Genomic DNA, 54,210 nt, shown 5'->3' with positions numbered 1-54,210 from the left:
CAACCAACCCTCTTTGTGGGTTTTTGCCACACTCTTTTGACCCGGTTGGGGTGGCCCCCGGGGGTCTGTGGGGGGTGGGGGGGGGCCCGGTCTGCGCCCCCCGCCCCACGGGCGCTCAGAGTCTAACCCCGAGTCGCCCCGGAACGAGAATTACTCGCTCTTGGTGATCTGGTAGTAGAGCGGAACGGTGTCCCAGCCGAACACCACGTTGTCGACCTGCTCGCCCCACGCGCCCATGGTGTTGGTGTACCAGAGCGGGATGGCCGGAAGGTCCTCGAAGAGGATCTCCTGCGCCTGCTGGAACTTCGCGATGCCCGCCTCGACGTCGGTAGCACCGAGGCCCTCGTCGATGAGCTTGTCGAACTCGGGGTTCGAGTAGTCGCCGTCGTTCGAGCCGGCACCGGTGTAGAAGATCGGCCCGAGACCGTTCACCATCGACGGGTAGTCGAACTGCCAGCCGGTACGGAAGGGCGTCTGGATCGCGCGGGAGGTGATCGACGTGCGGAACTCCGCGAAGGTGGGCACCGGTGTGCCGACCGCGTCGATGCCGAGGTTGTTCTTCACCTGGTTCGCCACCGCGTCGACCCAGCCCTGGTTGGGGCCGTCGGCGTTGTAGGCGAGCTGGAAGGAACCGGTCCACGGAGCGATCGCGTCGGCCTGCGCCCAGAGGTCCTTCGCAAGGTCGGGGTCGAAGTCGAGCACGTCGGAGCCGGGGATGTCCTCGGAGTAGCCGGCCAGGACCGGCGACGTGAAGTCGTGCATCGGGCTGCGCGTGCCGGCGAAGATCACATCGGTGATCTCCTCACGGTCGATCGCGTGCGAGATCGCGGCGCGGCGGAGCTTGCCCTCCTCACCGCTGAAGTGCGGCAGGCGTGCCGGGATCGTGATCGTGGCGTTCGCCGCACCGGGCTGGTTGACCGAGCGGTCGCCGAATTCCTCCTGGAACGTCTCGAGCGCGCTGTCGGGGATCTCCTGGATCACGTCGAGGTTGCCGCCCTGCAGGTCGGCGTACGCGGCATCCGTCGTGGCGTAGAGGATGACGTCGAGGCCGCCGTTCTGCGGTTCACGGGGACCCTCGTAGTCGGGGTTCACCACGAGGTCGATGCGCTCGTTGTGCTTCCAGGCGCCTTCGCCCTCGAGCATGTACGGGCCGTTGCCGATCGGGTTCTCACCGAACGCCTCGATGTCCTCGAATGCCGCCTCGGGCAGCGGCGAGAACGCCGTGTAGCCGAGTCGCAGCGGGAAGTCCGACTCGGGCTGGCTCAACTTGACCTCGAACGTGAGGTCGTCGACGACCGTGAGGCCCGACATCTCCTCGACGTTCTCGTCGGCGCTGTATCCCTCGATCGGCTCGAAGAAGTAGCTCGACAGCTGGGCGTTGTCGAGGGCGGCGCCGTAGTTCCACGCGTTCACGAAGGACTCGGCGGTCACCGGCTCGTCGTTCGTGAACTTCTGGTCGGCCTTGAGGGTGATGGTGTAGGTCTGGCTGTCTTCCGTCTCGATGGACTCGGCCATCTCGTTCTGCACGTTGCCCTCGGCGTCGTACGACACCAGGCCCGCGAAGATGTTCGTGACGATGAGACCGCCGCCGACCTCGTTGGTGTTGGTGGGAACCAGCGGGTTCTGCGGCTCGATGCTGTTGGCCGTGATGATCGCAGCGGAGCTTCCGGCCTCGCCGGACGTTCCGGCGTCGCCGCCGGTGCAGCCCGAGAGCGCGAGCGCCCCCGCAGCCGCAAGAGCAATGGCGGCAACGCCCGTTCTCTTGATCTTCAATGTTCCTCCTGTGAGAGATGTGCGCAGGACCGCACGGCTCCTGGCCGCGAGGTGCGCTGATCTTTCGAGACTATGAAGGGGCTCCGCCAAGAGCAAACCCCTGAGGAAACCGTTACCGACGTGCAATCTGACGAGGCGCGCGGTGACGGAAACCACAGATTGCACGCAGCATTCTTGCGTGCCGTTGCCGACATGCGAGGATGACCGCATGCCGACCGCACGACGACTTCGACTCGAGGTCGTGATCGTGCTCGGGCTCTCGCTCGGGGCGTCCGCCGTCTACTCGGTCGTCTCCCTCATCGCGAAGCTCACCGAGGAGCGGGCCATCGGCGACCAGACCGTCGCGCTGAACCCCTCGCGTTCGAGCCGCGAGTGGCTCGACTTCACGTACCAGTTCCTCGACGTGTTCTTCGGGCTCTTCGCCGTCGCGCTCGCGCTGTACCTGCTGTGGCAGCCGGGCCGGAGCCCGTTCCGGCGCATCGGCTTCGACCTCACGCGCCCGGGTCGCGACGCGGCATCCGGCCTGCTGCTCGTCGCCGCCATCGGCGTGCCGGGGCTCGCCCTGTACGCGATCGGGCGTGCCCTCGGCGTCACCGTGGCCGTGCAGACCTCACCCGCCGACTGGTTCTGGTGGACGGTGCCGATCCTCCTGTTCCGCGCCCTCGAGGCAGCGCTCAGCGAAGAGCTCATCGTCGTCGGCTACCTGTTCACGAGGTTCAGGGAGCTCGGGGTGGGGCCGTGGGCGACGATCGTGTCGAGCGCGCTGCTGCGCGGGAGCTATCACCTGTACCAGGGGTTCGGGCCATTCGTCGGCAACGCGGCGATGGGCATCGTCTTCGGCTGGTGCTACCAGCGCTGGGGGCGCACGATGCCGCTGGTCATCGCGCACTGGATCCTCGACGTCGTGTCGTTCGTGGGCTACCCGCTCGCCGTCGGCTGGTGGCCCGGGCTCTTCGCGCCGCCTGCCGCCTGAGTCGGGCGGGACGGATGCCGCGGCCGCGGCGCCTGCGGCACGTGCTCGCCGCGCGTCAGCGCGACGACGGTCGCCGGCATCGGCGGCAGGGCCTCCTCAGGCGCCTCGACGCGGAGGTCGGAGTCGCTCGACCGCACCCGGGCCATGTCGTGCCAGGTGCGACGACTCGGCGTGCAGACGGCCGTGAACCCCTCATCGCCGAAGACGCCCCCACCCGGGAAGTCGCTCATGAACTGCGCCCGGCGCAGCGCCGCGGCGGTGCCCGGGTCTCGGCGTTCGAGGAGTCCGGCGCGCTTCTCGAGTCCGAGGCCGGCGCCCGCGAGCGTCGAGACACCGACGAAGAGCCCCACGAACCCGATGGTTCCGAGTACTGCGATGAGATCGGCGGAGATCATGCGCACCCCCAGATGCGAGTGAACCTCAGTGTACTCCCGGAGCGCCCGATCGGGGCGCCCCGGATCCGCCGGGCGGCGAGGATGGCGAGCATGGTGTCGACCGCGGCCGATCCCGGCCGACCGAACTCAGGAACGGAACCATGGATCTCGCACACGCCATCGCCGCCGGAGGACTCGCCGCCCGCAGGACCGAACACCGCTTCACCACGACCGAGGCCGAGATCCGCGATGCCGAACGCCGCGTCGTCGAACGCCGCACGGCCGCCGTCGAGGCATCCGGCCGCCGGGAGTACACCGAGCGCGGCCGCCACGCCGCACCGCGCCCCGCGCGCGCCTGAACGTCAGCCGCCGATCTTCTCGCCGGCCGGCGTCAGCACCCACCACACGCCGCCGACGCCCTGTCCATTGGTGTCGCCGGCGGCGGAGTCGCCAGCGAAGTAGTACAGCGGCCAGCCGTTCAGGGTGACCTGGGTCTCGCCGTCGACGCCGGTGATCGTGCCGATCTCCCCCGTCACGCCCTCGACGGCCGGGTCGTCGGAATCAGCCGTCACGGCGGGCCAGTTCGTCGCGCACTGCCCCTCGCACGTGCTCGCATCGCCACCCTGGGTGTCGCTGTCGAACATGTAGACGGTCATCCCCTCGCCGTCGACGACGATCTCGCCGAGATCGGAGTCGGCGGTCGTGAGCAGCGCGTCCGTCTCCATCGAGCCGGTGTCGGGCGCCTCGGTCTCCACCGACGTGCCGCCGTCGGCGGGCTCCTCGGGCTCCTCCGCCGCGGGGCCGGTGCAGCCGGTCAGTGCGACCGCGAGGGCTGCGACGGCGAGTCCGCTGATGATGCGAAGCTTCATGGTTGAACCTCTCTCCTGCTCGTCTCGTGCTCGGACCGCGTACGGCGGTCGAACGGAACACGAGACGCACGCCCGAAAGGTTCACCGCCGGTCAGCCGGCGCTGCCCGCCAGCAGCACGTCGCCGCTGCCGACCGAGCGGATCTCGAGCGACGCGATGTCGCCGAGCTCCAGGGCGGTGCCCGCCTCGAGCCTCGCCGACGCCCCGGGACTCGCCCGCCAGCTCGAGACCTCGCTGCGGTTGCCGTCACGGTCGACGACGTACAGGGCGTACGGCCAGCGGCGCGGTGCTCGAGGTCGAGCCCCGCGAGCGCCTCCTCGATGAGCAGGCTCTCGAAGAGGGCGTCGGCGCCGTCGGCCTGTGCGCGCTCGGGCGTCTCGGCGACGCCGATCTCGTGGCGGCGACGCGCGCTGCGCGCCTCGTCGATCACGAGGTTGCGCGCGACGGTGAACATCCACGACCGCGTCGACGCCGGCTCCTGGGCGAGGATGCGCGGGCTCCGCCACGCACGCAGCAGCGTCTCCTGCACGATGTCGTCGGCGCCCGCCGGGTCGCCCGTGAGGTGCACGACGTAGCGCCACACCGACGGGGCGTGGGCGTCGTACAGCGCGACGAGCCGGGCGTCGTCATGGGGCGGCATCCGTCACCTCCTGCCCATCACAACGAGACGACCGCACGAATGGTTCAGATCGGGCGCCTAGTGAACCGAGCGGACGGCTGCGTCGTGTCCTCATCATGGACGTCGCCGGACTTCCCCTCCACCCGCTCATCGTGCACGCCACAGTCGTGCTCACACCGCTCACGGTACTCGCCCTGCTCCTCGGCGCGTTCTGGCCGGCGGCGCGACGACGGCTCGGCATCGTCACGCCGCTCGCCGCACTCGCCGTGCTCGTGCTCGTGCCGGTGACCGTCGCGGCCGGGCTGTCGCTCGCCGAGGTGATCGGGCCGATCCCTGCCGTCGAGCGGCACCGGATGCTCGGTGAGATGCTCCTGCCGTGGGCGATCGCGCTCTTCGTCGTAGCAGCGGCGCAGTGGGCGTGGTTCCGCTACGGCGACGCGCGCGTGCGCCGCGACCGGCCCGCGGCGGCACGGGCCGTCGTGATCGCGCTGACCGTGGCATCCGTCGTCGTCGGGGTCGGCACCGTCGTGATGATCGTGCTCATCGGGGATTCGGGTGCCCGCGCCGTGTGGGGTGGGCTCTTGGGGTGAGGGCTCCGCGCCTGCGCACCGATCGCGGCGCACCCGCTCGCGACGGGCCCCGCTTCCGAGACGCTGCCCAACCCCACTCCCGAGACGCCAGCGGGCGACCTTTCCACAACCGATATGCCAGTTCCCCCTCATCGATGAGGCGGAACTGGCATGTCTCCCGAGAAGTCGAACTCCCCCAAGCGAGAAGTCGGACTCCCCCAAGCGAGAAGTCGGACTCCCCCAAGCGAGAAGTCGGACTTCCCCAAAGCGAGAAGTCGGACTCTCCCGAGTGCGCTACTCAGCATCTCGTCGCGGAAGGCGAAGGAAGGAGCATCGCTACGCGAACGCCTCCACCGGAGGGCACGCACATACGAGGTTGCGGTCGCCGTACGCCTGGTCGATGCGACGCACCGGCGCCCAGTACTTGTTGCGCACGAGGGAGTGCACCGGGTACACGGCCTGCTCGCGGGTGTAAGGGTGAGTCCACTCTCCCGCGATGACCGACTCGGCCGTATGCGGGGCGTTCCGCAGCGGGTTGTCGTCGGCCGGCCACTCGCCGCGGCCGGCCGCGTCGGCCTCGGCCTTGATCGCGATCATCGCCTCGATGAACCGGTCGAGCTCGGCCAGGTCCTCCGACTCGGTCGGCTCGACCATGAGCGTGCCGGCGACCGGGAACGACATGGTCGGCGCGTGGAAGCCGTAGTCGATGAGCCGCTTCGCGACGTCGTCGACGGTCACCCCGGTCGCCGCGGTGAGCGGACGCAGGTCGAGGATGCACTCGTGCGCCACGAGCGCGTTGTCGCCTGTGTACAGCACCGGGTAGTGCTCGCGCAGGCGCGCGGCGACGTAGTTCGCGGCCAGCACGGCCGTCGCGGTCGCCTGCTTCAGTCCCTCGGAGCCCATCATGCGCACGTACGCCCAGGAGATCGGCAGGATCGACGGGCTGCCGTAGGGCGCTGCCGACACGGGTGGGCCGTCGTGCGTGACGCCGCCCGAGTGGCCGGCGCGCTGGGCGAGCGGATGCCCCGGCAGGAACGGTGCGAGGTGCGCCTTCGCCGCGACGGGGCCGACACCCGGCCCGCCGCCGCCGTGCGGGATGCAGAACGTCTTGTGCAGGTTCAGATGCGAGACGTCGCCGCCGAAGTCGCCGAACCGCGCGTAGCCGAGCAGCGCGTTGAGGTTCGCCCCGTCGATGTAGACCTGGCCGCCGGCGTCGTGCACCGCCCGCGTGACCTCCTTCACGTCGTGCTCGTAGACGCCGTGGGTCGACGGGTAGGTCATCATCAGGGCGGCGATGCGGTCGCGATGCTCGGCGATCTTCGCGCGCAGGTCGTCGAGGTCGACGTTGCCGAGCTCGTCGGTGGCGACGACGACGACGCGCATGCCTGCGAGTACCGCGGATGCTGCATTGGTGCCATGTGCGCTCGAGGGGATGAGGCAGAGGTCGCGGTCGTCGTCGCCGTTCGCGCGGTGGTAGCCGCGGATCGCGAGGAGGCCGGCGAGCTCGCCCTGGCTCCCCGCGTTCGGCTGCAACGACACGGTGTCGTACCCCGTGACCTCGGCGAGCCAGCTCTCGAGCTGCTCGATGAGTCCGAGCGTGCCGACGACGTCGGCCTCGGGCGCGAACGGGTGCAGGTTCGCGAACTCGGGCCACGTCACCGACTGCATCTCGGTGGCGGCGTTGAGCTTCATCGTGCAGGAGCCGAGCGGGATCATGCCCCGGTCGAGCGCGTAGTCGCGGTCGGCGAGCGTCTTCAGGTATCGCATCATCTGCGTCTCGGACTGGTGCGTGTTGAACACGGGGTGCTCGAGGTACGAACTGGTGCGGCGCAACTCGGCCGGGATCGCCGTCGGGTTCGGTCCCTGAGCCTGTCGAAGGGAGCCTGCCGAAGGGCCCGCTTCGGCAGGCTCAGCGAGCGGATGCGGCACCCCGAACGCCTCAGCCACCAGCGAGAGCTCCGCCTCGGTCGTCGTCTCATCGACCGCGACCTGCACGGTCCCGTCGTCCACCTTCCAGAGGTCGATGCCGAGCTCGCGGGCGCGTCCGACGATCTCGCCTGCACGGCCCGGCACGTTCACCCGGATCGTGTCGAAGAACGCGTCGTGCACGATCCGCTGCTCGCTCTCGGCCAGCCGGCCGGCGAGCAGCTTCGCCTTGCCGGCGACCTGCGTCGCGATGTGACGGATGCCGCGGGGCCCGTGATACACCGCGTACATCGCCGCCATGACGGCGAGGAGCACCTGTGCGGTGCAGATGTTCGACGTCGCCTTCTCGCGGCGGATGTGCTGCTCGCGCGCCTGCAGGCTGAGCCGGTAGGCGGGGTGGCCGGCGGCATCCTGCGAGACGCCGACGAGCCGGCCCGGCATCTGCCGCTCGAGGCCCTTGCGCACGGCCATGTAGCCGGCGTGCGGTCCGCCGAATCCCATCGGCACGCCGAAGCGCTGCGTGGTTCCGACCGCGACGTCCGCGCCGAGCTCGCCCGGGCTCGTCAGCACGGCCGTCGCGAGCAGGTCGGCGGCCACCACGGCGAGGGCGCCCTGCGCCTTCGACGCCGCGATGACGGATGCCGGGTTCCACACGCGGCCCGAGGCGCCCGGGTACTGCACGAAGAGCCCGAAGTGGTCGCCGACGGCGGCGATGGCATCGCTCCCTGAGCTCGCGGTGGCCTGAGCCTGTCGAAGGGTCGAAGGGAGCTCCGATCCGCTCGCGTCGACGAGCTCGGCGAGCGGGAGTTCGACGAGCTCGATGCCCACCGCCTCCGCGCGCGACTCGAGGAGCGCCCGCGTCTGCGGCAGGGCGTCGGCGTCGACGATGAAGCGGTTCGACGCTGACTTCGAGACGCGGCGGGCGAGGAGCATCCCCTCGACGACCGCGGTTCCCTCGTCGAGCATCGACGCGTTCGCGATCTCGAGCCCGGTGAGGTCTTCGACCATGGTCTGGAAGTTGATGAGCGCCTCGAGCCGGCCCTGCGAGATCTCGGGCTGGTAGGGCGTGTAGGCGGTGTACCAGCTCGGATTCTCGAGCACGTTGCGTTGGATCACTGCGGGCGTGATGGTGCCCGAGTAGCCGAGTCCGATCATCGAGGTGCGCACCGTGTTCTGCCCGGCCAGTGCCGCGAGCTCGGCGATCGCCTCGCGCTCGGTCGCGGCGGGAGGGATGACGGAGTCCAGCACCTCCCCCATGCGGATCGACCTTGGCACGGCGGCGGCCATGAGGTCGTCGAGGGACTCGTAGCCGAGCTCGGCGAGCATGCGCGAGTGATCGCCCTCGGTCGTGCCGATGTGGCGGCGTGCGAATGCGTCGGCGCCGAACGCCGAGGAGGTGGTGCTCAATTCGGTTCCTTACTCGCCGACCAGGGCGCGGTACTCGTCGTGGCTGAGGAGCTTCGGCAGCTCGGCCGCCGTGATCCTGATGAGCCAGCCCTCGCCGAACGGGTCGCTGTTCACCAGCTCGGGCGAGTCGATCACGGCCTGGTTCGACTCGACGACCTCGCCGTCCACCGGGGCGAAGAGTTCGCCGACCGACTTCGTGGACTCGATCTCGCCGACGACGCTGCCCGACGTGATCGTCGTGCCGGCAGCGGGCAGGTCGACGTAGACGACGTCGCCGAGCTTCTCGGCGGCGTACGCGGTGATGCCGACGGTGACGGTGTCGCCCTCGACGCGCAGCCACTCGTGCTCTTCGGTGTACTGGAGGTCGGTCTGTTCGGTCATCGGATTCTCCTGGGTCAGGTGGTGCGCTTGTAGAACGGAAGCGGAACGACGGATGCCGCGACGCGCGTGCCGCGAACGTCGACGTAGAGCACCCGGCCGGTCTCCGCGGCATCCGGTGCGACGAACGCCATCGCCACGGGATGACCCAGCGTGGGCGAGAGCGCCCCGCTCGTCACCACGCCGACGCGCGCCGCATCCGCGCCCTCGCCGTCGTAGACCTCGTAGTCGGCGCGGGCGGCGCGACGACCCTGCGCGGCGAGGCCGACGAGCACGGGGGCATCCGCCGCGGGGCCCTGCTCGATCGCGGAACGACCGACGAAGTCGCCCTCCTTCGAGAGCGCGACCACACGGCCGAGGCCCGCCTGCACGGGCAGGATGTCGCGGCTCAGCTCGTGGCCGTAGAGCGGCATGCCCGCCTCGAGGCGCAGTGTGTCGCGGCTCGCGAGGCCGGCGGGGACCACGCGCGGACCGCCCGTCTCGACGATCGCCTCCCACAGGCGGCGGGCGCGATCGGGGGCGATGTAGAGCTCGAAGCCGTCTTCGCCGGTGTAGCCGGTGCGCGCGACGAGCACGGGCTCGCCCTCGAAGGCGGCCGCGAAGGCGCGGTAGTACTTGAGTGCCTCGAGCTTCGCGTCGAAGTCCTCGGCGTCGTTGCCGGGGCCGGCGACGCCGAAGCCCGGAATCTCGAGGAGCACGGCGCGCGCGTCGGGGCCCTGCAGCGCGATGAGGGCGATGTCGTCGCTCTCGTCGGAGACGATCGTGTCGAACCCGGTCGCGCGCGTGCGCAGCTCGTCGGCGACGACGCGCGCGTTCGACGCGTTCGCGACGACCATGTAGCGGTCGTCGCCGGTGCGGTACACGACGAGGTCGTCGATGATGCCGCCGTCGGCCGCCAGGAGCAGGGAGTACTTCGCCTGGCCGATCTCGATCGCCGAGAGCTTGCCGGCGAGCGCGTAGTCGAGCGCTGCGGCGGCGCCCGGCCCGATCAACGCTATTTCGCCCATGTGCGAGAGATCGAAGAGGCCTGACGTCGTGCGCACGGCGTGGTGCTCGGCGAGGTCGCTCGAGTAACGCACGGGCATCTGCCAGCCGGCGAAGTCGGTGAAGGCGGCGCCCGCCGCGCGGTGCACCGCGTCGAGCGGGCTCAGCCGCTCGGTGGCGTCGTCGGCGGATGCCTCGGGGCTGGTGGTACCGGGGTCGTTGGTCACGAGTTCTCCAGACTGGCCTGCTGGTGAAGCCGGCACTGTCGCGAATCGCACGGCGGAGCCGCTTGGGAACTCCCCCTCTGTCATGGGCCTGAGAGTTTCACGCGGCTGACGCGCTTTCACCGTGGGCGGGAGCCCGCGGCGTGCGGAATCCACTTTTCAGAGCGGCCTCGTCATCGCGGTGTGTGACCTGAGAGATTGGCAGGGAGGCTTGCTCCTTCGGTGCCGGCCCGCACTGGTCGGCAGATCACTGCCCCCAGAACTGCCCGGCTCTCCCGCGACGCGTCGATGGCCCGGTATGAGGTTGTACGGCGATCCTAGCCGACGCGGGCGCCGGCCGGGTGCGCGGCTCCTTCCGGGCGCGGCCCCGACGGCGCTATGCTTCGTTCAGCCGCTGCGGCGGCTCATCATCCTTGGGGGGCGAGGATGTCTGTGCACTGCGGTTCGCTCGGCCTGATGCGTCGGCGCGCACCCGCAGCCGGCGGGCCGATCATCATCTCCGACCGCTCGTGGAGCAGAATCGGCTCCGGGCTGACGCTGGTGGCGGTGGCGGCGCTCGTCGCGGTCGCGCTCGGTGAGGTCGACCGGCTGATCGCAAGCGTGCCCGGCTCGGACAACCGGAGTCATTCGCTCAACGTCGTGCTCTCGCCCCTCGCCCTGTCGAAGACCGACAGCTGGTCCGCTTGGGCTGGAGCGTCCCTCCATCGCGAGCTCGGCTCGTGGATCATCACGTCAGCCCTGCTCGACGCCGTGATGGTCGTTGCGCTGTTCGCGCTCCTCTGGCGACTCGTGCACATGGTGGACCGCGCACACCGGGGCGTCCCGACCGTCGTCCTGCTCGTCTACGCGGCGGCCGAGTTCGGTGAGGACGTCTGGCAGATCCTCGGTGGATGGGCGGTCTCGGCGGGCGAGGCGCCCGTCGCGGGCTGGATCGGCTGGGTGATGGCCGTATTCACGACGGTGAAATGCCTCGCGCTCGTCGTCTTCTTCATCGCGGTCCTGCGGATCGGGGCGTACCGGCACACGGTGGCGCATCGTATCGCCCGCATCGGACAGGCTCTGTGGGTCCATCGCCTGGCGACGCTCGCCATCCTCGTCATCGTCGTACTCTCGTGCATTCCCGCAGCGGATCTGCTCGACCAACTCCCGGACGTGCAGCGGCAGTGGGCCGACGGGAACGGTTGGCACCTGTTCTGGGCCGTCGTCGTGCTGCTCGCGACCGCGATCGCCACGTTCGTGCTCGGGCGCCGCCGCACGCGGTTCATGGTCGAGACTCGGGCGTTCGGCATGCGCCGCCGAGTCGACAACTCGAGATGGCAGGCGGCGGCTCCATGGATCCTCGCCCCGGCGGTGCTGGTCGGAGCGTTGGTGATCGCAACGGCGCTCACCCTCCGGTTCGGCGGCCGATCGGGCATCCACTGGCCGACGCTCATCACGATGTTGATCATCACGGCAGCCGTGCCGATCCTCGCGGCTGCCGGATACGGCTGGGTCCGTGCCCATCCGAAGCCGCCGGCACCCCTCGATCCCGGCCGCGCACGGGCGAGCTGGATCGTCGGCGACAGTCTGGCCGTGCTCGTGCTGGTGGCCGGCGCGATCGGCATCGTGCGCTCGTACGTCGTTCCCTTCGCACTCAAGACCGAATCAGGCGACATGAATGCGGCCACCTGGTTCCTCGTGCTCATCGTCGGCGTCGCTGTCGCCGTGTTCGCGCCTTGGCGGCTCCTTCCCAAGATCGGGCCCCGGAACTGGGGTCCGCTGAACCCCAACGCGAAGATCTCGGCTGTGGCGGGCGACATCCCCGAGGCGAAGACCCCTCTCACGGCGAAGAACCGCGAGTACGAGAACTCGCGCGTCTCCAGGGCGGATGTCGTCGAATGGTGGACCCTCGGGATCGCCCTGGCCTTCCTCACCTGCGCGATGCTGTTCCCGTCGCAGTTCGCCGGGGTGTTCGGAGGGGTCGCCGTCACGCTCCTGGCGATCGGCGCCTGGGTCACGGTGTTCGGCTCGTTCACACTCATCGTGCAGTCGCGCCAGCTCATCGCGCCGTTCCGGTGGCTGCGGTTGCGAGCCGCACCTGTGCTCACACTCGGGATCCTGTTGCCGTTCGCGATCAATGTGATCGTCTCCTCGGCAGCACCCGACCAGACGCTGCACGCGGTCCAGGTGTCGAACACGGGTCCTGCGCAGGCCATCGAGGGTGACCCGCTCGACGAGCGCCTTCGCGCCATGCAGAGGGATTGGTGCACCATCACGACGAAGGGAGGCGTGAAGGTGCGGCCGGTGTACCTCATCGCCGCCGAGGGCGGAGGCATCCGTGCTGCCTACTGGACGGCGTCGGCGCTCGCGACCTTCGGCAGGTGCGCGGTTCGTTCGGGTTTCGTCTCGAGCGGGATCAGCGGGGGCTCAGTCGGCCTCGCGGTGGCGAGCACCGTCGACGACGCTCCGCATGACGCGTGGATCGCACGGGACTACAAGAACCCCGTCGACATCGTCGAACGGACCAAGGCGACTGCCGGTCCCGACGTGGTCTCCACGGCCGTGCTCGCGCTCGCGGTCGGCGACGCCTTCGCGGCCGGCACCGGGATCCGTATGCCGTCCTACCTCGACGCGGCGAATCACGCCGACGACTCGGGGTGGCGCTGGCGCGACCGGGCGGCGCTCGTCGAAGCCCTGTGGGAACGCGCCGCCCCGGGCCTCTCCACGGCGTTCTCCGACGAGATCGATCCGCTCACGGGGATGCTCATGCTCAGTTCGACGGATGTCGTGTCGAGGTGTCGTCTGCTCGTGGACCAGGCGCCGATCCTCGCCTCGCCCGACGAGAGCTCCGCCGCGATCTCGGCCGCCGACTCGGGGGCCCGATCCACGACGGTCGGTGGACCGTGCGACTCGGTGGGCGGCCTGCCCTCGATGCTCGGCTTCCGGGAACTCCCCGCATCGGGCGGCTCGGATCCGACGACCGACTGTCTCGCATCGCTGGACTGGTCCACGGCCGCGATGCTCTCGGCGCGCTTCGCGATCATCACCCCCACGGGCGGCCTCCCGGCCGGCCCGCCGTGCAACGGCGAAGACGTCGCCCAGTTCGTCGACGGCGGCTACGTCGAACCCACCTCGCTCGCCGCGCTGGCGGACACCGCACCGCGGTTGATGGCGATGATCGCGGACAGGAACGCCGACCGTCAAGACCACCAGGCGTGGCTCATGCCGATGCTCATCTATCTGCGCAACACCCAGGGCTACGACCTCGCCGACGACGTGGCCCGCGCCGAATCCGAGCCGTTGGTGCCGATCACCGGCGGGGCCGCACGAGGAAACCTCACCGCCGAGGACGCATGGATCCAGCGCATCACCCTCTCGATGCCCGCAGCCTGCCCCGACTCAGCAGCGGCGGCCGAGTGTCGAGATGCACTCGATGAGCTCATCCGGGCGGGCGGCATGCTGCCCGGTGGAACGGTCGTGATCGCGCCGTCCTCGACGCCGGCGGTGGTCCCGCCCCTCGGCTGGGCGCTCTCGAACATGAGCGAGGCGCGGTTCACGTCCGCCATCAAGGTCGCCGCCGGCTGCGGGCGCGAGTCGGAGGCCCGACAGGACCAATCAGCCACCACACGGAGCGGGCGTTACAGTGGGCTCGCCGAATTCGCCGAGCTCATCGGGTTCCACCCCTGCCCCGCCGTGGCTGCGCAGGAGAGGGCGCGACCCGACTCGGGATAGCCCTCACTCCGGCCGGTTGCCGTGCGCGTCGTGCTCGAAGGGCGTCGTGACGCCGTCGTAGGCGAGGGTCATCATCATGCCGGCGGCCGCGTGCGAGAGGTCGTGGCAGTGGTCCATCCAGATGCCGGGGTTGTCGGCGACCAGCGCGAGCTCCCAGACTTCGCCCGGGCGCACGTCGACGGTGTCGAGCCAGAGCGGGGCACCCGTCGCCGGCACGCCGTCGCGCGAGAGCACGAGCACGTGGTGGCCGTGCACGTGCATGGGGTGCACGTCGAAGCCACGGTTGGCGACGGTGATCTTCACGAGGTCGCCCTCGCGCACCTCGATGGGCGCGATGTGCGGGAACACCCGGCCGTTCACGGCATACGCGTAGTCCGGCGCGCCGCCGACGAAACGGGGCAGGCGGTCGAGCACGAGGGCGGCCTCGGCGGTGAAGGGGCCGAGGTCGGGGCGGCGCCCGTCTCCGTAGGCGAGCAGGTCGAGCTCCGCGACATCCGACACCTCGCGGGCGATATCGACGGCACTTCCGTCTGTTCCGGGAGGAGCGATGACGACGACGGATGCCGCAGACAGGTCGGTCTCGAACCGCACCGCGCGAGCGGGCACGGTGAACACGAGGTCGGCGCGGGCACCCGCCCCGAGCCGCACCGACCGGTGCTCCACCGCATCGCCGCCCTCGATGTCACGGCCGTCGACGGCGGCGACGCGGAACGGCGCACCGGCGAGGGTCACCCGGATCGGCGTCTGCTCGGTGTTGGCGACTCGCAGCCGCACCGTTTCGCCTGCGTCGGCGGTGAACACCTGCGGCCCGTCGGTCTCGCCGATGACGACCTCGCCGCCCACGCGGTGCACGGCGAGCGCGAGGTCGACCGACTCGGCGACGCCGCCCGCCGGTTCGACGACCAGCATGCCGTAGAGGCCGCGCCGCACGCCCTCGGAAGCGGCCTGATGAGTGTGGTACCAGTACGTCCCCGGCTCGTCGGCGATGAACCGGTAGGTGAATCGCTCGCCCGGCGGCACGGCGTCCTGCGTGACGCCGGCGACGCCGTCTTCCCCGTTCGGCACGTCGTAGCCGTGCCAGTGCAGGGTCACGCCATCCCGGATGTCGCGATTCACGAGCGTCACCTCGGCGACCTCACCCTCGGTGAGCCGCAGCTCGGGCCCGGCGACGCCGTCGCCGCCGAAGCCCCACGCCTCCACGGTCTCACCGGACGCCAGTGCGACCAGGTGCGTCGCGGCGGTGAGTTCGACGGCGTGCACCTCGCCGGGTGCATCCTCTGCGGTTCGAAGGGCGGTGACCGGCACGGCGGATGCCGTGGATCCATCGCTCGGCACCGCGGCACCGTGGGCGTGCGTGCTCGACGCCTCGATGCGGGGAGCAGACGTGTCCGACAGCCACGACCATCCCACGCCGCCGATGAGCAGCACCACGAGGAGCCCCGCGAACCCGAGCTTCGCCCGGCGGCCGCGATGCGCGAGGAGTGCCCAGGTGAGGCCGGTGCCGAGCACGACGGCCGCGAGGAGAACGACCGTGGCCACGGGCTGCGGCGGGTGGCCGACGAGCACGGTGGCGAACACGGCGGCGGCCATCGCGTAGCCGCCGCCCAGCATCAGGGTGCGGTCGAGCACCGGCCTCCGACCGGAGAGCCACCACGCGAATCCGAGCACTCCGGCCGCGAGTCCGATGAGCTGGAACGGCAGCCCGACGACGATCTTCTCGCCCGCGAACCACCAGCCGCGCCCGGCCAGCAGCAGAGCGAGCACGACGGCGCTCGCGAGCGCGAGCGCGCCACCCGCGGCGAACGCGAGCACCGGCACCCGCTCACGCCGCGTGCGCGTCGCCTGCGCACCGACGGCCTGAGCGCCGGCGGCGTGAGCCCCGGCCGTCGCGGCCGAACCCGTCGGTGGCCCGGCGGCACCGAACCCGGCGGCGAGCCAGAGTCCAGCACCGGCCAGGCCGGCGACGGCGTGCAGCAGCAGGAGTGCCACGGTGCTCACTGGGAGCTCCTCGCTGTTCGGGACCTGCCCGCGAGACGGATCAGGCGCTCCGCGCGGTAACGGAGTCGTCGACCGGGTCGGTGCCGCCGGCGACCGAGTCGACCGGCTTCGCCGGTGCGCCCTCGCGCACGAGCCGGTGGGCGCGCACGATCATGAGCACACCGAGGAGCAGCACGGCCGTGCCGATCACGGCATGGAGCGAGAGGAACAGCGTCGCGGCGAGCGGCACCGTCTCGCTCGGTCCCTCGAGGCCGAAGATCACCCCGGTCAGGATGAACAGCACGGTCTGGAAGAGGATGAGCACGAGCGGCAGCACGCTCAGCCAGATCGTGCGCTTGCCGGCGCGGGCCAGTGCGGCGGTCACGATCAGCAGGAGCGCGAGGATCGGCAGCACGAAGCGGCCGTTCATGCCGTGCCAGGCGAAGAGCTCGTCCTCCGGGTTCGAGAACACGCCGACGGCGGCGAAATACAGCTGGAGCACCACGGCGGCGGTGAACAACCATGCCACGATCAGGAACAGTTTGCGCATCAGGCGATTCCTCTCAGGAGTGCCGGCGGACGATCGAGCGCCGGGAACTGCACCATGCTGGCGCCGTCGACAGCGCCGTCGCATCAGTGCCAGTACCGACCGCTCGCCGGGGGCGATCCCCAGTTCGAGGTACAAGGCCCCCGGCGGTCCGGGAGCCCTTTCGTCGCGGCTGGCGTTCTGGTCAAAGTGACTGTAAGCTGCATCTCGATTGGTTCGAGTCAGATTGACTCGAAGAGCGGAGGTGACGGATGCCGCAGCTGCACGACCTCGCGGCCACGCGTCTGGCCGTCTCCACCGTGATCTTCGCGCTGCGTCCCGACCACACGGGACAGCCCGTGCTCTGGACCCCGCTCGTGCGCCGCACCCGGGAGCCCTATCGTGGCCTCTGGGCGCTGCCGGGCGGCTGGTTGCCGCCGAACGAGGAGCTCGAAGCGGCATCCGCTCGCACCCTGCGTGCGACCACCGGACTCGCCCCCAAGTACCTCGAACAGCTGTACACCTTCGGCGAGGTCGACCGCTCGCCCGACGCCCGCGTCGTGTCGGTCGTGTACTGGGCGCTCGTGCAGAGCGACGAAGCGGCCCGAGCCACCGCGGGCCCGAACGTGCGCTGGGTGCCCGCCGACACACCGCCCGAACTCGCGTTCGACCACGACCGCATCGTCGAGTACGCGCTCTGGCGCCTGCGCACCAAGGTCGAGTACACCGAGATCGCCCACGCCTTCCTCGGCGAGACCTTCACGCTCGCGGAGCTTCGCGAGGTCTACGAGGCCGTGCTGCAGCGCCGCCTCGACCCCGCGAACTTCCGGCGCGCCATGGTCGCGTCCGGCCGGCTCCGCGAGACGGGCGAGCGTGTCGCCGGCGCGCCGCACCGGCCCCCGAAGCTCTATCGCTACGACACCGCAGCCCTCGCATCGGAGGGTCGCGAACCATTCCTGAGAGAGAGGCCCGCGTCATGAGCGACACCGCCATGAAGACCCGCTCCGCGGCATCCGTCGACCGCACCATCCGGCTCATCGCGAACGGAGCGGCGGCGGGCAGCACGTGCTCCCCCGAGCTCGCGAAGGGTCCGTGGGAGTTCGACCGCGGCCCCGCGGGGTACGGCCCGGGCTCGTCGATGGGCGACGCGATCCCCACCGGTTCGCCGCGCCAGGGTGCGCTGCCCGAGGAGTACCGCGCGGCATCCGACGAGGAGTTGCACGACCGCATCCGCGCGGCCAAGGCGACCCTCGGCGACCGCGTCGTCGTGCTCGGCCACTTCTACCAGCGCGACGAGGTGATCGAGCACGCCGACTTCACGGGCGACTCGTTCCAGCTGGCGAACGCCGCGAAGGGGCGACCCGACGCCGAGGCGATCGTGTTCTGCGGCGTGCATTTCATGGCCGAGACCGCCGACCTGCTCTCGGGGACCGACCAGGCCGTGATCCTGCCGAACCTCGCCGCCGGATGCTCGATGGCCGACATGGCCGACGAGTCGAGCGTCGAGGAGTGCTGGGAACAGCTCGAGTCGGTGTACGGCGACCTCGACACGCCCGGCGCCGACGGCCGGGTGCCCGTCATCCCGGTCACCTACATGAACTCGTCGGCGGCGCTCAAGGGCTTCGTCGGCCGGCACGGCGGCATCGTCTGCACGTCGTCGAACGCGCGCACGGTGCTCGAGTGGGCGTTCGAGCGCGGACAGCGCGTGCTGTTCTTCCCCGACCAGCACCTCGGCCGCAACACCGCGAAGGCGATGGGCGTGCCGCTCGACGAGATGCCGATGTGGAACCCGCGCAGGCCGCTCGGCGGCAACACGGACGCCTCGCTCGCGAACGCCCGGGTCATCCTCTGGCACGGCTTCTGCTCGGTGCACAAGCGGTTCACGGTCGACCAGATCGCCGCCGCGCGCGAGTCGCACCCCGGCGTGCAGGTCATCGTGCACCCCGAGTGCCCGATGCCGGTGGTCGACGCAGCGGATGCCGCGGGCTCGACCGATTTCATCGTGAAGGCGATCCAGGCGGCACCCGCGGGTTCCACGTTCGCCATCGGCACCGAGATCAACCTCGTGCAGCGCCTCGCGGCCGAGCACCCCGAGCACGCGATCTTCTGCCTGGACCCCGTGGTGTGCCCGTGCTCGACGATGTACCGCATCCACCCCGGCTACCTCGCGTGGGTGCTCGAGGAGCTCGTCGCGGGCCGCGTCGTGAACCGCATCACGGTGCCCGACGCGGTGGCCGACCCGGCGCGCGTGGCGCTCGAGCGGATGCTCGCGGCGAAGCCGCCGGTCGCCGACCCCGCCGGTCGAGCAGCGCCGAAGGAGCGTCTCGAGACCCCGCCTGCGACCGGCGAGACGGCGGCCTGACATGGCCCGCGTGCTCGTCGTCGGCGGCGGCATCGCCGGGCTCTGGACGGCCGTGAAGGCAGCGGATGCCGCCCATGCCGTCGAGCTCGTCACGAAGACGGTGCTCGCCGACGGGAGCACGGCCCACGCGCAGGGCGGCATCGCCGCCGCCCTGTTCCCCGACGACTCCGCCCTTCGCCACTACGACGACACGATCGCCGCAGGCGCCGGCCTCGCCGAGCCCGAGGCGGTCCGCGTGCTGTGCGACGAGGGACCGGCGCGGGTGCGCGACCTGATCCGCTTCGGCGTCGAGTTCGACCGGGGCGACTCCGGGCTCGAGCGGGGGCTCGAGGCGGCGCACTCCCGCGCGCGCATCCTGCACGCCGGCGGCGACGCGACCGGCGCCGCCATCGAGGCGGCCCTCGTCGCGACGGTGCGGCGGCGGGCGGTGCGGATCGACGAGGAGACGATGCTCGCCGACCTCATCGTCGAGCACGGTCAGGTGGTCGGTGCACGCCTGCTCGCGGCATCCGGAGCTCTCCTCGAACGCCGTGCCGACGCGGTCGTGCTCGCGACAGGCGGAAGCGGATGCCTCTACCGGCATACGACGAATCCGTCGGTCGCGACGGGCGACGGCACAGCGGCTGCGTGGCGTGCCGGGGCGGCGGTCGCCGACCTCGAGTTCGTGCAGTTCCACCCGACCGCGCTGGCCGCCCCCGGCACGCCGCTCATCTCGGAGGCGGTGCGCGGCGAGGGCGCCGTGCTGCTCGACGCCGCCGGTCGGCGGTTCATGCCGGAGGTGGATCCGCGCGCCGAACTCGCGCCTCGCGATGTCGTGGCGCGCGCCGTGTGGCGGCGAATGTCGGAGCAGGGCGGAGCGCCCGTGCTGCTCGACGCGACCGGGCTCGGTGAGGCGTTCCTCTCCCGCCGCTTCCCCGGACTCCACGCGGCGTGCCGCGACGCAGGCTACGACTGGGCGACCGAGCCCGTGCCGATCACGCCGGCGGCGCACTACGCGATGGGCGGCGTGGTCACCGACCTCCACGGCCGCACGACCCTGCCGGGGCTCTTCGCCGTCGGCGAGACCGCCCGCACGGGCGTGCACGGGGCGAATCGGCTCGCGTCGAACTCGCTGCTCGAGGCCGCCGTCTTCGCCGACCGGGCAGCACGGGCGCTCGGCTCTCGGTCGCGTCACGTGCCGACCTCCGGAGTCGGCACGTGGCCGGATGTCGCGCCGGTGCCCGCTCCCACTGCAGGAACTTCCGTGCGGCGCGCCGGTGGCGAGGCCGCCACCCACCGCGTGTCGGCGGATTCCTCCTGCACCAGCGCGGTCGGCCGCGATGACCTGCAGGCCCTCATGTGGGAGCACGTCGGGCTCGAGCGCTCCGCCGGAGGGCTCGCTGCGGCATCCGCTCGGCTCGACGGCTGGCGCGCCCCCGAGGTGCACGATCGCCGTTCGGCGGAGGACCGCAACCTGCTCGACCTCGCTCGTCTCACGGTCGCGGCCGCACGGGCGCGTCGCGAGAGCGTCGGCGCGCACTTCCGGAGCGACCAGCCGGATGCCGCCGTCGCCGCCACGGCCGTCGCCGCCGCCGAATCGCCCGCCCTCGAGGAGGCCGCCTGATGACACTTGCCCGCGAGATCGACCGCATCGTCGGTGCCGCCCTCGACGAGGACGCACCGTGGGGCGACCTCACCTCCGAGACGCTGATCCCGGCGGCGGCGACCGCGGCGGCCGACCTGGTGGCGCGCGAGCCGGGGGTCCTGAGCGGCATCGAGGTGTTCGCCGCGGCGTTCCGCCTCGTCGACGCGAGCATCGAGGTGGACCGTGCGGCCGCAGACGGCGACCGCTTCGCCGCCGGCGACGTGCTCGCGCGCGTGAAGGGGCCGGCCCGCGCCATCCTCACCGCCGAGCGCGTCGCGCTCAACCTCGTGCAGCGCATGTCAGGCGTCGCGACGCTCACCGCCCGCTACGTCGACGCCGTCGCGGGCACGACCGCGCGCATCGTGGACACTCGCAAGACCACGCCGGGGCTGCGCAGCCTGGAGCGCCAGGCCGTGCGCGACGGCGGCGGCCGCAACCACCGGCGCTCGCTCTCCGACGCGATCATGGCGAAGGACAATCACCTCGCCGTGCTCACGGCGGACGGACAGGACCTCGGGTCCGCGCTGCGGGCGGCACGCGAGCGGATGCCGCACACCGCCCACCTCGAGGTCGAGGTCGACCGGCTCGACCAGATCGACGCGGTGCTGACCGGCGGGGCGGACACGATCATGCTCGACAACTTCGACCACGCCGACCTGCGGGCGGGGGTGGCGCGCATCGCGGGTCGGGCCGTGGTCGAGGCATCCGGCGGCGTCTCACTCGACACCGTGGCGGCGATCGCCGCGACCGGCGTCGATGTGATCTCCGTCGGCGCGCTCACCCACTCGGCGCGAGCGCTCGACCTCGGCCTCGATGTCGCGATCGAGGCGGACGGCTCCGCACGTGCGGGCGCGGCATCCGGGGGCGAGCGGTGATCTTCCTCGACCACGCGGCGACCACGCCCGTGCGCCGGGAGGCGCTCGAGGCGATGTGGCCGTTCCTCACGGGCTCGTTCGGCAATCCGTCGAGCCGTCACGGGCTCGGCGACGAGGCCGCGCGGGCGCTCGCAGCGGCGCGAGACGAGGTCGCCGCGATCGTCGGATGCCGCCCCGGCGACGTGGTGTTCACGAGTGGCGGCACCGAGGCCGACAACCTCGCGATCAAGGGCATCTCGCTCGCGAATCCGCGCGGGCGCCACGTCGTCGTCTCGCCGATCGAGCACGAGGCGGTGCTCGACTCGGCCGCATATCTCGCGCGCATGCACGGGTTCGAGGTCGACGAGGTCGACGTCGACGGGGGCGGGCGCGTGCATCCCGAGGCGCTCGCGCGAGTCATCCGGCCCGACACGGCGCTCGTGTCGGTGCAGCTCGCGAACAACGAGATCGGCACCGTGCAGCCGATCGCCGAGCTCGCCGAGATCGCACATGCGTCAGGTGCCGCGATGCACACGGATGCCGTGCAGGCGGCGGGCTGGCTTCCCATCGGCATCGGCGCGCTCGGCGTCGACGCCCTGTCGCTCGCCGGGCACAAGGTCGGCGCGCCGAAGGGCACCGGTGCGCTCGTCGTGCGCGGGCGCATCCCCCTCGAGCCGGTGCTGCACGGCGGCGGCCAGGAGCGAGGACGGCGCTCGGGAACCGAGAACGTCGCCGGGGCCGTCGCGTTCGCGACCGCCCTGCGGCTCGCCGACGAGGAGCGAGCGGATGCTGCGGCGCGCGTCGGCGCGCTCGGCGCCGAGCTCGCGGCCCGCGTCACCGCCGAGGTGCCGGGCGCGGTGCTCACCGGCGACCCGACCCGGCGGCTGCCCGGCACCGTGTCGTTCGTCTTCCCCGGCACGAGCGGGGAAGCGGTGCTGCTCGAGCTCGAGCGCGACGGCGTGCTCTGCTCGAGCGGCTCGGCGTGCGCCGCGGGCAGCGACGCGCCGTCGCACGTGCTCACGGCGATCGGCATCCCCGGCGAGATCGCGCAGACGGCGGTGCGGTTCACGCTCGGCGCCGCGACGACGGCCGACGAGATCGCGGATGCCGCGGCATCCGTCACCCGTGCCGTGTCGGTGGTGCGGCATATCGTGAGGCCATGACTCGTCGCGGCCCGTGGTTCCATGCATTCCGATCCTTCTTCCGATCGGGGAATAGCGTGGCCCGCGACCGAGGTTGACACACTCATTCGACGCCCTTCCGTGGCGCCGACGCTCTGAGCACCGACAGCTGTGCGCCGACATCGATTGGAACCATTCCGTGACCGAACGTGCCGTTCCAGACCTGACACACGGTGAGCCCGCCGCTCCTGGCGCGCCGCTCCCGCACGACCACGCCCACCACTCCGACGCCGAGGCACTGCATGGCGCGCGCAACTCGCGTGTGATCTGGCTGCTGCTCGCATCGGCCTTCGTCGTCATCCTCAACGAGACCATCATGGGGGTCGCGATCCCCCACCTCGTCACCGACCTCGACATCACGATCTCAGCGGCCCAGTGGCTGACGACCGCGTTCATGCTCACGATGGCGGTCGTCATCCCGATCACGGGCTTCCTGCTGCAGCGATTCGCGACGCGTCCGATCTTCATCGCGGCGATGGGCCTGTTCTCCACCGGCACGCTGATCGCCGCGCTCGCGCCCGGCTTCGAGATCCTGCTCCTCGCGCGCATCGTGCAGGCCACCGGCACCGCCATCATGATGCCCCTGCTCATGACGACGCTCATGACGCTCGTCGCGGCGGCCGACCGCGGCCGGTTCATGGGCCGGGTCTCGACCGTGATCTCGGTGGCACCGGCGATCGGCCCGACCATCTCGGGCCTCATCCTGAGCTTCCTGTCGTGGCGGTTCATGTTCGTGCTCGTGCTGCCGATCGCCGTCGCGATGCTCGTGATCGGCATCCGTCGCGTCGAGAACGTGAGCGAGCCACGCGTGATCCCGATCGACGTCACCTCCGTGCTGCTCTCGGCGTTCGGCTTCGGCGGGCTGGTCTACGGGCTCAGCCTGGTCGGCGGCGTCGTGGGCGGCCTCGAGAACCCTGCGGCGATGTGGATCTCGCTCGGCGTCGGCGTCGCCGGCATCGGCGCGTTCATCTGGCGACAGCTACGGCTGCAACGACGAGACCGCGCCCTGCTCGACCTGCGCACGTTCCGCTCCGCGAACTTCGCCGTCTCGGTCGGGCTCATGATGGTCATGATGGCCGCGCTCTTCGGCACGATCATCCTCCTGCCCATCTACCTGCAGAACGTGCTGCACCTCGAGCCGGTCTTCACCGGGCTGCTGCTGCTGCCCGGAGGACTCATCATGGGCCTGTTCGGGCCGACGGTGGGGCGACTGTTCGACCGATTCGGTCCACGTCCGCTCCTCGTGCCCGGCAGCATTCTCGTGAGCGCCGTGCTGTGGTCCCTCACGCTGGTGACCGAGCAGACGTCGGTGTGGCTCCTGCTCGCGGCGCACGTGGCACTGTCGATCGCGCTCGCGTTCATGTTCACCCCGTTGTTCACGTCGGCGCTCGGATCGGTCGAGCCGCGGTTCTACTCGCACGGCTCGGCGATCGTCGGCACGGTGCAGCAGGTGTCGGGTGCGGCGGGCACCGCACTCTTCGTGACCGTGCTGGCCGCCGGCACCGCAGCCCTCGCGGCGAACGGTGCGACCTCCGAGGTGGCGCAGGCGGCGGGCATCCGTTCGGCGTTCCTCGTCGGCGCGATCCTCTCGGTCGTCGCGATCGTCGGCGCGTTCTTCGTGCGCAAGCCGGCCGACATGATGGCGGGCGCGGAGGCCCCGGCTCACGAGGTCGACGCGCACTGACGCGACGCGGCGGCGGCCTCGGCGCTGAGCCGGCGCCGCCGTATCGAGGGGCTCGGCGATCGCCGGGCCCCTCGTCAGGCGATGAACGCGTCGATCATCCGCAGTTCGGCCGGCAGGAGCGCTGCGAGAGCGCATCCACGAGCACCGTGCCGAGGTCTTCGGGCTTCGAGGCCGTGTACGCAGCACCCCTGGTCGCCTGCGCGATCTGCTGCATGGCTGCCAGGTCGGTGTCGGGACCGAAGCCGATCATGATGACCGGCACCGGCTTCGCCGGATCGTCCATCTTCGCGAGCTCGGCGAGCAGGGTCTCGAGGTCGATGCCGTTCTCGTCCTCGTTCTTGCCGTCGGTGATGAGCAGTACCGAGTTGACCTTCTCGGGGTCGTACGACTCGCGCACCCGCTGCACCGCGGCGAGTGTGGTGTCGTAGAGGCCGGTCGCTCCGCCGAGGCGTGCCGGCAGCGACTGGATGATGCCGCCGATCTGCTGCAGGTGCGTCGCATCGGCGAGCGGCGCGATCGGCGCCAGGTCCTCGTAGTCGAGGTCGCCGTTGCGTGCAGTGGAGAACACCCAGACGCCCATCTCCACCTCGCCCGAGAACTTCTGCATCGCGCCGCCCGCGGCCTGCTGGAAGATGTCGATGCGACGCAGGCCGTTCTCGGCAGGCTCCTCCATCGAGCCCGACACGTCGATGACCGCGAGCATCCGGGAGCGCAGCGTCAACACGCCCCAGGCCCGGAGGATCTCGATCTGGGCGGCGTTGTCCAGTTCGGCGGTGGCCGCAGGTCCCTCGGCGGCGAGGCCGGCCAGGTCGAGCTCACCGGCGCCGTCCGCGCCGCGGAATCCTGCGGCGGCCAGTCGGTCGGTCGCTCCGCGGGCGGCCCGTTCGAATGCCGCGAGCAGTTCGGCGCGAGACGATCCGGCGCCGGCGTCTGCGTCGGCGTCGGCGTAGGCGGCGCCGTCGGTGTCTCCGGCCTCGGAACGAGTGGGCAGCCGGACGAACGGGAAGTCGAGAAGCACCGTGCCGTCGGCCGGATATGCTGCGACGAGCGTCTCGGCTGGCTCATCGAGGTTGTACGCCGCGATCTGCGCCTCACTCGTGAGGACGACGCTCGGCTGATCCGTCGCGGAGAGCGCCCCGAACGCCGCACTCGTGGATGCGGGGATCGACTTGCCCAGTTCGATCATCGCCCCGGCGAACTGCCGCGGATCGTCGGGCGCCGTGTGCCCGCGCAGGGCCAGCAGCCCGGCGAGACTCGCCGACGATGCCTCGGGGTCGGGAAGGATGGTGGGCAGGGTTCCCCCGAGCACGCGGGCCCAGGTCACCGGCTCGCTCGCGATCTCGGCCGCCCGCGTCGCCGCCGCCGCGAACACGACAGGGGACGTCGCGATCGGGTCGCCGGCGTCGACCTCGGGCGGCGCTTGACCGAGGGATGCCGCGGTGGCCGCGGCGCGGTCGAGCCAGACGCTCGACTCGGGCACCCACGCGTCGGCGTCGAGTCCGCCGGAGGCGAGCACGGCAGCGGTGTCCGCCGAGTCCTGCGCGGTGATCTCGGTTTTCACGCATGCCTCGGATGCGGCGTCGAAATCCTTCGCGATGTCGGCGAGCGCCGGCGCGATGGAGGTGTCGGCGACGATGACGAGTCGCCGGCTGTCGGTGCATCCGGATTCAGCCGCGGCGAACAACGGGTTCAGGTGGCCGCCGACCCACAGGAAGACGCCCGATGCGACGATGCCGACGACCGCGACTGCGGCGATGATGGAAGGAATGAGTGCGCTCCCCGGCTTCTTCACCGGGGCCTTCGTACTGTGGCGCCCCACGGACACTCCAAACCGGACGACACCGTGGCCTCGCCGAATCCTTGTCTGAACGGGTTTCCCCCATTCAGGGGGAAGGATTCCCTCAGTGTAGGCGACGCGACTGAGAACTCGAACTTCGCTCGGGTCTGCGGGTCGGAGGACCCCGCGAGACGATAGGGGTTGACGGCACTGAGCTCCCCCGGGTACACCGAGGCTGGACAGGAGGTGTTCGGGCAGGTGGAGCACTTCACGGATCGACGAGACGCGGGCAGGCGGCTCGCCCGTGCCTTCGCGGGACGCAGGATCGAGCGGCCGGTGGTGCTCGGGCTCCCGCGCGGCGGCGTACCGGTCGCGGCCGAGGTCGCTCGCGCGCTCGGCGCGCCGCTCGACGTGCTCGTCGTGCGGAAGCTCGGTCTCCCGCGTCAGCCCGAAGTGGCGATGGGGGCGATCGGCGAACGCGGCTCGCGCGTGCTGAACGACGACGTCCTGCGACTCGGGGGCATCTCGGCGGCGACGCTCGCGGAGGTCGAGCGACGCGAGCGCGCCGAGCTCGAGGCGCGAGTCTCGAGGTTCAGGGGCGGCGCATCACCGGTGGAGCTCACCGGCCGCACGGCCGTGATCGTCGACGACGGCGTCGCGACGGGCGCCACGGCCAGGGTCGCGTGCCTCGTCGCGCATGAGCTCGGCGCGGCATCCGTCATCGTCGCCATGCCCGTCGGCGCACCCGACAGCCTCGCCGAGCTCGCGGCGATGCCCGAGGTCGACGAGGTCGTCTGCCTCTCGGCGCCGGGCGGCTTCATGGCGGTCGGCATGCACTACCTCGACTTCGCACAGACGACGGATGCCGAGGTGCAGCGGATCCTCGAGGCCGCGCGTTCGGGCGACGACGCACCCGGCTGACGGCGCTGCGTCGCGCCGCGTCGCTCAGCTCCGCGCGATGACGACGGTGCCGTCGATCTCGCCGTCGTGCACGATGCGAACGCCGTCCAGGCCCGCCGCCCCGACGAGGTCGGCGGTCGTCGGCGCCTGGCGCCGGCTCGTCTCGATGAGGAGGTGCCCGCCGGGCGCGAGCCATTCGCGAGCGGATGCCGCGACGCGGCGATGCACGTCGAGCCCGTCTGCGCCCCCGTCGAGCGCGACGAGCGCCTCGTGGTCTCGCGCCTCGGGCGGCATCATGGCGATCTCGTCGGTCGGCACGTAGGGCGCGTTCACGGCGAGCACGTCGACGCGCCCGCGGAGGCGGGCCGGGAGCGGGTCGAACAGGTCGCCCTCGACGACGAGCGCGCCGAGGGGTTCGAGGTTGCGGCGTGCCGCGCGCACGGCGGCGGGGTCGAGGTCGGCGGCGACGAGTTCGATGGGCCCCGCGGCATCCGCCACCGCCGCCCCGATCGCACCGGCACCGCAGCAGAGGTCGACGACGACCGGGCGGCGGCCCGGGCGCGACGCGACGGCGCGCGTGAGGGAAGCGGCCTCGGCCGCGAGCACCTCAGTGCGACGACGCGGCACGAAGACGCCCGGCTCGAGCACGATCCGAAGCCCGGCGAACTCGGCCCAGCCGAGCACCTGCTCGAGGGGCTCGCCGGCCACGCGGCGCGCGACGAGCCGCGCGAGCGCCGCCGCGGCATCCGCATGCTCATGCGCGGCCTCGCTGAGAAGCGCCGCCTCGTCTTCGGCGAAGACGCACCCGGCGGCGCGGAGGCGGGCGACGAGCACGGGATCTGAGGCGATGAGCACCACGCATGATCCCGCACCCCGGCGGGTTTGGCAAGGCATTGCGGCAGTTCGTCCATGCGCGCTTGGCTGTTGGACGAACCCGACCCGAGGAGGCGGATTTCCGTGGAAACCAGCACAATCGTCTGGATCATCGTCGGCATCATCGTCGTCATCGCAATCGTCGTCGTCGCGGTGCTCATGACGAGCCGGAGGCGCCGCGAGGCGCACCTCGAGTCCGAGCGCAACAAGGCCGCCGAACTGCGGAACGACGCGTACGACACGGATCTCGCCCGTCGCGAGCGTGAGGCGGAGGCGGCTCGGGCCGCCGCAGCCGCGAAGGAGTCGGAGGCCGACGCGATGCAGGCAAAGCTCGAGTCGGATCGCCTCGCCCGCGAGAGCGCGAGCCACCAGTCCGACGCGCAGCAGTTGCGCACCGACGTCGACGAGCGGCTCCGCAAGGCCGACGAGATCGACCCCGATATCGACGCGAACCGCAACGACGCAGACACGACAACGACCGCGCGCGACCGCGACACAGTGACCGATGACCGCGAAGCGACGCGCCGCCAACAGGACGCGGCGTACGCAGCGCAGGCCGATCGCCGCACCGCGCGTGACGGCGCGGTCTACGACACGGCCCGCGACGACACCACGCGTGACGACCGAGACGTCGCAGCGGGCGAGCGCCCGGTCGACCCGACCACGCAGAAGCGCGACACCGAGACCGGCCGTCGCATCTGACGCGCCACCCGAACGGGCGGCGAGGCCGAGACCCGCCGCCCGTTCGGCATCAGCGTGACGGGCGCTGGCGCTCGATGAGCACCCGCACCTCGTCGACGAGTCCCTCGACGGGTCCCTCCACGGCGAGGTACGGCGCCACGGCCGAGATCGGCAAGGCCGCCACCGGTGACGGCGTACCTCCGAGCCCGGCACGCCACACGGTGATCTGCTTCGCCGAGGCCACGTAGACGATCCGGCCGAGCCCGACCCAGGCGTGCGCTGCGGCGCACATCGGGCAATGCTCGCCCGACGTGTACACCGTCGCTGCTGCGCGCTCGTCGGGCGTCAGGTGGGTCACGGACCATCGGGCGATCTCGAACTCGGGATGCCGCGTCGCATCGCCCGTGGTCGCCTCGCGGTTGCGGTCGGCGAACCGTTCGACGCCGTCGACGAGCACCGACCCGAACGGACCGTCGCCCGCGTCGGCCGCCTCCCGTGCGAGTTCGACCGCCGGCGGAGGTGGACGAGGTCGTGCTCCGAGATGCCCATGGCTCGAGTCTGCCCTGACAATCGCTACTTGAGGAGCCGCGAGAGCACGCGATCGGCGAGCGGCTTGCCGCCGGTCTGGCAGGTGGGGCAGTACTGGAACGTCGAGTCGGCGAAGATCACCTCGCGCACGGTGTCGCCGCACACGGGGCACGCCTGCCCGGTGCGGCCGTGCACCTGCATGTGCGTGCGCTTGGTGTCTTTCAGCTCGTCGGGCCGCTGGCCGGATGCCGCGGCGATCGCCTCGTCGAGGGTGTGGCGCAGCGCGTGGTAGAGCCGTTCGACCTCGTCGGGCTCGAGCTTCGCCGCGAGCGCGTAGGGCGACATCCGCGCGTGGTGCAGGATCTCGTCGGAGTAGGCGTTCCCGATGCCGGCGAAGACCGACTGGTCGCGAAGGAGGCCCTTGATCTGCGTTCGCCGCCCGGCGAGGATCGCCGCGAAGTCGTCGAGCGTGAAGTCGGGTGCCGTGGGATCGGGCCCGAGGCGGGCGATGCCCGGCACGTCGGCGGGATCGCGCACGACGTACACCGCGAGCGACTTCTTGGTGCCGGCCTCGGTGAGGTCGAACCCGGCGCCGTCGTCGAGGCGCACGCGCAGCGCGATGGGCGACTTTCCCGGCTTGATGAGCGTTCTCGGCAACTCGTCGTACCAGCGCAGCCATCCCGCGCGCGCGAGGTGGAAGACGAGGTGCAGGCCGCCGACCTCGAGGTCGACGAACTTGCCGTGCCGGGATGCCGCGTCGATCGTGCGCCCGGCGAGTTCCTGCAGCGGCGGGTCGAACGTCTTCAGCGCCGAGATGGCCGCCACGCTCGCCGACGCGACGGCATGGCCGACCACCCGCTCGCGGAGAAACCCCACGAGCGCGTCGACCTCGGGCAACTCCGGCACCATGCCATCGTCTCACCGACCGACGACATCCCGGGGTTCGAGTTGCTCAAGCGCTGTCGGCTCGCTCGCTGGGCCGGGTGCGGCCCACCGGGCGCCATCGCACCTGAACCGCGCCTGAACCAGGCTGAACCCCGCCTGAACCGCGGTGGCGCGCGTACGCAAGCCAGCGCATCGTTGAGATGTGCGCGGCGATGACGCCACGCGAATCGAGGCCCGACATGTCCACGATCCTGGAACGGATGCCCGCATTCGCGCTCAGCGCGGCTGCGGCCCTGGCGTTGGGCAGCTGCGTGGCGAGCACTCCCCTGCCCACCTCGCTGCCGCCCACGTCGCTGCCGCCAACGTCGCTGCCGCCCACGTCGCTGCCGCGGGGCGACGACCCCGTCTCGCTCGACCCGGCGGAGTTCACGACCGACATCGACAACCCCTACTGGCCGATGGAGCCCGGCACGCGCTGGACCTACCTCGAGCTCGACCCCGACGGCGGCGAGCTCACGGTCGAGGTCACGGTCACGACCGAGACGAAGACGATCGCGAACGGCATCGAGGCACGCGTCGTGCGCGACACGGTGCGCCGCGACGGCGAGCTCGTCGAGGACACGTTCGACTGGTACGCACAGGATGCCGCGGGCGCGATCTGGTACCTCGGCGAGGACACCGCCGAGTTCGAGGGCGGCGAAGTCGTCTCGCGTGGCGGTTCATTCGAAGCCGGCGTCGACGGCGCCCTTCCCGGCATCGCGGTGCCCGCCCGTCCGCGACCGGGCATGTCGTACCGCCAGGAGTACTACGCGGGCGAGGCCGAGGACAACGGCAAGATTCTCAGCGTCGACGAGCTCGTCGAAGTGCCGTATGGCCGCTTCGACGGCGCCCTGCTCACGCGCGACACGAACGCGCTCGAACCGGATGTCGCGGAGCTGAAGCTCTACGCGCCGGGCGTCGGCCCGGTGCTGACGCTCGACATCTCGGGCGGCAGTGGCCGTGAGGAGCTCGTCGGCGTCACGACCGTGCCCGACGGCACCGCGACGGGCCCGCTGGGTTCGCCCGAATGACCTCCAAGCCGTGGCTCGTCATGGTTTCATCCGAATGTGCCGGTCTGCCACGGATTCACGAGCTCGATTCCGAGCCCCTCGAAGTCGAGGGTGTTCCGTGTCGCGAGCCGCGCACCGGTCGACACGCAGATCGCCGCGATCATGCCGTCCTCGACGCTCAGCGGACGACCCGCCGCACGCCGCACCGCCTGCAACCGTGCGCACGCACGCGCCGCACGCTCGTCGTAGGGCAGCACGATCCCACGATGCGCGTCGAAAGCATGCTCGATCGCCGCAATGAGCTCCGCTCGACGGCGCCCGTCGGACAGTCGCATCGCGCCATCGAGCAGCTCGCCGACACTGATCGCCGTCACCGCCGTCGGTTCGTCGACCGATCGAAACCAGTCGAGCACTGCGACCGAGGGAGCCTCGCGCATCGGCTCGGAGAGCACGTTCGTGTCGAGCACGATCACAGCTCGATCCCCCGCGGTGCGCTTCGGCGCGGCTCGGCGAGGTCGCTGACGTGAACGCCATCGTGCTCCAGATCGCGCCCGGGTTCGATTACGAAGATGTGATCTTCACCAACGCGCAATAGGTCCCACAGACGAACGTCCTGGCCAATCGGTTCAGGGCTCTGCCCAGACGTCGGGGATGCCGCCGCGCTACTGCGCTACGCGTCGATGCAGCGCACCGGTCGAGAGATCCAGGCCGAATCCGTGGAAGTCCGCGGTGCTGCGCGTCGCGGACTTCTCGCCCAGACAACCCGAAAGGCCCTGGCGTCTGTCGACTCGTCGGGCCTTTCTATGCCAGAGCGTCCTCCGGTGGTGAACAGGATCATACGCCGGTCCCCACGGGATGTGAAGGAATTGTTGACACTTTCTCGAGAACGCGACGGTGAGCGAGGAACTGCCCGGTGAAACCGGAACTCGTCGACGCCGCCGCTCGGCGGCATCGAGGCGACTACTCGGCCGCGAAGTCGAGCTTCGCGTCGGCGACGGCGATGACCGACCAGGTGCCGGCCGCGGCATCCGTGAACTCGTAGGCCGGCACGAGGAGCACGCTGCCGTCGGGCTGCCAGTGGCTCGCGAGGCCGAGGCGTGCGTCGACGATCTCGACCTGGTTCACCGGCCACGACAGCGTGGTGCCCTCGCCGGGGGTCGCGGGCGGCTCGGTCGGCGGCACCCATTCGACCGGCTGGTCCGCCTGAGCTTCGCGAGCGGCGAACGGCATCGCGGTCACCTGCGCGCCGAAGCGGGGGTCGGAGAGCCGCTCGAACGCCACCTGCTCGCTCACGATCGGGTACTCCCCCAGCTCGACGACGCCGGCAAGGGAGCCCGAGGCGTTGACGATGCCGCCCTCCGCGAGCTCGAGGTACCAGCCCTGATCGGTGCGCTGGCCGTCGATGAGCGGCCACGCCTGCGCCGTGCGGGTGGGTGAGCCCTCGTAGGTCTCGGAGGCGAACTCGAAGGCGCCGGGGTCGCGTCCGATCGAGGAGATGAGCGTGCGCAGCGCCGCGATCGCGGCATCCTCGCTCGGCGGCGTACCGGTCGGCTCGCACACCTGGGCGTCGGGCGCGCACTGCCACGGGTTGTGCTGCGGGTCCCAGTAGGAGAACCCGAGGGTCCCGTCGAGCCCCACCCACAGGGAGGCGGCGGTGCCGTCCCGCGGGCCGACCGACCAGCCGCCGTCCTTCAGCTCGGGCGTGCCGGCGAGGCCGAGCGCGGCGGCGAGCGCAGCCACGGTGTCGGCATCGGATGCCGCGCGCGCATCGAACCCGTAGGCGACGGCGCTGCCCTCCTCCGTCGAGAGCCCCGACGCGCTGAACTCGTTGCGCCCGTACCCCCACGGGAGGATCCCATCGGACATGCCGCCCGACCCGGTCATCCTGCCCATCTCGGGGGCGCCCGCGGCCGCGTCGCCCTGCGGCATGCCCTGCTCCATCGGCGCGCCGCCGGCACCCGACTCCAGCGAGATCGGCGGCGCGGCACCGCCGGCGAGGTTCGTGGTTCCGGCCGTCGTTGCGCCGACGGCGTATCCGGCGCCGCCCACGATCAGCACGGATGCCGCGACGGCGGCGACCGTCAGCAAGCGACCGCGGCGGCGGGTGCGCTCGGCAGCGAGTTCGACCACGGGCGCAGGCTCCCCGGCCTGCCTTCCCGACACCTCCGCGGCGGCGCGCGCCACGACCTCGTCGGCGAATCCCGCGCGCGGCGCGATGTCGGCGGCGGGATCGGCGGCCCGCAGTCGCTCGACAGGGTCGAGTTCGTCGTCGTGCCGGTCGTTCATGTCGATCACCCTCCGTGACATCCGTTCACTGATGGATGTGTGCCGTGAGCCGCGGACCTTGCACGGTGCCGGCGAGACGATCGCTCAGAACGACAGCCGCTCGCCCCACGCCTCGCGGAGCCGCTTGCGGGCGCGTGACAGCGCGGCATCCGCCCCCGACCGCGTGATGCCGAGCACTGCGGCGAGCTCTTCGCCGTCGAGGCCCTCCCACGCATGGAGCAGGAGGATGCGCCGGTCGCGCTCGCCGACGCTCTCGAGCGCGCCTCGGAGCTCCGCATCGAACAGGGTGCTCAGCTCGGGGTCGTCGCCGACCCGCGCCATGCCGGTTTCGGGCACCTGGTCGACGGGCAGGTCGACGATCTTGCGCCGATGGTTGGCGAGTGTGAATCCCGCCGTGCGGTACAACCACGGCAGCACGGCCTCGCGGGGCACGTCGTGGCGGCGACGCCACGCGGTCGCGAAGACGTCGGCGGCGAGGTCCTCCGCGTCCTGGCGCGGTCCGCGGCGGGCGAAGTAGCGCACGATGGTCGTCGAATGCTCGCGCACGACCCCGGTGAACCACTCGAGGTCGTCGGCCGCGGATGGCGCGTCGGCACCGTCGGCCATTGCCACCTCCTCGGTCGGGTCGGCGTCCACTGCGGCGTTCGGAGTCCTCACGTTCAGGATGTGTCGCCACTGCCGTGAGTCTTGCACGGGTCGGCCGAGCCGATCGCATGCCGCGTCGGACATGCGAGACACGCGACGCAGCACGCGGTTGCCGGTGCTCCGAGGCACGGCACATCCGCGCGCCACTACCGCCAGTGCAACCCACATGTGTATCGTTTCTCGATAGGTGTCTACCGATTATCGATAGGAATTGCATGCAACGGCCCACCATCCTCGTGTTGAAGGCGCTCATCGCCGCGATGATCCTCCTGATCCTCGCCTGCCAGCTCTTCCTGGTTCCCCCGACCGCGCAGGGCATGGCCCGCAACTACCCGGAGTTCGCCGACCTCGTCGTGCCGGGCATAGTGATCGCCGAGCTGTTCCTGTTGTGCATTCAGGTCGTGAACGTGTGCGTGTGGCGGCTGCTGTCGATGGTCGGCGAGCAGAACATCTTCGGCACCGACGCCTTCCGCTGGGTCGACGTGATCCTCGGCTCGATCGTCGCCGCGACCCTGCTCATCGTCGTCGCGTTCGCGATCCTGGCGTCGGCGGGCGTCGGCAATCCTTCGATCCTGCTGCTCGGCTCGCTCGGCGTCGTCGTCGGTTCCGGGCTCTCGATGCTCGTCATCGTGATGCGCGGGCTCCTGAGGAATGCCGCGCAGCTGCAGCAGGATCTCTCCGAGGTGGTCTGATGCCGATCGTCATCGATCTCGACGTCGAGCTCGCACGGCGCAAGATGTCGGTCGCCGACCTCGCCGCGGCGATCGACATCACCCCCGTGAACGTGTCGGTGCTGAAGAACGGCCGCGCCAAGGCGGTGCGCTTCTCGACGCTCGACGCGATCTGCCGCGTGCTCGAATGCCAGCCCGGCGACATCCTGCGCTGGGTACCCGATGAGACGGATGCCGCGACCCACGCCGAACCGGAGGTGTCAGCATGACCCTGCCAACGATCTCCGCTGCGCGCGAATGGAGCGACGCCGCAGTCGCGTACCTGCTCGACGCGACGGCGTGCCCGGTCTGCGCCCGCGACCGCCTCCGCGACGGGCGTTGCCCGACGTGCGGCGCGGCCGTCGGCGGCGAGCTCGGCCCGGCGCTCGCCGCCGCGTCCGAGCAGGCGGCCGCGGCGATCCGCGGCAGGCAGGCGGTCATCGACCGGATACCGGTGCTGGTCGCGGTGGGTGCCGAGGTCGAGGCGGTGGATGCCGCGGGAGCCGCGCCTGCATCAGCAGGCTTCGAGGCCGGCCCCGCGACATCCGCCCCCATCGCGCCGCCGCCGGTCGCGGACGCACCACGGTTGGCCCCGGCCACCGCCCGCCCCGAATCGAGCGCGACCGTGCAGTCGGTGCTCGCCGTCGCCGGCGCGGGGCTCCTCGCTGTCGCCGCCGTCGTCTTCACCTACTTCAACCCCGACCTCACCGACCACGGCCTGCGCAGCGTGATCATCGCGGCGATCGCGCTCGTGTTCCTGGGTGGCGCGTGGTGGCTCGCCCGACGAGGGCTGCGCTTCTCCGCCGAATCGGTCGGCGGCCTCGCGCTCGTGTTCGGCGCGCTCGACGTCGCGGCGGTCGTCGAGCTCGCGACCGACCCGGCGAGCGCGTGGCTCGCCGCCGCGGTCGCCACGTTCGTCGGCGGCCTCGCGATGGTCGTGCTCGCCCTCGTGGCGCGCATCCGCATCTGGCTCTGGGCGGCGCTCGTGGCGCTCGCGACCGTGCCAGCCATGTTCGGGTACGCGGGCGAGGCCGTCGGGGCTGCGCTCGCCGGCCACCTCGCCGCGGCCTTCGCCGCGTTCGGCCTCATCGCGCTGGCGCGCCCGGTCGCGCCACGCTTCGGCGGCCGTCTCGTCGCGGAGGAGCGCACCCTCACGTTCGTGCAGATCACCGCCGTGACGCTCGCGATCGTGCTGCTGCCGTTTGTGGAGGCGGGTTCGACGGCGGCTCACTGGCTCACTGTCGCGGGTGTGCTCGCGGCGGTCTCGGTGCTCGGTGTGCTCTCCTCGCGGCATCCCGCGCGCGGATTCTGGAGCGCGCTCGCCGGTTTCGCGGGCGTCGCCGCCGTAGCGGTGGTGCCCTTTTCGACGGGGCTTGGCGGCGAAACGGCCGGGTTCTGGGCGATCGCCGTACTCGTCGCGGGCGCAAGCATCGGCTTGATCGCAGCGTGGGCGCTCACTCCCAGGCTCAGCGGGGTGGCGTCGCCGGCATTCGGCGGCGGCGCGGTCGGCGCGGTCGCGGCATCCGCCATCGTGCCGGTGTACACCGGAATGGCGACCGTGTTCGCGACGCTCGTCGCCACCATCGTTCCCATGCCGTACAGCGCACCGCTCACCGCGGCAGGCGACATCGTCGCGGTCGCGTCAGCCTGCGCCGCATCAGCGATCGGCTTCGCCTCGATCGCGATGATCGCCGCGCGTCGCCGGCGCACGGCTGTCGTGGAATCCGACGCGGCTCTCCGTGACGCGGCCGACGGCGCTCTCGCCACGACCGCGACCCTGCTGGCCATGCTCGCCTGGCTGCTGCTCGCGTGTCTGCCCGAGTTCCCCCTCGGTGCGCGAATCGCGATCACCCTGGCGCTCGGCCTCGTCGCCGCCGCGGTGGTCCGGTTCGTCGCCGGGGTGCGACCGTCCACTCTCGTCGGGGGTTCGCTCGTCGGCGGGGCGCACGGTGCGATCCTGCTCGGTGCGCTGCTCGCGAGCACGGATGCCGCGACGCAGCCGTGGGCGGGACTCGCCGTGCTCATCGCGCTCACGGCGCTCGCCCTCGTGTTGCCCGCGAAGCTTCGTTTCCTCTTCGTCGGAGTCGGCTTCGCCTACGCGCTGACGGTCGTGGCGAGGATGCTCGGCACGACCGTGCTCGGGGGCTTTGCGCAATGGTGTCTCACCACCGCCGCAGGCCTCCTCGTCGCGATCGTCGCGACGTTCCTGCCGCGCGTCGGCCCGCGCTCGTGGTGGGCGATCCTCGCGGTCGCCGCCGTGCCCTTCGGCATCGGCATCGTGCAGGTCGTCTTCGAGCGCAGCGGCTGGACGGCACTCTCGACCGGGCTCATGCTGCTGCTCGCGGGGAGCCTCGTGCTCACTCGTCGACCCGGGCTCGGCGTGGCGCTTCGCACCGCAGCGGCGGCCCTCATCGTGCCGAGCGCCGCGGTGTTCGTCGTCTGCCTCGGGGCGCAGGTGCTCGCCGGCAGCGCTTCGCCCGTGGTGCTGCCCGTGATCGCGGCGGTCGTCGCCGGCGTGCTGCCCGCGAGTGCGGCGATCGGGCGGGCGCTCCAGCGTCAAGAGCTCGGCGCCGCCGCATTCCGCGCTGCGCGCATCGCCATCGAGTGGTCGGCGCTCGGGACCGGCGCGATCGCGGTGCTGCTGTCGCTCGTGCGCAGCGCGGCGGGCCTCGAGACGACACTCGTCGTGCTCGTCGTCCTCGGGCTCGGTACCACAGCGATGGCCGTCGTGCAGCGGCGCCGGCTCGGCTGGTGGCTCGCTGCGGCGTGCTTCACGGGCGCGCTCTGGAGCACGTGGGGCCTCGTCGGTGTCACCGAGGTCGAGGCGTACCTCGTGCCGCCGGGGCTCGTCGCAGCGCTCGTCGGCGCGGTGCTCACGGCACGTGGTGCGCGCGGAGTGGTGCTCGTGGCATCCGGACTGCTCGTCGCGGTGCTGCCGACCTTGCTGATGCTCGGGGTCGCGTTGCTCTCGCTCGCCGAGGGCGACGGTGCCGACCTCGCCGCAGATCTGCGTGGGTGGGCGCTGGTCGGCGCGGCCTGGCTGCTCGTCGCGGTCGGTCTCGTCATCGGGCGCGGCAGGTCGACGTGGGTTGCGAAGCTGCGGACGCTGCGGATGGTCGTGTTCGCAACGGCGATCGTCGCCGCGGCGGGTGGGGCGCTGCAGGGCGCGCGCCTCGGCGTGGACGGCATGCCCGCGTCGCTGCTCGCAGGCATTCCGCTCGTGCTGGTGTGTGCGGGAGTCGGCCTCATCGGCGGGGCCGCGGCCGCGATGGCAGGTCGTGGCATCGTCACGGGTGCCGAGGCGGGCTCGGCTCTCGCGCGATCTCGGTGGCTGACCGCTCCTGCGCTCGTCTACGTTGCGTTCGCCGCCTGGCCGGCGATCCGCCCTGAGTGGCTCGAGATCTGGTCGATGTGGGCGCTCGTGCTCGCACTGCTCGTCATCATGCTGATCGCGGCTGTGCGCTCGGTCACCGCTCGCACGAACCTGCCGCCCGTGTGGTTCGCCTTCGCGATCGCATTCGTGACCGCGGTGGTCGCGTGGAGCCCGCGCGAGCTCCGCGTGGAGTGGTTCTCGGTGCCGCTCGGCGTGTGCCTGCTCGCGGCGGGTGTGGTCGCGCTGCGGCGCGGCGGGGAGTCGAGCCCGGACTCGGCCGCTGGGCCGGTCGGCTCGTCCGCCGGCCGCCTCTCGGCGTGGCCGGGCGGCGGATGGCAAGGCTCATGGGCGCTGCTCTCGCCGGGGCTCGCCGTGCTGCTCTCCGCGTCGATCGCGGCGACGTTCACCGACCCGCAGACCTGGCGCGCGATCCTCGTGATGGTGTTCGCGCTCACTGCGATCCTCGTCGGCTCGTCACTGAAGCTCGCCGCACCGTTCGTCATCGGCATCATCGTGCTGCCGATCGAGAACGTCGTGGTCTTCGCTGTGCAGATCGGCCGTGGCATCGAGTCGATGCCCTGGTGGATCACGCTCGCCGTCGTGGGCGCCGTGCTGCTCATCATCGCCGTCACGACCGAGCGGCGTGCGGGCGGCGACCAGGGCATCGCGGCGCGGCTGGGCGACCTGAGGTGACGACGATCTGCGGTCACGGCGTGATGCCACGGGCGATGGCTGCCTGGACGAGCACGTGGGCGACCTGCTCGGCTTTCTCGCTGGCAGCGGCACCCACCGGCTTCGCCTCGTAGCGGTCTTGGTTGCGGGCCCGTCGCAAGCGGTCGAACTCGCGTGCCGCCTTCTCCGCCGGAGGCTTGTCGAAGAGAGCACGGAGATAGCGGCCGAGCGCCTCGTGTTGCCCGGGGCCGTTGGCCGTCCGGAAGCCGTACGCCGCCAGCAACGCCTCGCCGGTGTCGTGGCAGGCGTCGTAGGCGATGCCGTATCGGACGGCGACGCTGGTGAGCAGTGGCAGCTGGCTCAGGCGCTCCTCCGCCTGGCGCAAGAACGAGGCCGCACGGGCGGGGTCGGCCGCGGCACGTCGTCCAGTCGGCGCGCCTCGACCAGCGCGAGGACTGTCGCCTGCTGAACACGGGTGAGCGGCGTCAACGCCACGGCAGCTCTCCGATGACGGCAACGACCGGGCCGCGTCGCACGTCGTCCAGGAACCCGGAGGTCGCGGCGAACTCTTCGGACGTGAGGATGGCCGGGTTGACCGGCCGGCGCACCAGCTCTTCGGCGCGGGTGCACGCCTCGTAGACCGCGTCCACGTCGGGCCGGCCGATCACCATGACGTCGATGTCGTGCGGCGGCGGTCCGGCCACCCCGAGCATTCGCGCGGCGAAGGAACCGTAGAGGAACACCGACTCGATCCGGTCGATCCGGGCGAGCTCGTCAGCCAGGATCACCACCGGCCCGGTCGCGATCATCAGGATCTCGCGCAAAGGCATGACCAGTGGGCTGTCGCCGTTCGCACGAATCAGCCGGGTGCGGCCCACGTGGCGCTCGCTCAGGATCCCGGCATCCAGCAGCCGGGCCGTTTCGCGGTGCGCTGTCGGGTAGGCGACGCCGGCGCGCTCGGCCAGATCGGTGAGGCTCAGCTCATCGCCAGTGAGCAGCACAGTGGAGAGCAGTTGCGCCTGACCCTCCGATCGGAAGATCGGAGCGAGGAGTGGCGCCCCAGTTCTCATATATCTGAGGTTATTCTCCATTATATCGATAGTCAACCCTCGATCGTGGGCGGGACACAGAACAGCGATGAGCTCAGGTTCGCAGGCGTGCAGGCGGTCGATCCGGATCGACGTGTCGACCAGGATCACGTGGAAGCTTCTCGCTGCCGAGGCGCCGAAGCCGCAGCGTCGTCTCTGCCGCCGAGCCTTGCGAGACGCCGGGCACTCTCGACGTTGGCGTCACCTTCGACGAGGCATCCAACCGTAGAATCGTCCGATGCACAACGTCCGGATCGCGCGGCGCGGCGAACATGGCTACGCCCAGTACCGCATTCCCGCGCTCGCTGTGACGAACGCCGGCACGCTCCTGGCCGCCTACGACGGCCGCCCCAATCTCGATGATCTGCCGAGCCCCATCGACCTGCTCCTGCGCCGCAGCCACGACGGCGGGCTCACCTGGGGGCCGCAGGAGATCGTGCGCACCGGCACAGGACTGCACGGCTTCGGCGACCCATCGTTGCTGGTCGACCACGCCACCGGCCGGGTCTTCATGTTCCACGCGGCGGGAACCCTCGCCGGGTTCTTCGAGGCGGCCGAGGGAACGGAACCTGAAGATTCGGTTCAGCATGTGGATGTCTCCGTCTCCGACGACGATGGCGTCACGTGGGCGCACCGGCGCCTGACCGGCCAGCTCAAGCGGGCCGGCATCACCGGAATCTTCGCCGCCTCCGGCAACGGCCTCTGCATCCCCACCGGACCGCACGAGGGTCGCCTCGTGCAGCCCATGGTGCTGCTCGACCGTGGCGAGATCACGGCCGCCGCCGCGTTCAGCGACGACCACGGGCAGACGTGGACGCTCGGTGACGCGCTGGGCGGCGGCACCAACGAGTCGGCGCTCACCGCATTGCCCGACGGTTCGCTCCTCCTGCATTCACGAGGCACGCCGAACCGGCTCGCCGCGCACTCGGTCGACGGTGGTGCGTCGTGGAGCAGACCGGTGCCCGTCGACGGGCTCCCCGACCCGAGCGACAACGGATCCCTGATCACGCTCTGGGCGCCGACCGGAGAGGATGCGACATCCGGACCGGATGCGCCATCCGCCACTCTCCTGGTCTCCTCCAATCTCGATCCCGAACTGCGACGGAACACGGGCGTGAGTCTGTCTCTCGACGGCGGAGCGACGTGGCCGCACCAGTACGTGCTGTGCGAAGGCAGCTCCGGTTACTCGTCGGCCGCCGAGCTCCGCGACGGTCGCATCGGCGTGCTGTACGAGCGCGAGGGGTATTCCGAGATCGTCTTCACCGCGGTCACGCGGGCAGAGATCATGGAGTGCGGGCCCGCCGACGCGCTGCAGGCGGGCATCGCGAGCCCACGAGAGCCGATGCTCGAGGTGATCCTGCGATCGGTGACGCCCGGGCTACCCGAAGAGTGGGTGCACGTCGGCGAGCATCACGTGTACCCGGTCGACACCGGCGGCGTGGATGCGAGCGCGTGGAAGGAGGTGGGACAGGCGTACGCCGCAGCCGGCGGGATGATCCTGGGCACGCGTGAGGCGCAGCTGCGCAACTACGGCCCGCCGCGGCCAGGACTGCGGCCCGGTGACATCCTCGCCTTCCACGCACGCGTACGCCTGCCCGACGGCGTGGCCGCGTCCGGCGTCGTGTTGGAGCACCCGGGCGGCCGCACGCTCCCGCGGGAGATCGCCGCGGGCGGACGGTCCGTGTTCTCGAACCCCTACCCGACACGCACCGTGACCGACGCGGATGTCGCCGCCGGCGTCGTCGTCGCACGGTTCGCCGTGCCCGCCCTCGGGCTCACCCGCGAGCTGCGATTCTCGACCGAGACGGGCGCAGCGCTACTCAGGTGAGAAGCTCGACGATGGTACCGATTGCTTCGTGTGTCGCGCGGGCTCGCGCATCTCGGGTCGCCAGCGGCAGATCATGAGCATGCGCGGCGGCGCCCACGAGCCCGTCGTACACGGCCCCGCCCGCTATTCCGCGTTCGGCCAACTCCCGATGGATCCTCCGGAAGCGCTCGTCGTCGAGTACAGCAGCCTCGTTGAAGTTGGCGTCAATCAGTGCCACAGCGTCGGGCGACGACACTCTGGCATCACCCGGCAGGCGCGTCAGAACCGAGTACGTCTCGGCGAGGGCATGTCCGCTGAGCGTGAGGGTGCGACCTCGTGCCCATGCGGTCACTGCTGCGTGAGCCGGGTGCGATGCGACCAAGAGCGGCACCGCAACACTCGTGTCAACCGCGATGAGCGTCAACGGCGACCTGCGTCGATCAACGCGAACAGGTCGTCGTCGGTCACGATGGTTTCGCTCACAGCCACCAGGCGACCTTCCGAATCCCGCCGCAGTCGCGCGGTTCTGCCTCCGGGCGTCACCTGCACGCCTGCGCCGTATGGAGAGATGTCCACCTTCGACCCGGGCGTCAGGCCGAGCGCATCTCGCAGACTCTTCGGTATCAAGAGCCGCCCGCCAGAGTCGATCGTCGCGTCCATGGGAATAGAGTACCAGCGAAATCCCATCGCTGGAGGAGACGCCAGTCAAACTTCCCATGGGTTGAGCAGTTCGATTCCGGTCTCGACGAAATCCTTGGTGTTCCGCGTCGCGCATGTGGCGCTGTGGGCCCGGCAGATCGCCGCGATCTGAGCGTCGGCCGTGCTGATCGGAAGCCCCGCAGTCTCGCGCGCGACGAGTACGTCGGCGTAATGGGTGGCAGCCTCGTCATCGAAGGCCAGTACCGCCCTGGTCGCTCGGTAGGGCTGAAGTGCGGCATCGATCTTCGTACTCAGCGCCGACCTCCGCTTGCTGTCAGGGAGTCGGCGAGCGCCGGCGAGAAGTTCGGCGAGCGTGATCGCCGTGATGGAGACGTCGGCGGTGAGGGACTCCAGCCACGCGACAACTCGAGCGTCCGGATGCGGCCTGAACACCTCCGAGATGACGTTCGTGTCGAGGATGATCACCCGAAGTCCACCGCTCGCGCGACGTCCGTGCGTTCGGGCACCGGGAGGCCCTCGATCCCGCCCGCCTCCTGCGCCGCCTGCATGAGTGCCAGGCCGATGTGGGGCCGATGCGCGGCTTTCGTGAGGATGTCGCGAACCTCGGCCTCCATGGACCGCCCGTGCTCCTTCGCCTGCGTCGCGAGCTGCTCCTTCACGGACTCGTCGAGCCCTCGGACGATGATGGATGCCATCAGGTCGACCTCCTCCCAAGTGCTATCGTCTATGATAGCACCGGGTCGGATGTTTCAAACGAGATCCTCGAACGATTCCTCGCCGGGCCGCCATACCATCCATGACCCGTCCTCAAACCCGCTCAGCATCGCGATCTCCGGGCCCACCAGCTCATCCAGCTTCGGATGAATCACGAGGCGGCCCGTCTGAAACGAAAGGACGATACCGGTGCCCGTTTGCTCGACCGTACCCGCAACTTCTTGTGCGACTAAGGCGCGAAAAGCGTCACCGTACCCAGGATCGGGCTCAGCGTAGACAACCCCCCGGTACTCGACCGCGGGATACACGTCGCAGCTGAGCACCACGTTGCCCCCGCTCGCGATGTCGCCATCGAACCAGAGCATGACGTGGTCCATCGAGAACACGACCGCAGTGAGTCGCCGACCCTCGAGGCGGCTGAGCAGCTGATTCGGAACGTACTCCAACACACAGACCTCCGACGTGCCCGGAACACCGCACCTGGGCGACTACACGTTGAACCGGAACTCGACCACGTCGCCGTCCTGCATGACGTAGTCCTTGCCCTCCATGCGCGCCTTGCCCTTGGCGCGCGCCTCGACGACCGAACCGGTCTCGACCAGGTCGTCGAACGAGATGACCTCGGCCTTGATGAAGCCCTTCTCGAAGTCGGTGTGGATGACCCCGGCCGCCTGCGGGGCCTTCCAGCCCTTGTGGATGGTCCACGCGCGCGACTCCTTGGGGCCCGCCGTGAGGTAGGTCTGCAGTCCGAGCGTGTCGAAGCCGACGCGGGCGAGCTGGTCGAGGCCCGACTCGTCCTGTCCGGTCGACGCGAGCAGTTCCGCGGCATCCGCCGGGTCGAGGTCGATGAGCTCCGACTCGATCTTGGCGTCGAGGAACACGGCCTCGGCGGGCGCGACGAGCGCAGCGAGAGCGGCCTTCTTCGCGGCATCCGTCAGCGTCGCCTCGTCGACGTTGAAGACGTAGATGAACGGCTTCGCGGTGAGCAACCCCAGTTCGCGAATCGGTGACAGGTCGACGGATGCCGCAGACAGGGGTGTGCCCTGCTGCAGCACCTCCTGCGTCTCGAGCGCGGCGGCGAGCACCGACGGGTCGAGCTTCCGGCCCTTCACCTCCTTCTCATAGCGCAGGATGGCACGCTCGAGGGTCTCGAGGTCGGCGAGGATCAGCTCGGTGTTGATGGTCTCCATGTCGGCCTTGGGATCGACCGTGCCCTCGACATGCACCACGTCGGAGTCGTCGAAGCCGCGGATGACCTGGGCGATCGCATCGGCCTCGCGGATGTTCGCGAGGAACTTGTTGCCGAGCCCCTCACCCTCGCTCGCGCCCTTCACGATGCCGGCGATGTCGACGAACGACACGGCCGCGGGCAGGATCCGCTCGCTCCCGAAGATCCCGGCGAGCGTCTCGAGCCGTGGGTCTGGCAGGTTCACCACGCCGATGTTCGGCTCGATCGTCGCGAACGGGTAGTTCGCCGCGAGCACCTGGTTCTTGGTGAGGGCGTTGAAGAGGGTCGACTTGCCGACATTCGGGAGTCCGACGATTCCGATGGTGAGAGCCACGGGGGTCTATCGTACCCGCCGCGCTCAGGGCGCTCCCTCCGCGGCATCCGGGGCCGCCCTGAACCTGCGGCCGGATGCTGGCGGACGTGACCGCCGCGGTCGTATGCTGCGCCCAAGGGTCGAAAACGAGCGTCGCTCAGGATTCGCTCGGGCGGCGGTGGCAGTCGAGGGAGAAGCGGCCATGTTCGCCAGGTGCAGGCGAGTCGACGGATGCCGCAGGCGGAGGTTCGCGCCATGAAGCCGCCGCCGGCGGTGCTCGGTGCGCGCGGGGCGGTTCGCCTGCTCGCCGCGGCCGACGCGCTGCACTGGCCGCCGCCGTCGTCGGGCCGCGTGCTCGCGCGCGCGGATCTGGTCGGCACGGGCGGCGGACCGCCTGAACTCGTGCTCTCGCTCGCCGACGATGTCGATCAGCCGCGCGTCGTGGTGTTCGTGCAGCTCGGCGACCTGCTCTGCACCTTCCGCCCGTCGGGCGAGGACCCCGATGCGCTCGAGATCGTGCTGCCGTTCGCGCTCGGCCCGCGGCGCGCGATCGTCGTGGTCGTGGAATGCGAGACCGAGGCTGAGGCCGAGGAGTTGGCACGCATCTACGCGGCGGCGCGGGAGAACCTGGAAGCCGCTGAGCCCGAGCCCCCGCGCGAAGCCGAGCCGCCGATGGAGTCCGCCGAGCCGCAGGCGGATGTCGAGCCCCCACCGGATGCCGCACCGCCGCCGCCGGTGACGAGATCCGCGCCGCCGCCCCCGCCGATGCCGTCCTTCCCGGTGCCCGCGCCGTCGGCCCCTCCGCCGCCGGCTCCCTCGATGCCGCTCCCCGGCGATGGCCGCGGGGCCGGGCCGGAAGACGAGCTCGTCGAGAAACGCGCCCTCGCGCACGTGCTCGCCGAGATGCCGCAGCGCGTGGTCGTCGACGAGGAGTTCGAGGTGCGCTTCGCCATCAGCAGGCGGCTGCTCGAGGCATCCGCCGGCACCAGTCATGCCGCGCAGGCCATCGTCATCGACCCGAGACGCGATCTCACGGTGACGATCGCCCTCAGGGGCTTCCGCCTCGTCGACGGCCAGTCCGAGACGGTGACCGCGACGCTGCCGCATGGAGATGACGACGTCGACGAGCACCTGTTCCGTCTCGTCGCACCACTGCCCGGCAGAGGCGAGGTGTCGCTCGTGCTGCGCCAGGACGTCGACTTCCCCCTCGCCACCCTCCGGCTCACGGCCGAGATCGTCGCGGCGGGCGCTCGCTCGGTGGTCGAGCCCGCGGAGGTCGTGGCACCCGTCGTCGAGCCCGACTCCGACCTCGTCGAGCTCCCCAGCATCCGCATCGACGAGTCGATCGTCGGCACCGACTCGACCCTGCGCATCCGGGTCTCCGTCGGCGGCGACGCACGCACCTGCGAGGTCCACCTCGACGACAAGGCGGCCTTCATCTCGCGCACCTACCGGCGCGTGGCGGGCCTCCGCGCCGAGCTCGCGGGCATCCGAGACCGCGACAAGCGCGCGCGCCGGGGCCTGGCCCGCCTGCGCGACATCGGGATGGGCCTCGCGCGCACGCTGTTCGAGCCCGACGTGCTCGAGCTGCTCTGGAACGCCGAGCCCGACGGCCTCGACGGGCTCATCGTGCAGACCTCGGGCGAGCTCGACGTGCCGTGGGAGGTCGTGCATCTCGTGCCGCCGGCGGGCGTGGCCGACGACGGACGACCCCGCTTCCTCAGCTCCTACGGCCTCACCCGGTGGGTGTACGACACGGCGCACCCCACCGTGCTCAACGTGTCGCCCGAGCGCGTGCGCTTCGTGTGCCCCGACTACTCCGATCGGCGCCTGCGTCTGACGCACACCGGCGAGGAGCGGCGATTCCTCGAGCACCGGTTCGCGGCCACGACGATCGACCCCGACGACGCCGACGGCATCGCCGGGCTCATGCACGATGGCTTCGACCTGCTCCACTTCGCCGGTCACGGCCGCTGGAGCGCTGGATCGCCGCAGACGCAGGAGCTCCTCCTCTCGGCGTTCAGCGAGGCCGAGGACGTGCCGCGCGCCCGGTACTCCGATGGCGAACTGCGTCGCGACATGCCCGACCGCGGCCGGGTCGACGATGCCGACACGGGCCCGTTCGTCTTCCTGAACGCGTGCGACATCGGCCGCCTTCCCGCCGGCCCCGCCGCGCTCGGCGGGTTCCCCGAGGCGTTCCTGCGCGGTGGCGCTGCCGCGTTCGTCGGATGCTCCTGGGCGGTCGGCGACGACCCGGCCTCGACCTTCGTCGAGGCGTTCTACCTCGCACTCGCAGACGCCGACGCGACCATCGCCGACGCCGCCCGAATCGCCCGCCGGGCGGCCCGCGACGAAGCCGACCTGTCGGAGCTCGCCTATGCCGTGTACGCGCATCCGCGCGCGCGCATCCACCTCGACCCGCCGATCCCGGAAGGACCGCCATCATGAACGCCGTACGCCCGCCGAGCCCATCCGCTCCCCCACCGCCCCCGTCGGCCGCGGCGCCCGCCGCCCCGCGGGGAGGCCCGGCCCTGTCGGCCGCGGCGCTCGCCGACCTCACGCCGCACGTCATCGCGCTCGTGGACGGCAAGGTCGCGGCGGGCGCGCCCGGCGAGGCGCAGGCCGTCGACGACTTCCGCACCACGACGGGCGACATCGACGCCATCTTCGAGACGCACCTGCCCGCGTTCATCGCGGCGCACCGGCCCGGTCCGGTGCCGGTCGTGCTGTACGCGCACGGCGGGCTCGTCGACAAGGCGGCCGGCTTCGGCATCGCCGAGCAGCAGGTCGACTGGTGGAAGGAGAACGGGGTCTACCCCATCCACTTCATCTGGGAGACCGGCCTCGGCACGGCGCTCTGGGACGCGCTGCGACGCTGGGCGTCCGGCGGCCGGCGCGGCTGGGTCGACGAGGCGAAGGACACGTTCCTCGAGGTCGCCGCGCGGCTCCTCGGCGGCGGCGGCATCTGGAACGACATGAAGGTCGACGCGGCCGCGGCATCCGTGAAGGGCGGCGGCGGACACTACTTCGTGCGCGCCCTGGCCAAGTGGATGACCGACCATCCCGGCGAGATCGAGGTGCATGCCGTCGGCCACAGCGCCGGATCGATCTTCCACTCGCACCTGCTGAAGGCGGCCATCGAGGCGGATGTCCCCGAGATCGCGTCGCTCAACCTGCTCGCCCCGGCGGTGCGCATCGACACCTTCTCGAAGCTGCTGCTGCCGCACGCGAAGAGCGGCAAGATCGCGCGGCTCGCGGTCTTCACGATGGACGACGATGCCGAGCGCGCCGACACCTGCCTGCGCATCTACAACAAGTCGCTGCTCTACCTGGTGTCGGCCTCGTTCGAACCCCAGAAGGCGACCCCGATCCTCGGCATGGCGAAGTACCTCACCCGCGACGCCGAGCTCGCCGACTACTTCACCGGGGCCTCGGCCGACGGCGACCTCGTGCTCGCACCGAACGCGGTGGGCGTGCGCACGGCGAGCGCCGCGACCGCGCACGGCGACTTCGACGACGACCCGCCGACGATGGAGAGCGTCGCGCGGCGGGTGGCGGGCGTCGCCGACGTCACGCCGTTCCCGAAGGGCCGCGGACGCGCCGTCGCACCCTGGCCCGAGTACGAGGACCTGCCCGCGGCGGCGGCCCCCGGGTCGCGTGCGGTCGGCGGCGCGGCGGCCGGAACGGCGGTCGACGGCGCCGCGCCGGGCACCGGCGCGCGCCGCGCGCTCTGCATCGGCGTCGACGCCTACCCCGACGAGGGCGACCGCCTGCGCGGCTGCGTCGCCGACGCGCGCGCCTGGGGCGAGGCCCTTCGCACGGCCGGGTTCGAGGTGACCGAGCTGACGGATGCCGCGGCCACCCGCGACGCGATCCTGCGCGCCATCCTCGAACTCGTCAGCAGCGCGTCGCCGGGCGACGTGCTCGCCGTGCAGTACTCGGGTCACGGCACCTTCGTGCCCGACCTCGACGCCGACGAGGAGGACGGCGACGTCGCGAAGGACGAGGCGCTCTGCCCGGTGGACTTCCGCCAGGAGGGCCGCCTCATCATCGACGACGACCTCGCGCGCATCTGGGACGTCATCCCCGAGGGCGTGAGCCTCACCGCGTTCTTCGACAGCTGCCACTCGGGCTCGGCGAACCGGGCGCCGCGCGTCGACCTGACGCCGGTGGGCGACGCGCTCCCGCGCGCCGTCGAGCTCACCCGCGAGGACGAGCACGCGTACCGGGTCGATCGCGGAGTCGCCGCGGCATCCGCAGAGCCCGATTCCGTGCGCGACGCGGCGATCGAGCGCGTGCTCGCCTCGGAGGTGGTGACGGTGACGGCTCCACGGGCCGCCGGCGTGCGACGCGAGGTGCTGTTCAGCGCCTGCAAGGCCACCGAGGTGGCGTGGGAGTCGGGCGGCCAGGGCGACTTCACGCGCACGGCGATGCCGCTGCTCGACACGAGCGTGGGCAGCGTCTCGAACCGGGACTTCGTGCGCTCGGTGGTCGAGAAGTTCGGCCCGAACCGCAGGCAGACGCCGGAGTTCCACGGCGAGGAGGTGCTCGGGGGCCGCATCCTGCTCGGCACGGCGAGCGCGTCGCCGCCCGGCACGAGCGCTGCCGTCGCGACGAGCGGGACGGGCGCGACCGTGCACATGGGCGATGCAGGCGGCGGGTCGCGCGAGGACACGGCCGAGGCGGCATCCGCTCGTCAGCAGCGCGCGGTGGTCGCGATCCTGCGGGCGACGGCCGACCTGCTGGAGAGTTGAGGCATCGTCAGCCGAGGCGTGCGCGGAAGCAGCGCGTGACATACGGCACGGCGAGTTCCGCGGCGCCGGCCAGGTCGGGGTGCGTCTCGAGCAGGGTCTCGAGGGCGGCGATCGTCGCGGCCTGCTCCCCGGGCGACGCCGTGATGTGGTGGCTGCGCGAGCGCACGAGGTCGAGGAACCTCGCCCGCGACATCCGCTCGCTCCACTCGATCGCGTGCTCCTCGATCGCCCCGAAGGGCCGGCCGATCGTCACGTAGCTCTCGAACGTGGCGCTCGCGTCGTGGCGCTCCTGCATGATCTCGCCGGCTTGCCTGAGCCAGTCGGCACGAATGTCGCGGCTGTTCCACACGAGTCCGAGCACGCCGCCCGGCCTCAGCACGCGGGCGATCTCGGGAACCGCGCGCTCGGGCTGGAACCAGTGCCACGCCTGGCCGGCGACGACCGCGTCGACCGACGTATCCGCGAGGGGGATGTCCTCCGCCGTGCCGAGGACGCGCGGCACGCCAGGCACCGCGATCTCGAGCTCCTCGAGCATCTCCTCGACGGGGTCGACGGCGATGACGTCGCGGTCGAGCGCGACGAGCGCCTCGGTGAGCTTGCCGGTGCCGGCGCCGAGGTCGAGCACGCGCGGCGCGTCGCCGATGAGCCACTCGACCGCCTCGACCGGGTAGCCGGGCCTCGCCCGGTGGTAGACGGATGCCGCGGCGCCGAACGATCGGGCGGTCGCCGCCATCGCGGGGTCCGTCGGGTCTGCGAGGAGCGCACCACGTTCGCCGTTCTCGTCCACGCCGCCCATTCCACGCCTGCGACGAGGCATCCGTCAACCGTTCGGTGCCGTCCGGGGCCGTCCGGGGCCGTCCGGAGACGTTCGCGACCCGCCCGGCGACACGCCCGGCCGTGTCCGGGCCGCGTGCGACGATGCTCCCGTGCCAGTGGACTTCACCGCGATCGACTTCGAAACCGCCAACTCGTCGAGCGCATCGGCGTGTTCGGTGGGGCTCGTGAAGGTGCGTGACGGCGTGGTCGTCGATCGGGTGCACCGGTACATCCGGCCGCCGTTCCCGCACGACGAGTTCTCGGAGTGGAACGTGCGCATCCACGGCATCACCCCCGCGATGGTGGCGGATGCCCCCGGCTGGGCCGACCAGGTCCCTTCACTCGTCGAGTTCGCCGCGGGCGACGTGCTCGTGGCCCACAACGCCGGCTTCGACATGGGCGTGATCGCGAAGACCTCGGCCGCGGTCGGGCTGGATGTGCCCGACTTCCGCTCGCTCTGCAGCCTGCAGGTCGCCCGCCGCACCTACCACCTCGACTCCTATCGGCTGCCGGTCGCGGCCATGGCCGCCGGGTTCGAGGGCTTCTCGCACCACGACGCGCTCGCCGACGCGGAGGCGTGCGCGGCCATCATCGTGCACGCCGCGAAGCGCCACGAGGCCGACGACCTCGAACGGCTGGCGCACATCACTCGCGTGCCGTTCCGCGCGATCGGCCCGGTCGCCACGCCCGACGACCGCGCCGCGCACGCCCCGATGGCGCTGCAGTAGCGGCACCCGCCCCCTCCCGTCGAGTACTGCCCGCCCCGCCCGTCGAGGAGCAGGCCGCGCAGCGGCCCGCGGATCGAGATGCGCCCTGCCCGAGCGCCTCGCGCTGCCGCTCGCGCGCCAACGCAGGAAGAAACGCCGATCTCATCCCTCACCCTTCGCGCGACACTCCGATCGCCGCTGGAATGTTCCTGCAGTGGCAACACGCGCACCGACGGTCGAGGCGGCGCGGGCGTCCCGCCGTGCCGGGGCCCCTCCAACCCGATGTCGGCGGCCCCTGCGACACTTTCGGCATGGACCTTCTCGCACTCCTCATCGGCCTCCTCGTCGGCGCGCTCCTCGGCGGCCTCGCCGTCGCCGTTCGGTCGTCACGACGCGCCACGAGCGTGCCCACCGCCGAAGACCCGGCGCTCGTCGAGGCCCGGCATCAGGCCCAGCTCGCCGAGGTGCGGGCGGGCGAGGAGGCCGCGCGGTCCCTCCTCCGTGAAGAGCTCGCCGCCACGCAGGCCACCGGTGAGGCGCTGCGCGGTCAGATCCTCGCCGCGCAGCAGCAGCAGCGAGAGATCGTCGAGCAGCATCGTGCCGAGCAGCAGGCGCGCGAGGCGCGCGAACAGGCCGAGAGCCGCGTGCTCCAAGCGCTCGCGCCCGTGAAGCAGTCCCTCACCGAGATGCAGTCGAAGGTCACCGAGCTCGAGTCGCAGCGGCACCTGCAGCACGGCGAGCTGACCCAACAGCTGAAGTCCGCCGCCGAGTCCGAAGAGCGCCTGCGCTCGACCGCCGAGGCGCTGGCCTCGGCACTGCGCTCGAACAGCACACGCGGCGTGTGGGGCGAGACGCAGCTGCGAAGCGTCGTCGAGGCCGCCGGCCTGCTCGAACGCGTCGACTTCGACGTTCAGTCGAGCATCTCGAGCGATTCGGGCCACGGTCGCCCCGACATGGTCGTGCGCCTGCCGGGCGGCAAGTCGATCGCGGTCGACGCCAAGGTGCCCTTCAACGCCTACCTCGAGGCCAGCCAGATCCCGGCGACCGCGAGCGGCGCCGAGGCCGCACGCCGCGCCGAGTTCCTGAAGCAGCATGTACAGGCGGTCCGGGCGCACATCACCGCACTCGGTTCGAAGGGCTACTGGAACGGGTTCGACGCCTCCCCCGAGCTCGTCATCGCGTTCATCCCGAGCGAGTCGCTCGTCTCCGCCGCACTCGAGACCGACCCGAGCATCATGGAGTTCGCGTTCTCGAAGCGCGTGGCACTCGCCTCGCCCGTCACGCTGTGGTCGGTGCTCAAGACCGTGGCCTTCTCGTGGCAGCAAGACGTGCTCACGAACGAGGCGAAGACCCTCTTCGACCTCAGCCGCGAGCTGTACTCGCGCCTGGCGACGACCGCCGGCCACATCGAGAAGCTCGGCCGCACGATCGAGCGCAGCGTGAAGGACTACAACTCCTTCGTCGGCTCACTCGAGCGCCAGGTGCTGCCGACCGCACGCAAGCTCGGCGCGCTCGACGAGTCCAAGATCCTCGCTCCGCTCAAGGGCATCGAAGAGGCGCCTCGGGAGCTCACCGCCTTTGAGCTCGTGGCCGGTGCCGCCGCCGACCTCGACCCCGAGCTGCGACTTCAGTTCGAGGCACCCGACGCGACGAACGGCTGAACACGGCGACCAGGCGTCCCCGCCGCGCCCCCGCGGTCAGGTCCGTCGCCGGCGGTCAGGTCACCAGTACGCTCAGCACGTTCCCCGCGGGGTCGCGGAACCACGCGATGTCGGGGCCCATGCCGGTGGCCGAGCCTCGCGCGATGCCGCGCTCGTCGGTGCCGAACGCATCGCCCTCCGTGTAGATCTTCGTCACGACCCCCGCGGCGTTGAGCTCGTCCACCGCCGCATCGATGTCTTCGACGACGAGGTTCAGAATCGTGAAGGTCGCCGGAGTGTGATCGGGTTTCGGATAGACGAAGACGGCCTGTCCCGACGGCAGGGTCAACTGGAGCGCACCCGCCATCGGCTCGTCTTGCACGGGCAGTCCGAGCTTCGTGCCGTAGAACTCCCGCGCCGCGGCGATGTCATCGACGCTGAACCCGGAGAACGCATCGCGCACAGTGACCATGGTGGACTCCCCTTTCAGAGCGTGCCCGCCCAGCCTCCCATTCGCTGGTCCTGCTGTCCAGGACGCGCGTCGAGCTCTCCGTCACCCACCGCATCACGACTCCGTGCGTGCATGCGGCTCGTCGACCGGCGACGCGAAGCCGGCCGCAGCCTCGGCCCCCGTCACGGGTGTCGCATCGAGCGCTCCCTCGAGAGGGTGCGCCAGCTCGTCGCGGCCGAGGCGGGCGAAGGCGAGCGTCGCGATGGCGAGGAATGGCGGCACCAGCCCGGCGATGAGGAACGCCGGCGCGAGCCCGATCGCCTCGCCCACCGGGCCGGCCACGGCCATCGAGATCGGCATCAGGGCGAGCGAGACGAAGAAGTCGAGGCTCGACACGCGACCGAGCATGGACGGCGGCACCCGACGCTGCAGCAATGTGCCCCACACGACCTGCGCGCCATCGAAGAGCAGCCCGCAGATGAAGAGGGCGATGAGCATGACCCACAGCCACGAGGTGTACCCGATGATCGCGAGCGGCACGCAACCGATGCCCCACGCGAGGATCATCAGGGTGAGGTAGCGCCGCGGCAGGCGGAACGACGCGACCGTGATCGAACCGACAGCGCCTCCGAAGCCGAACGCCGCCAGGGCGAGGGCGAAGGCTGCCGCACCGCCGCCGGTCTGGTCCTTCACCGCGAACGGCAGGAGCACCTCGATCGGCCCCATGATGAGGAACACGAGCACGATCGAGAACACGAGCGTCGCGAAGAGCCAGCGCGTGCGCATCAGGTAGGCGAACCCGTCCCGCAGGTCGACGAACGTCTGGTGCACGGGATGCAGCACCGCCTCGCCCGCGTCGCGCCGCACCGGTGTGGTGCGCATCACGGCGAGGACGACCGCGGCGACGATCTGCATCCCGCCGACCGCGGCGAAGGCGAGCCACGGTCCCTGCAGCGCGATGAGGCCGCTCGCGAGCACCGGGCCGGCCGCCTGCATGACGGCGGGCCGCAGCACGCCCTCCACGCCGTTGGCGGCCAGGAGCTGCTCGGGCGGCAGGATGGCCGGCAGCCACGCCGAATACGCGGGATAGAAGAACCCGTCGGCCAGGCCGAGCACGAACGAGATCACGGCGATGTGCCAGACCTCGATGACGCCGCTCGCCGCGAGCAGCGCCGCCGTCGCGAAGCCGACGCCGCGCACCACCTCGACGACCAGCAGGATGCGACGCTGCGGGATCCGGTCGGCGGCCACGCCGCCGAACAGCACCGCCACGACGAGTCCCAGGCTGGCGCCCACCGCCACGAGCGAGAGATCGGACGGCGAGCCGCCCAGTTCGACCACCTGCCAGACCGCCGCGACGAGCCACGCCCCGGCGCTCAGCAGCGACGCCGACAGCGCGGCGATGAGCAGGCGGTACTGGCCCGAGGCGAACGGGCGCAGGGCTCGCGGAAGTCGACTCGCGTCGGTCATCGGGGTCATCGGCCCATTCTCGCGCGACCCACGGACATCCGCCCGTGGCATCCGGTCAGCGCTCGGTCTCGTCCAGCCACTTCTCGATCAGGTGGTCGGCCGCGATCCGGCGGATCGTGCCCGACTTGCCGCGCAGCACGATGCTCTCGGTTCGGATGATCGGTCCCTT

The 54,210-nt window shown here is 71.1% G+C and carries 48 protein-coding genes, 1 pseudogene and 1 riboswitch; of the genes and pseudogenes, 21 read left to right on the top strand and 28 right to left on the bottom strand.

Going from position 1 to position 54,210, the window contains the following annotated elements; all coding sequences use genetic code 11:
- Positions 1–150: 150 nt before the first annotated feature.
- Positions 151–1,773 (bottom strand): ABC transporter substrate-binding protein, encoded by a 1,623-nt coding sequence (locus tag ACFWN7_RS04795; RefSeq protein WP_376937589.1) that lies wholly within the window; start codon positions 1,771–1,773, stop codon positions 151–153.
- A gap of 208 nt (positions 1,774–1,981) precedes the next feature.
- On the opposite strand from ACFWN7_RS04795, the gene ACFWN7_RS04790 reads away from it, so the two are divergent.
- Positions 1,982–2,746 carry a CPBP family intramembrane glutamic endopeptidase gene (locus ACFWN7_RS04790; protein ID WP_376937588.1) on the top strand — a complete coding sequence of 255 codons (765 nt, stop codon included), beginning with the start codon at positions 1,982–1,984 and terminating at the stop codon, positions 2,744–2,746.
- Here the strand turns inward: ACFWN7_RS04790 and ACFWN7_RS04785 are convergent.
- The gene (locus ACFWN7_RS04785; protein WP_376937587.1) at positions 2,692–3,147 is read right to left on the bottom strand and encodes a hypothetical protein; all 456 of its coding nucleotides are present in this window, start codon (positions 3,145–3,147) and stop codon (positions 2,692–2,694) included. The genes ACFWN7_RS04790 and ACFWN7_RS04785 overlap by 55 nt on opposite strands.
- Positions 3,148–3,281: 134 nt before the next feature.
- Between ACFWN7_RS04785 and ACFWN7_RS04780 the strand changes: the two genes are divergently transcribed.
- Positions 3,282–3,479 (top strand): hypothetical protein, encoded by a 198-nt coding sequence (locus ACFWN7_RS04780; RefSeq protein WP_376937586.1) that lies wholly within the window; start codon positions 3,282–3,284, stop codon positions 3,477–3,479.
- Between the two features lie 3 nt (positions 3,480–3,482).
- Here the strand turns inward: ACFWN7_RS04780 and ACFWN7_RS04775 are convergent, their stop codons facing one another.
- A complete protein-coding gene (locus ACFWN7_RS04775; protein WP_376937585.1) occupies positions 3,483–3,989 on the bottom strand; it encodes a hypothetical protein in 507 nt (168 codons plus the stop codon).
- Between the two features lie 81 nt (positions 3,990–4,070).
- Entirely contained in the window at positions 4,071–4,628 is a 558-nt protein-coding gene (locus ACFWN7_RS04770; protein ID WP_376937584.1) for a sigma-70 family RNA polymerase sigma factor, read from the bottom strand.
- Positions 4,629–4,723: 95 nt separating this feature from the next.
- Here ACFWN7_RS04770 and ACFWN7_RS04765 point away from each other — a divergent pair, with 95 nt between their 5' ends.
- Positions 4,724–5,197 carry a DUF2231 domain-containing protein gene (locus tag ACFWN7_RS04765; RefSeq protein ID WP_376937583.1) on the top strand — a complete coding sequence of 158 codons (474 nt, stop codon included), beginning with the start codon at positions 4,724–4,726 and terminating at the stop codon, positions 5,195–5,197.
- 315 nt (positions 5,198–5,512) lie between these two features.
- On the opposite strand, the gene gcvP is transcribed toward ACFWN7_RS04765, so the two are convergent.
- The 3 genes from gcvP to gcvT form a co-directional block, all read right to left on the bottom strand.
- Positions 5,513–8,428, bottom strand: a complete 2,916-nt coding sequence (gcvP, locus tag ACFWN7_RS04760; protein WP_376937734.1) for an aminomethyl-transferring glycine dehydrogenase — start codon at positions 8,426–8,428, stop codon at positions 5,513–5,515.
- Positions 8,429–8,518: 90 nt separating this feature from the next.
- A complete protein-coding gene (gene gcvH / locus ACFWN7_RS04755; protein ID WP_376937582.1) occupies positions 8,519–8,890 on the bottom strand; it encodes a glycine cleavage system protein GcvH in 372 nt (123 codons plus the stop codon).
- Between the two features lie 14 nt (positions 8,891–8,904).
- Positions 8,905–10,098 (bottom strand): glycine cleavage system aminomethyltransferase GcvT, encoded by a 1,194-nt coding sequence (gene gcvT / locus ACFWN7_RS04750; protein ID WP_376937581.1) that lies wholly within the window; start codon positions 10,096–10,098, stop codon positions 8,905–8,907.
- Positions 10,099–10,264: 166 nt separating this feature from the next.
- Positions 10,265–10,383, bottom strand: a riboswitch (glycine riboswitch).
- Positions 10,384–10,551: 168 nt separating this feature from the next.
- Here gcvT and ACFWN7_RS04745 point away from each other — a divergent pair.
- Positions 10,552–13,806 (top strand): hypothetical protein, encoded by a 3,255-nt coding sequence (locus ACFWN7_RS04745; RefSeq protein ID WP_376937580.1) that lies wholly within the window; start codon positions 10,552–10,554, stop codon positions 13,804–13,806.
- Between the two features lie 3 nt (positions 13,807–13,809).
- On the opposite strand, the gene ACFWN7_RS04740 is transcribed toward ACFWN7_RS04745, so the two are convergent.
- Complete coding sequence (locus ACFWN7_RS04740; protein ID WP_376937579.1) at positions 13,810–15,804, bottom strand: multicopper oxidase family protein; 1,995 nt, start codon at positions 15,802–15,804, stop codon at positions 13,810–13,812.
- Positions 15,805–15,844: 40 nt separating this feature from the next.
- Positions 15,845–16,333 (bottom strand): DUF6220 domain-containing protein, encoded by a 489-nt coding sequence (locus ACFWN7_RS04735; protein WP_376937578.1) that lies wholly within the window; start codon positions 16,331–16,333, stop codon positions 15,845–15,847.
- A 248-nt stretch (positions 16,334–16,581) separates the two neighbouring features.
- On the opposite strand from ACFWN7_RS04735, the gene ACFWN7_RS04730 reads away from it, so the two are divergent.
- The 6 genes from ACFWN7_RS04730 to ACFWN7_RS04705 all read left to right on the top strand — a co-directional run bounded on the left by ACFWN7_RS04730 (position 16,582) and on the right by ACFWN7_RS04705 (position 24,014).
- The gene (locus ACFWN7_RS04730) at positions 16,582–17,289 is read left to right on the top strand and encodes an NUDIX domain-containing protein (RefSeq protein ID WP_376937577.1); all 708 of its coding nucleotides are present in this window, start codon (positions 16,582–16,584) and stop codon (positions 17,287–17,289) included.
- Positions 17,286–18,671: a quinolinate synthase NadA gene (nadA, locus tag ACFWN7_RS04725; protein ID WP_376937576.1), complete on the top strand. Its 1,386-nt coding sequence runs from the start codon at positions 17,286–17,288 to the stop codon at positions 18,669–18,671. Before ACFWN7_RS04730 ends, nadA begins: the two co-directional genes overlap by 4 nt.
- A 1-nt stretch (position 18,672) precedes the next feature.
- A complete protein-coding gene (gene nadB / locus ACFWN7_RS04720) occupies positions 18,673–20,274 on the top strand; it encodes an L-aspartate oxidase (RefSeq protein ID WP_376937574.1) in 1,602 nt (533 codons plus the stop codon).
- Complete coding sequence (gene nadC, locus ACFWN7_RS04715; RefSeq protein ID WP_376937573.1) at positions 20,274–21,170, top strand: carboxylating nicotinate-nucleotide diphosphorylase; 897 nt, start codon at positions 20,274–20,276, stop codon at positions 21,168–21,170. The genes nadB and nadC overlap by 1 nt, the downstream gene beginning before the upstream one ends.
- Positions 21,167–22,312 (top strand): cysteine desulfurase family protein, encoded by a 1,146-nt coding sequence (locus ACFWN7_RS04710; protein WP_376937572.1) that lies wholly within the window; start codon positions 21,167–21,169, stop codon positions 22,310–22,312. Before nadC ends, ACFWN7_RS04710 begins: the two co-directional genes overlap by 4 nt.
- A gap of 157 nt (positions 22,313–22,469) precedes the next feature.
- The gene (locus ACFWN7_RS04705; protein ID WP_376937571.1) at positions 22,470–24,014 is read left to right on the top strand and encodes a DHA2 family efflux MFS transporter permease subunit; all 1,545 of its coding nucleotides are present in this window, start codon (positions 22,470–22,472) and stop codon (positions 24,012–24,014) included.
- A gap of 94 nt (positions 24,015–24,108) precedes the next feature.
- Here ACFWN7_RS04705 and ACFWN7_RS04700 read toward each other — a convergent pair whose 3' ends face one another.
- A complete protein-coding gene (locus ACFWN7_RS04700) occupies positions 24,109–25,806 on the bottom strand; it encodes a VWA domain-containing protein (RefSeq protein WP_376937570.1) in 1,698 nt (565 codons plus the stop codon).
- A 186-nt stretch (positions 25,807–25,992) separates the two neighbouring features.
- On the opposite strand from ACFWN7_RS04700, the gene ACFWN7_RS04695 reads away from it, so the two are divergent.
- Positions 25,993–26,712, top strand: a complete 720-nt coding sequence (locus tag ACFWN7_RS04695) for a phosphoribosyltransferase (protein WP_376937569.1) — start codon at positions 25,993–25,995, stop codon at positions 26,710–26,712.
- Between the two features lie 24 nt (positions 26,713–26,736).
- On the opposite strand, the gene ACFWN7_RS04690 is transcribed toward ACFWN7_RS04695, so the two are convergent.
- A complete protein-coding gene (locus ACFWN7_RS04690; protein ID WP_376937567.1) occupies positions 26,737–27,585 on the bottom strand; it encodes a putative protein N(5)-glutamine methyltransferase in 849 nt (282 codons plus the stop codon).
- Between the two features lie 63 nt (positions 27,586–27,648).
- Between ACFWN7_RS04690 and ACFWN7_RS04685 the strand changes: the two genes are divergently transcribed.
- Positions 27,649–28,266: a hypothetical protein gene (locus ACFWN7_RS04685; protein ID WP_376937566.1), complete on the top strand. Its 618-nt coding sequence runs from the start codon at positions 27,649–27,651 to the stop codon at positions 28,264–28,266.
- 49 nt (positions 28,267–28,315) lie between these two features.
- Here ACFWN7_RS04685 and ACFWN7_RS04680 read toward each other — a convergent pair whose 3' ends face one another.
- Together ACFWN7_RS04680 and ACFWN7_RS04675 are read right to left on the bottom strand one after the other, a co-directional pair.
- A complete protein-coding gene (locus tag ACFWN7_RS04680) occupies positions 28,316–28,702 on the bottom strand; it encodes a nucleoside deaminase (protein ID WP_376937565.1) in 387 nt (128 codons plus the stop codon).
- A gap of 116 nt (positions 28,703–28,818) precedes the next feature.
- The gene (locus ACFWN7_RS04675; RefSeq protein ID WP_376937733.1) at positions 28,819–29,679 is read right to left on the bottom strand and encodes an Fpg/Nei family DNA glycosylase; all 861 of its coding nucleotides are present in this window, start codon (positions 29,677–29,679) and stop codon (positions 28,819–28,821) included.
- A 218-nt stretch (positions 29,680–29,897) separates the two neighbouring features.
- On the opposite strand from ACFWN7_RS04675, the gene ACFWN7_RS04670 reads away from it, so the two are divergent.
- On the top strand, positions 29,898–30,728 hold the full coding sequence (locus tag ACFWN7_RS04670; RefSeq protein ID WP_376937564.1) for a hypothetical protein: 831 nt from the start codon (positions 29,898–29,900) through the stop codon (positions 30,726–30,728).
- A 26-nt stretch (positions 30,729–30,754) separates the two neighbouring features.
- On the opposite strand, the gene ACFWN7_RS04665 is transcribed toward ACFWN7_RS04670, so the two are convergent.
- The 3 genes from ACFWN7_RS04665 to ACFWN7_RS04655 form a co-directional block, all read right to left on the bottom strand.
- Positions 30,755–31,180, bottom strand: a complete 426-nt coding sequence (locus tag ACFWN7_RS04665; protein ID WP_376937563.1) for a type II toxin-antitoxin system VapC family toxin — start codon at positions 31,178–31,180, stop codon at positions 30,755–30,757.
- Positions 31,181–31,667: 487 nt separating this feature from the next.
- Positions 31,668–32,993: a hypothetical protein gene (locus ACFWN7_RS04660; protein WP_376937562.1), complete on the bottom strand. Its 1,326-nt coding sequence runs from the start codon at positions 32,991–32,993 to the stop codon at positions 31,668–31,670.
- An 84-nt stretch (positions 32,994–33,077) separates the two neighbouring features.
- Complete coding sequence (locus tag ACFWN7_RS04655; RefSeq protein ID WP_376937561.1) at positions 33,078–33,650, bottom strand: RNA polymerase sigma factor; 573 nt, start codon at positions 33,648–33,650, stop codon at positions 33,078–33,080.
- Between the two features lie 203 nt (positions 33,651–33,853).
- Between ACFWN7_RS04655 and ACFWN7_RS04650 the strand changes: the two genes are divergently transcribed.
- The 3 genes from ACFWN7_RS04650 to ACFWN7_RS04640 are packed head-to-tail and all read left to right on the top strand — an operon-like array spanning position 33,854 to position 38,414.
- Positions 33,854–34,330: a DUF2975 domain-containing protein gene (locus ACFWN7_RS04650; protein ID WP_376937560.1), complete on the top strand. Its 477-nt coding sequence runs from the start codon at positions 33,854–33,856 to the stop codon at positions 34,328–34,330.
- Positions 34,330–34,578 (top strand): helix-turn-helix domain-containing protein, encoded by a 249-nt coding sequence (locus ACFWN7_RS04645; protein ID WP_376937559.1) that lies wholly within the window; start codon positions 34,330–34,332, stop codon positions 34,576–34,578. The genes ACFWN7_RS04650 and ACFWN7_RS04645 overlap by 1 nt, the downstream gene beginning before the upstream one ends.
- On the top strand, positions 34,575–38,414 hold the full coding sequence (locus ACFWN7_RS04640) for an SCO7613 C-terminal domain-containing membrane protein (protein WP_376937558.1): 3,840 nt from the start codon (positions 34,575–34,577) through the stop codon (positions 38,412–38,414). Before ACFWN7_RS04645 ends, ACFWN7_RS04640 begins: the two co-directional genes overlap by 4 nt.
- A gap of 13 nt (positions 38,415–38,427) precedes the next feature.
- On the opposite strand, the gene ACFWN7_RS04635 is transcribed toward ACFWN7_RS04640, so the two are convergent.
- Together ACFWN7_RS04635 and ACFWN7_RS04630 are read right to left on the bottom strand one after the other, a co-directional pair.
- Positions 38,428–38,778, bottom strand: a complete 351-nt coding sequence (locus tag ACFWN7_RS04635; RefSeq protein ID WP_376937557.1) for a hypothetical protein — start codon at positions 38,776–38,778, stop codon at positions 38,428–38,430.
- Between the two features lie 100 nt (positions 38,779–38,878).
- Positions 38,879–39,592 (bottom strand): winged helix-turn-helix domain-containing protein, encoded by a 714-nt coding sequence (locus ACFWN7_RS04630; RefSeq protein ID WP_376937556.1) that lies wholly within the window; start codon positions 39,590–39,592, stop codon positions 38,879–38,881.
- A gap of 127 nt (positions 39,593–39,719) precedes the next feature.
- Here ACFWN7_RS04630 and ACFWN7_RS04625 point away from each other — a divergent pair, with 127 nt between their 5' ends.
- Positions 39,720–41,309: an exo-alpha-sialidase gene (locus ACFWN7_RS04625; RefSeq protein WP_376937555.1), complete on the top strand. Its 1,590-nt coding sequence runs from the start codon at positions 39,720–39,722 to the stop codon at positions 41,307–41,309.
- Here the strand turns inward: ACFWN7_RS04625 and ACFWN7_RS04620 are convergent.
- The 6 genes from ACFWN7_RS04620 to ychF all read right to left on the bottom strand — a co-directional run bounded on the left by ACFWN7_RS04620 (position 41,302) and on the right by ychF (position 44,224).
- Positions 41,302–41,712 (bottom strand): PIN domain-containing protein, encoded by a 411-nt coding sequence (locus ACFWN7_RS04620; protein WP_376937554.1) that lies wholly within the window; start codon positions 41,710–41,712, stop codon positions 41,302–41,304. The two genes, ACFWN7_RS04625 and ACFWN7_RS04620, sit on opposite strands and share 8 nt — an antisense overlap.
- Entirely contained in the window at positions 41,709–41,948 is a 240-nt protein-coding gene (locus ACFWN7_RS04615; RefSeq protein ID WP_376937553.1) for an AbrB/MazE/SpoVT family DNA-binding domain-containing protein, read from the bottom strand. The genes ACFWN7_RS04620 and ACFWN7_RS04615 overlap by 4 nt, the downstream gene beginning before the upstream one ends.
- A 45-nt stretch (positions 41,949–41,993) precedes the next feature.
- Positions 41,994–42,413, bottom strand: coding sequence for a type II toxin-antitoxin system VapC family toxin (locus ACFWN7_RS04610; protein WP_376937552.1), 420 nt, complete (start codon positions 42,411–42,413; stop codon positions 41,994–41,996).
- Positions 42,410–42,643: an Arc family DNA-binding protein gene (locus ACFWN7_RS04605; protein WP_376937551.1), complete on the bottom strand. Its 234-nt coding sequence runs from the start codon at positions 42,641–42,643 to the stop codon at positions 42,410–42,412. Before ACFWN7_RS04605 ends, ACFWN7_RS04610 begins: the two co-directional genes overlap by 4 nt.
- Before the next feature lie 54 nt (positions 42,644–42,697).
- Entirely contained in the window at positions 42,698–43,039 is a 342-nt protein-coding gene (locus tag ACFWN7_RS04600) for a hypothetical protein (protein WP_376937732.1), read from the bottom strand.
- A 111-nt stretch (positions 43,040–43,150) separates the two neighbouring features.
- Positions 43,151–44,224 (bottom strand): redox-regulated ATPase YchF, encoded by a 1,074-nt coding sequence (gene ychF / locus ACFWN7_RS04595; protein ID WP_376937550.1) that lies wholly within the window; start codon positions 44,222–44,224, stop codon positions 43,151–43,153.
- 234 nt (positions 44,225–44,458) lie between these two features.
- On the opposite strand from ychF, the gene ACFWN7_RS04590 reads away from it, so the two are divergent.
- Entirely contained in the window at positions 44,459–46,651 is a 2,193-nt protein-coding gene (locus ACFWN7_RS04590; protein ID WP_376937549.1) for a CHAT domain-containing protein, read from the top strand.
- The gene (locus ACFWN7_RS04585) at positions 46,648–48,957 is read left to right on the top strand and encodes a caspase domain-containing protein (protein ID WP_376937548.1); all 2,310 of its coding nucleotides are present in this window, start codon (positions 46,648–46,650) and stop codon (positions 48,955–48,957) included. The genes ACFWN7_RS04590 and ACFWN7_RS04585 overlap by 4 nt, the downstream gene beginning before the upstream one ends.
- 7 nt (positions 48,958–48,964) lie before the next feature.
- Here the strand turns inward: ACFWN7_RS04585 and ACFWN7_RS04580 are convergent, their stop codons facing one another.
- Complete coding sequence (locus tag ACFWN7_RS04580) at positions 48,965–49,744, bottom strand: class I SAM-dependent methyltransferase (protein ID WP_376937547.1); 780 nt, start codon at positions 49,742–49,744, stop codon at positions 48,965–48,967.
- 139 nt (positions 49,745–49,883) lie between these two features.
- Between ACFWN7_RS04580 and ACFWN7_RS04575 the strand changes: the two genes are divergently transcribed.
- Positions 49,884–50,501 carry an exonuclease domain-containing protein gene (locus ACFWN7_RS04575; protein WP_376937546.1) on the top strand — a complete coding sequence of 206 codons (618 nt, stop codon included), beginning with the start codon at positions 49,884–49,886 and terminating at the stop codon, positions 50,499–50,501.
- 290 nt (positions 50,502–50,791) lie between these two features.
- Positions 50,792–52,141 carry a DNA recombination protein RmuC gene (locus ACFWN7_RS04570; RefSeq protein ID WP_376937545.1) on the top strand — a complete coding sequence of 450 codons (1,350 nt, stop codon included), beginning with the start codon at positions 50,792–50,794 and terminating at the stop codon, positions 52,139–52,141.
- A 55-nt stretch (positions 52,142–52,196) separates the two neighbouring features.
- Here the strand turns inward: ACFWN7_RS04570 and ACFWN7_RS04565 are convergent, their stop codons facing one another.
- The 3 genes and pseudogenes from ACFWN7_RS04565 to glpX all read right to left on the bottom strand — a co-directional run.
- Positions 52,197–52,592, bottom strand: a complete 396-nt coding sequence (locus ACFWN7_RS04565; RefSeq protein ID WP_376937544.1) for a VOC family protein — start codon at positions 52,590–52,592, stop codon at positions 52,197–52,199.
- 93 nt (positions 52,593–52,685) lie between these two features.
- On the bottom strand, positions 52,686–54,050 hold the full coding sequence (locus ACFWN7_RS04560; RefSeq protein ID WP_376937543.1) for an MFS transporter: 1,365 nt from the start codon (positions 54,048–54,050) through the stop codon (positions 52,686–52,688).
- Between the two features lie 46 nt (positions 54,051–54,096).
- Positions 54,097–54,210 (bottom strand): annotated as a pseudogene (gene glpX / locus ACFWN7_RS04555) (fructose-bisphosphatase class II); the annotation flags it as partial.

Source organism: Agromyces sp. NPDC058484, assembly GCF_042720415.1.
Classification (GTDB): Bacteria; Actinomycetota; Actinomycetes; order Actinomycetales; family Microbacteriaceae; genus Agromyces.
The sequence above is the reverse complement of the archived record's forward strand: the minus strand, read 5'-3'. Positions and strand labels throughout refer to the sequence as shown.

What these genes read in the sequence shown, in the direction of transcription:
- ACFWN7_RS04790 (WP_376937588.1), top strand. Translation starts at nt 1,982, where the DNA reads ATGCCGACCGCACGACGACTTCGACTCGAGGTCGTGATCGTGCTCGGG.
- ACFWN7_RS04780 (WP_376937586.1), top strand. Translation starts at nt 3,282, where the DNA reads ATGGATCTCGCACACGCCATCGCCGCCGGAGGACTCGCCGCCCGCAGG.
- ACFWN7_RS04775 (WP_376937585.1), bottom strand. Translation starts at nt 3,989, where the DNA reads ATGAAGCTTCGCATCATCAGCGGACTCGCCGTCGCAGCCCTCGCGGTC.
- ACFWN7_RS04770 (WP_376937584.1), bottom strand. Translation starts at nt 4,628, where the DNA reads ATGCCGCCCCATGACGACGCCCGGCTCGTCGCGCTGTACGACGCCCAC.
- ACFWN7_RS04765 (WP_376937583.1), top strand. Translation starts at nt 4,724, where the DNA reads ATGGACGTCGCCGGACTTCCCCTCCACCCGCTCATCGTGCACGCCACA.
- gcvP (WP_376937734.1), bottom strand. Translation starts at nt 8,428, where the DNA reads ATGCTCGCCGAGCTCGGCTACGAGTCCCTCGACGACCTCATGGCCGCC.
- gcvH (WP_376937582.1), bottom strand. Translation starts at nt 8,890, where the DNA reads ATGACCGAACAGACCGACCTCCAGTACACCGAAGAGCACGAGTGGCTG.
- ACFWN7_RS04745 (WP_376937580.1), top strand. Translation starts at nt 10,552, where the DNA reads ATGCGTCGGCGCGCACCCGCAGCCGGCGGGCCGATCATCATCTCCGAC.
- ACFWN7_RS04735 (WP_376937578.1), bottom strand. Translation starts at nt 16,333, where the DNA reads ATGCGCAAACTGTTCCTGATCGTGGCATGGTTGTTCACCGCCGCCGTG.
- ACFWN7_RS04730 (WP_376937577.1), top strand. Translation starts at nt 16,582, where the DNA reads ATGCCGCAGCTGCACGACCTCGCGGCCACGCGTCTGGCCGTCTCCACC.
- nadA (WP_376937576.1), top strand. Translation starts at nt 17,286, where the DNA reads ATGAGCGACACCGCCATGAAGACCCGCTCCGCGGCATCCGTCGACCGC.
- nadB (WP_376937574.1), top strand. Translation starts at nt 18,673, where the DNA reads ATGGCCCGCGTGCTCGTCGTCGGCGGCGGCATCGCCGGGCTCTGGACG.
- nadC (WP_376937573.1), top strand. Translation starts at nt 20,274, where the DNA reads ATGACACTTGCCCGCGAGATCGACCGCATCGTCGGTGCCGCCCTCGAC.
- ACFWN7_RS04690 (WP_376937567.1), bottom strand. Translation starts at nt 27,585, where the DNA reads ATGCCTTGCCAAACCCGCCGGGGTGCGGGATCATGCGTGGTGCTCATC.
- ACFWN7_RS04670 (WP_376937564.1), top strand. Translation starts at nt 29,898, where the DNA reads ATGTCCACGATCCTGGAACGGATGCCCGCATTCGCGCTCAGCGCGGCT.
- ACFWN7_RS04660 (WP_376937562.1), bottom strand. Translation starts at nt 32,993, where the DNA reads ATGAACGACCGGCACGACGACGAACTCGACCCTGTCGAGCGACTGCGG.
- ACFWN7_RS04650 (WP_376937560.1), top strand. Translation starts at nt 33,854, where the DNA reads ATGCAACGGCCCACCATCCTCGTGTTGAAGGCGCTCATCGCCGCGATG.
- ACFWN7_RS04645 (WP_376937559.1), top strand. Translation starts at nt 34,330, where the DNA reads ATGCCGATCGTCATCGATCTCGACGTCGAGCTCGCACGGCGCAAGATG.
- ACFWN7_RS04640 (WP_376937558.1), top strand. Translation starts at nt 34,575, where the DNA reads ATGACCCTGCCAACGATCTCCGCTGCGCGCGAATGGAGCGACGCCGCA.
- ACFWN7_RS04625 (WP_376937555.1), top strand. Translation starts at nt 39,720, where the DNA reads ATGCACAACGTCCGGATCGCGCGGCGCGGCGAACATGGCTACGCCCAG.
- ACFWN7_RS04615 (WP_376937553.1), bottom strand. Translation starts at nt 41,948, where the DNA reads ATGGACGCGACGATCGACTCTGGCGGGCGGCTCTTGATACCGAAGAGT.
- ACFWN7_RS04605 (WP_376937551.1), bottom strand. Translation starts at nt 42,643, where the DNA reads ATGGCATCCATCATCGTCCGAGGGCTCGACGAGTCCGTGAAGGAGCAG.
- ACFWN7_RS04600 (WP_376937732.1), bottom strand. Translation starts at nt 43,039, where the DNA reads ATGGACCACGTCATGCTCTGGTTCGATGGCGACATCGCGAGCGGGGGC.
- ACFWN7_RS04590 (WP_376937549.1), top strand. Translation starts at nt 44,459, where the DNA reads ATGAAGCCGCCGCCGGCGGTGCTCGGTGCGCGCGGGGCGGTTCGCCTG.
- ACFWN7_RS04585 (WP_376937548.1), top strand. Translation starts at nt 46,648, where the DNA reads ATGAACGCCGTACGCCCGCCGAGCCCATCCGCTCCCCCACCGCCCCCG.
- ACFWN7_RS04570 (WP_376937545.1), top strand. Translation starts at nt 50,792, where the DNA reads ATGGACCTTCTCGCACTCCTCATCGGCCTCCTCGTCGGCGCGCTCCTC.
- ACFWN7_RS04565 (WP_376937544.1), bottom strand. Translation starts at nt 52,592, where the DNA reads ATGGTCACTGTGCGCGATGCGTTCTCCGGGTTCAGCGTCGATGACATC.
- ACFWN7_RS04560 (WP_376937543.1), bottom strand. Translation starts at nt 54,050, where the DNA reads ATGACCCCGATGACCGACGCGAGTCGACTTCCGCGAGCCCTGCGCCCG.